45 protein-coding genes, 1 rRNA gene and 2 riboswitches (1 of these 48 running past the window's edge) are annotated in these 50,655 nt (G+C 49.7%); of the genes, 4 read left to right on the forward strand and 42 right to left on the reverse strand.

The window, feature by feature from the left end; translation table 11 throughout:
- The 10 genes from AYO36_RS14935 to AYO36_RS14980 form a co-directional block, all read right to left on the reverse strand.
- A protein-coding gene (locus AYO36_RS14935) for a branched-chain amino acid transaminase (protein ID WP_023467124.1) crosses the window boundary here: on the reverse strand, window positions 1-610 show its 5' portion. 323 nt of this gene lie to the left of the window's left edge; only the first 610 of its 933 coding nucleotides appear in the window; the start codon lies at window positions 608-610; its stop codon lies off the left edge, out of view.
- 25 nt (window positions 611-635) lie between these two features.
- Window positions 636-1,343, reverse strand: a complete 708-nt coding sequence (dapD, locus tag AYO36_RS14940) for a 2,3,4,5-tetrahydropyridine-2,6-dicarboxylate N-acetyltransferase (RefSeq protein WP_029340774.1) — start codon at window positions 1,341-1,343, stop codon at window positions 636-638.
- Window positions 1,330-2,076, reverse strand: coding sequence for a 4-hydroxy-tetrahydrodipicolinate reductase (dapB, locus tag AYO36_RS14945; protein ID WP_023467121.1), 747 nt, complete (start codon window positions 2,074-2,076; stop codon window positions 1,330-1,332). The genes dapD and dapB overlap by 14 nt, the downstream gene beginning before the upstream one ends.
- On the reverse strand, window positions 2,073-2,954 hold the full coding sequence (gene dapA / locus AYO36_RS14950; RefSeq protein WP_023467119.1) for a 4-hydroxy-tetrahydrodipicolinate synthase: 882 nt from the start codon (window positions 2,952-2,954) through the stop codon (window positions 2,073-2,075). Before dapA ends, dapB begins: the two co-directional genes overlap by 4 nt.
- A gap of 17 nt (window positions 2,955-2,971) precedes the next feature.
- Window positions 2,972-3,964, reverse strand: coding sequence for an aspartate-semialdehyde dehydrogenase (locus AYO36_RS14955; RefSeq protein WP_064300864.1), 993 nt, complete (start codon window positions 3,962-3,964; stop codon window positions 2,972-2,974).
- A gap of 13 nt (window positions 3,965-3,977) precedes the next feature.
- A complete protein-coding gene (locus tag AYO36_RS14960; protein WP_047395005.1) occupies window positions 3,978-5,177 on the reverse strand; it encodes an aspartate kinase in 1,200 nt (399 codons plus the stop codon).
- Between the two features lie 113 nt (window positions 5,178-5,290).
- Window positions 5,291-5,468, reverse strand: a riboswitch (Lysine riboswitch).
- A 70-nt stretch (window positions 5,469-5,538) separates the two neighbouring features.
- Window positions 5,539-6,909: an argininosuccinate lyase gene (gene argH, locus AYO36_RS14965; RefSeq protein ID WP_064300865.1), complete on the reverse strand. Its 1,371-nt coding sequence runs from the start codon at window positions 6,907-6,909 to the stop codon at window positions 5,539-5,541.
- Window positions 6,906-8,111, reverse strand: coding sequence for an argininosuccinate synthase (locus AYO36_RS14970; protein WP_050678063.1), 1,206 nt, complete (start codon window positions 8,109-8,111; stop codon window positions 6,906-6,908). The genes argH and AYO36_RS14970 overlap by 4 nt, the downstream gene beginning before the upstream one ends.
- Before the next feature lie 118 nt (window positions 8,112-8,229).
- A complete protein-coding gene (locus AYO36_RS14975; RefSeq protein ID WP_023467111.1) occupies window positions 8,230-8,658 on the reverse strand; it encodes a GNAT family N-acetyltransferase in 429 nt (142 codons plus the stop codon).
- A complete protein-coding gene (locus tag AYO36_RS14980; protein WP_064300866.1) occupies window positions 8,655-9,803 on the reverse strand; it encodes an alanyl-tRNA editing protein in 1,149 nt (382 codons plus the stop codon). Before AYO36_RS14980 ends, AYO36_RS14975 begins: the two co-directional genes overlap by 4 nt.
- Before the next feature lie 128 nt (window positions 9,804-9,931).
- On the opposite strand from AYO36_RS14980, the gene phnF reads away from it, so the two are divergent.
- Window positions 9,932-10,666 (forward strand): phosphonate metabolism transcriptional regulator PhnF, encoded by a 735-nt coding sequence (gene phnF / locus AYO36_RS14985; protein ID WP_029340766.1) that lies wholly within the window; start codon window positions 9,932-9,934, stop codon window positions 10,664-10,666.
- A gap of 56 nt (window positions 10,667-10,722) precedes the next feature.
- On the opposite strand, the gene AYO36_RS14990 is transcribed toward phnF, so the two are convergent.
- The 5 genes from AYO36_RS14990 to AYO36_RS15010 all read right to left on the reverse strand — a co-directional run bounded on the left by AYO36_RS14990 (window position 10,723) and on the right by AYO36_RS15010 (window position 18,143).
- A complete protein-coding gene (locus tag AYO36_RS14990) occupies window positions 10,723-11,835 on the reverse strand; it encodes an LCP family protein (RefSeq protein ID WP_231681811.1) in 1,113 nt (370 codons plus the stop codon).
- A gap of 298 nt (window positions 11,836-12,133) precedes the next feature.
- Window positions 12,134-12,895 carry a glucosamine-6-phosphate deaminase gene (gene nagB / locus AYO36_RS14995; RefSeq protein WP_050679000.1) on the reverse strand — a complete coding sequence of 254 codons (762 nt, stop codon included), beginning with the start codon at window positions 12,893-12,895 and terminating at the stop codon, window positions 12,134-12,136.
- Window positions 12,892-14,049 (reverse strand): N-acetylglucosamine-6-phosphate deacetylase, encoded by a 1,158-nt coding sequence (gene nagA / locus AYO36_RS15000; protein ID WP_064300867.1) that lies wholly within the window; start codon window positions 14,047-14,049, stop codon window positions 12,892-12,894. Before nagA ends, nagB begins: the two co-directional genes overlap by 4 nt.
- A 183-nt stretch (window positions 14,050-14,232) precedes the next feature.
- Window positions 14,233-16,791, reverse strand: coding sequence for a bifunctional lysylphosphatidylglycerol flippase/synthetase MprF (gene mprF, locus AYO36_RS15005; RefSeq protein WP_064300868.1), 2,559 nt, complete (start codon window positions 16,789-16,791; stop codon window positions 14,233-14,235).
- The gene (locus AYO36_RS15010) at window positions 16,788-18,143 is read right to left on the reverse strand and encodes an MATE family efflux transporter (protein WP_058265717.1); all 1,356 of its coding nucleotides are present in this window, start codon (window positions 18,141-18,143) and stop codon (window positions 16,788-16,790) included. The genes mprF and AYO36_RS15010 overlap by 4 nt, the downstream gene beginning before the upstream one ends.
- 92 nt (window positions 18,144-18,235) lie before the next feature.
- Between AYO36_RS15010 and AYO36_RS15015 the strand changes: the two genes are divergently transcribed.
- Complete coding sequence (locus AYO36_RS15015) at window positions 18,236-19,024, forward strand: CHAD domain-containing protein (RefSeq protein WP_064300869.1); 789 nt, start codon at window positions 18,236-18,238, stop codon at window positions 19,022-19,024.
- Here the strand turns inward: AYO36_RS15015 and glsA are convergent.
- The 3 genes from glsA to AYO36_RS15030 all read right to left on the reverse strand — a co-directional run bounded on the left by glsA (window position 19,015) and on the right by AYO36_RS15030 (window position 23,515).
- Window positions 19,015-19,947 carry a glutaminase A gene (glsA, locus tag AYO36_RS15020; protein WP_023467099.1) on the reverse strand — a complete coding sequence of 311 codons (933 nt, stop codon included), beginning with the start codon at window positions 19,945-19,947 and terminating at the stop codon, window positions 19,015-19,017. The genes AYO36_RS15015 and glsA overlap by 10 nt on opposite strands.
- A gap of 127 nt (window positions 19,948-20,074) precedes the next feature.
- Window positions 20,075-22,651 carry an ATP-dependent chaperone ClpB gene (gene clpB / locus AYO36_RS15025; protein ID WP_064300870.1) on the reverse strand — a complete coding sequence of 859 codons (2,577 nt, stop codon included), beginning with the start codon at window positions 22,649-22,651 and terminating at the stop codon, window positions 20,075-20,077.
- 6 nt (window positions 22,652-22,657) lie between these two features.
- Window positions 22,658-23,515, reverse strand: coding sequence for a DnaJ C-terminal domain-containing protein (locus AYO36_RS15030; RefSeq protein WP_050678995.1), 858 nt, complete (start codon window positions 23,513-23,515; stop codon window positions 22,658-22,660).
- A 195-nt stretch (window positions 23,516-23,710) separates the two neighbouring features.
- Between AYO36_RS15030 and AYO36_RS15035 the strand changes: the two genes are divergently transcribed.
- On the forward strand, window positions 23,711-23,905 hold the full coding sequence (locus tag AYO36_RS15035) for a YwbE family protein (RefSeq protein ID WP_023467094.1): 195 nt from the start codon (window positions 23,711-23,713) through the stop codon (window positions 23,903-23,905).
- 55 nt (window positions 23,906-23,960) lie between these two features.
- On the opposite strand, the gene AYO36_RS15040 is transcribed toward AYO36_RS15035, so the two are convergent.
- The 3 genes from AYO36_RS15040 to AYO36_RS15050 all read right to left on the reverse strand — a co-directional run bounded on the left by AYO36_RS15040 (window position 23,961) and on the right by AYO36_RS15050 (window position 27,453).
- Complete coding sequence (locus AYO36_RS15040; protein WP_064300871.1) at window positions 23,961-25,136, reverse strand: M20 metallopeptidase family protein; 1,176 nt, start codon at window positions 25,134-25,136, stop codon at window positions 23,961-23,963.
- A gap of 13 nt (window positions 25,137-25,149) precedes the next feature.
- Window positions 25,150-26,004: a MurR/RpiR family transcriptional regulator gene (locus tag AYO36_RS15045; protein ID WP_050678993.1), complete on the reverse strand. Its 855-nt coding sequence runs from the start codon at window positions 26,002-26,004 to the stop codon at window positions 25,150-25,152.
- A gap of 270 nt (window positions 26,005-26,274) precedes the next feature.
- Entirely contained in the window at window positions 26,275-27,453 is a 1,179-nt protein-coding gene (locus AYO36_RS15050; protein ID WP_064300872.1) for a CamS family sex pheromone protein, read from the reverse strand.
- Between the two features lie 134 nt (window positions 27,454-27,587).
- On the opposite strand from AYO36_RS15050, the gene AYO36_RS15055 reads away from it, so the two are divergent.
- A complete protein-coding gene (locus tag AYO36_RS15055; protein ID WP_050678992.1) occupies window positions 27,588-28,169 on the forward strand; it encodes a class D sortase in 582 nt (193 codons plus the stop codon).
- 59 nt (window positions 28,170-28,228) lie between these two features.
- On the opposite strand, the gene ligA is transcribed toward AYO36_RS15055, so the two are convergent.
- From ligA to rrf, 21 genes are all read right to left on the reverse strand, one after another.
- Window positions 28,229-30,223, reverse strand: a complete 1,995-nt coding sequence (gene ligA, locus AYO36_RS15060) for an NAD-dependent DNA ligase LigA (protein ID WP_058704951.1) — start codon at window positions 30,221-30,223, stop codon at window positions 28,229-28,231.
- A gap of 14 nt (window positions 30,224-30,237) precedes the next feature.
- Complete coding sequence (gene pcrA, locus AYO36_RS15065; RefSeq protein ID WP_064300873.1) at window positions 30,238-32,463, reverse strand: DNA helicase PcrA; 2,226 nt, start codon at window positions 32,461-32,463, stop codon at window positions 30,238-30,240.
- A gap of 45 nt (window positions 32,464-32,508) precedes the next feature.
- Complete coding sequence (gene pcrB, locus AYO36_RS15070) at window positions 32,509-33,192, reverse strand: heptaprenylglyceryl phosphate synthase (protein ID WP_035412748.1); 684 nt, start codon at window positions 33,190-33,192, stop codon at window positions 32,509-32,511.
- A gap of 74 nt (window positions 33,193-33,266) precedes the next feature.
- Window positions 33,267-33,491 (reverse strand): hypothetical protein, encoded by a 225-nt coding sequence (locus AYO36_RS15075; RefSeq protein WP_064300874.1) that lies wholly within the window; start codon window positions 33,489-33,491, stop codon window positions 33,267-33,269.
- A 12-nt stretch (window positions 33,492-33,503) separates the two neighbouring features.
- Complete coding sequence (locus AYO36_RS15080) at window positions 33,504-34,883, reverse strand: TrkH family potassium uptake protein (protein WP_029340750.1); 1,380 nt, start codon at window positions 34,881-34,883, stop codon at window positions 33,504-33,506.
- Between the two features lie 37 nt (window positions 34,884-34,920).
- Complete coding sequence (locus AYO36_RS15085) at window positions 34,921-35,235, reverse strand: YerC/YecD family TrpR-related protein (RefSeq protein WP_023467078.1); 315 nt, start codon at window positions 35,233-35,235, stop codon at window positions 34,921-34,923.
- Window positions 35,236-35,303: 68 nt separating this feature from the next.
- Window positions 35,304-37,043, reverse strand: coding sequence for an adenine deaminase C-terminal domain-containing protein (locus AYO36_RS15090; RefSeq protein ID WP_064300875.1), 1,740 nt, complete (start codon window positions 37,041-37,043; stop codon window positions 35,304-35,306).
- Window positions 37,044-37,253: 210 nt separating this feature from the next.
- Window positions 37,254-38,516 carry a phosphoribosylamine--glycine ligase gene (purD, locus tag AYO36_RS15095; RefSeq protein ID WP_064300876.1) on the reverse strand — a complete coding sequence of 421 codons (1,263 nt, stop codon included), beginning with the start codon at window positions 38,514-38,516 and terminating at the stop codon, window positions 37,254-37,256.
- A 15-nt stretch (window positions 38,517-38,531) separates the two neighbouring features.
- Window positions 38,532-40,052 carry a bifunctional phosphoribosylaminoimidazolecarboxamide formyltransferase/IMP cyclohydrolase gene (gene purH / locus AYO36_RS15100; protein WP_064300877.1) on the reverse strand — a complete coding sequence of 507 codons (1,521 nt, stop codon included), beginning with the start codon at window positions 40,050-40,052 and terminating at the stop codon, window positions 38,532-38,534.
- On the reverse strand, window positions 40,049-40,624 hold the full coding sequence (gene purN, locus AYO36_RS15105; RefSeq protein ID WP_064300878.1) for a phosphoribosylglycinamide formyltransferase: 576 nt from the start codon (window positions 40,622-40,624) through the stop codon (window positions 40,049-40,051). The genes purH and purN overlap by 4 nt, the downstream gene beginning before the upstream one ends.
- The gene (purM, locus tag AYO36_RS15110) at window positions 40,621-41,655 is read right to left on the reverse strand and encodes a phosphoribosylformylglycinamidine cyclo-ligase (protein WP_058713878.1); all 1,035 of its coding nucleotides are present in this window, start codon (window positions 41,653-41,655) and stop codon (window positions 40,621-40,623) included. The genes purN and purM overlap by 4 nt, the downstream gene beginning before the upstream one ends.
- 16 nt (window positions 41,656-41,671) lie before the next feature.
- Window positions 41,672-43,081 carry an amidophosphoribosyltransferase gene (gene purF / locus AYO36_RS15115; RefSeq protein ID WP_035398966.1) on the reverse strand — a complete coding sequence of 470 codons (1,410 nt, stop codon included), beginning with the start codon at window positions 43,079-43,081 and terminating at the stop codon, window positions 41,672-41,674.
- Window positions 43,057-45,276, reverse strand: a complete 2,220-nt coding sequence (gene purL, locus AYO36_RS15120; RefSeq protein WP_023467071.1) for a phosphoribosylformylglycinamidine synthase subunit PurL — start codon at window positions 45,274-45,276, stop codon at window positions 43,057-43,059. The genes purF and purL overlap by 25 nt, the downstream gene beginning before the upstream one ends.
- Window positions 45,257-45,940 (reverse strand): phosphoribosylformylglycinamidine synthase subunit PurQ, encoded by a 684-nt coding sequence (purQ, locus tag AYO36_RS15125; RefSeq protein ID WP_050678983.1) that lies wholly within the window; start codon window positions 45,938-45,940, stop codon window positions 45,257-45,259. The genes purL and purQ overlap by 20 nt, the downstream gene beginning before the upstream one ends.
- Entirely contained in the window at window positions 45,937-46,185 is a 249-nt protein-coding gene (purS, locus tag AYO36_RS15130) for a phosphoribosylformylglycinamidine synthase subunit PurS (RefSeq protein ID WP_064300879.1), read from the reverse strand. Before purS ends, purQ begins: the two co-directional genes overlap by 4 nt.
- The gene (gene purC, locus AYO36_RS15135) at window positions 46,182-46,889 is read right to left on the reverse strand and encodes a phosphoribosylaminoimidazolesuccinocarboxamide synthase (RefSeq protein ID WP_058704942.1); all 708 of its coding nucleotides are present in this window, start codon (window positions 46,887-46,889) and stop codon (window positions 46,182-46,184) included. The genes purS and purC overlap by 4 nt, the downstream gene beginning before the upstream one ends.
- Before the next feature lie 59 nt (window positions 46,890-46,948).
- On the reverse strand, window positions 46,949-48,244 hold the full coding sequence (gene purB, locus AYO36_RS15140; protein WP_064300880.1) for an adenylosuccinate lyase: 1,296 nt from the start codon (window positions 48,242-48,244) through the stop codon (window positions 46,949-46,951).
- Window positions 48,241-49,344 (reverse strand): 5-(carboxyamino)imidazole ribonucleotide synthase, encoded by a 1,104-nt coding sequence (purK, locus tag AYO36_RS15145; protein WP_050678981.1) that lies wholly within the window; start codon window positions 49,342-49,344, stop codon window positions 48,241-48,243. The genes purB and purK overlap by 4 nt, the downstream gene beginning before the upstream one ends.
- Window positions 49,341-49,832 carry a 5-(carboxyamino)imidazole ribonucleotide mutase gene (gene purE / locus AYO36_RS15150; RefSeq protein WP_050678980.1) on the reverse strand — a complete coding sequence of 164 codons (492 nt, stop codon included), beginning with the start codon at window positions 49,830-49,832 and terminating at the stop codon, window positions 49,341-49,343. The genes purK and purE overlap by 4 nt, the downstream gene beginning before the upstream one ends.
- An 89-nt stretch (window positions 49,833-49,921) precedes the next feature.
- Window positions 49,922-50,023, reverse strand: a riboswitch (purine riboswitch).
- A 209-nt stretch (window positions 50,024-50,232) separates the two neighbouring features.
- Window positions 50,233-50,430, reverse strand: coding sequence for an NETI motif-containing protein (locus AYO36_RS15155; RefSeq protein WP_023467064.1), 198 nt, complete (start codon window positions 50,428-50,430; stop codon window positions 50,233-50,235).
- Between the two features lie 99 nt (window positions 50,431-50,529).
- Window positions 50,530-50,645: ribosomal RNA gene (gene rrf / locus AYO36_RS15160) — 5S ribosomal RNA — on the reverse strand.
- Window positions 50,646-50,655 lie beyond the last annotated feature (10 nt).

Genomic DNA, 50,655 nt, shown 5'->3' on the forward strand with positions numbered 1-50,655 from the left:
CGTTTTTAAGAAGGAAAAGATTCGCAACACTCGCTTCACTAACGTTTCCGTTCATGTCGAGCGCGATTGCTTCATCAAATCCATCACGGATCGCTTCACCTTTTAAGAGTTGTGAGTTCATATAGTTCGCAGCCGCTTTCGCTTGCATCGGCATCATCGTTGATGAGACGCGGCGGTATGATGCGACTTTGGCACGGATGCCAGCACCTTTATCGAAGTATTCCCCAAGCTCCCAGCAAGAGATGCCGACATGAACCGTCGTATCTTTCGCCATCAATGCTTGCCATGGCGTACCGAGGAACACGAATGGACGGATATAACACGATTCAAATCCGTTTTTCGCAACTAGATCAATCGTCGCTTGGACGAGTTCATCAACCGTATACGGAATCGTGACGTGATAATACGCACAACTGCGGAAGAGACGTTCGATATGTTCCTTCAATTGGAAAATCGCCGGTCCGTCCGGTGTCGCGTAAGCACGAATTCCTTCAAAGAATCCACTACCATAGTGAATCGCATGTGACATGACGCTTGTGTTCGCATCTTTCGGATCATGAAAGACTCCATCTAACCAAATTGCTTCTCCATACTGTGTATCCACTGCCATGTGTTTTCCTCCTCTTCGACGTCAATCAGAGTGAACGTAAATCATCCACCAATTGCGTCTTCTCTTCTGTTTTCGCATCTTTCTGTTTGATGACACGTGCAGGTGTTCCAGCAACGACGCTTCCAGCAGGTACGTCTTCTGTGACGACACTACCAGCAGCGACGACGGCATCTTTACCGACTTTCACGCCTTCAAGGATGACTGCATTCGCACCGATCAAGACACCATCTTCAATGATGACAGGTGTTTTTGAAGGTGGTTCGAGGACACCCGCGACCACGGCACCTGCGCCGACATGAACGTTTTTCCCGATCGTCCCACGTGCACCGACGACAGCGTTCATATCAATCATTGTACCATCTCCGATTGATGCACCGATATTGATGATCGCACCCATCATGACGACCGCGTTATCGCCGATGACGACATGATCACGAATCCATGAACCTGGCTCGATACGCGCATTCAAGTGACGTGTATCAAGCATTGGTACTGCACTGTTGCGACGGTCATACTCCACGTGAACATCCGTGATGCGATCTGAATACTTTTCTAAGAAAGTAGCCGCAAGTCCTGCATCCGCGAAGAAAATCTTTGATTCATCTGATCCGAACGCTGTAGCGCCTTCGATCGTCAAGCCCGCCAAATCGCCGTTGACGTAAAGTTTTACGGGTGTTTGTTTTTTAGCATCTTTAATGAATTTAGCAATTTCGTAAGCATCAGTGAGTAACATGTGAATCCTCCTGTGTGTAGAGCGTCTCTAATGTATAGAGTCCCGCTGTTTTTTGAATGAGTGCCTCAGCTGCTTTGATCGCACCAGAAGCAAATACTTTTTTCGATAATGCCGTATGTTTGATTTCAATCAATTCGTCGACACCTGCGAATAAGACTTCGTGTTCTCCGAAGATCGTTCCACCGCGCATCGCGTGCATCCCGATCTCGTTCGTCTCTCGCTTTTGCCGCGTCTGTGACCGGTCATATACCGGTGTGACGTCACGTGCCGTCTGAATCGTTTGCAATAACAACTCCGCTGTTCCGCTTGGCGCATCGACTTTTTGGTTGTGATGTTTCTCGAGCAATTCGATGTCGTACGCTCCTGCTAGTGGTACGAGTGTCTTCAGCAGTTGCTGCACCATCGCGATGCCGTACGACATGTTGTACGACTGGAAGATCGGAATTTCTTTTGCGGCGTCCTTGATCGATGCCAGTTCCGCCTCCGAAAAACCAGTCGTCGCGATGACGAGTGGTGTTTTTGTCGCCAGCCCATATGCGAGCAGATCCGGTAGCAAACTCGGATGCGAGAAGTCGATGATCGCATCGACCGTTTCTGACATCTCCGTTAGCTCGGCATATGAAGCGATCGTATCGGATGACTTCGTCCGGTCAACGATCGCTACGACACTTTGTGGTGCGAGTTCGACGACGTATTGTCCTGTCGCCCCATAACCGTGTAACGCGAGTTTCATCGAACCACCCCTTTGTAAGCCCGCATCGTTTCGAGTAAGTGGGCGTGCCCCGCTTCCGATTGACGGACGAGCGGCAAGCGCGGCGCACCGACAGCAAAGCCGAGTTCTTCAAGAGATGCTTTAACTGGAATCGGATTGACATCACTGAACAAGGCACCGATGACCGGTAACAAGTCTGCCTGAATCCGGCGTGCCGTGACGAGATCTTGCGCTAGTAACGCCTCAGCAAGTGCTTGTGTCTCTGCCGGGTACGGGTTCGAAAGAACTGAGATGACGCCTTGTGCCCCCCATGCCATGTACGGCAGGATTTGATCATCATTTCCACAGAAGACCGCGAAATCTTCCGGAATCGCCGCCATCAGTTCACCCATGAAGCTGACGTCTCCACTCGCCTCCTTAAACGCTTGGATTCGTGGATGACGTGCTAACGTCACTGCTGTTTCGACTGCGATCGCAACGCCTGTCCGCGACGGAACGTTGTACAGCATGATTGGTAATTCGGTTGCATCAGCGACCGCCGTGAAATGTGCGACGAGACCCGCTTGCGATGTTTTATTGTAGTACGGTGTGACGAGCATCGCTGCGTCCGCACCGAGGCGCTCTGCGAGTAACGTCTTCTCGATTGTTGCTGCCGTGTTGTTCGAACCCGTTCCGGCAATGACTGGTACTCGTCCTGCCGTGATTTGAACGGCAGTCGTCAGTAGTTGTTCGAATTCCGTGTTCGTCAGTGTCGAACCTTCTCCTGTCGTTCCTCCGACGACAAGCGCCTGAATTCCTGCTGCGAGTTGTTGCTCGATCAAGCGTTCGAATACGTGTAGATCCAACTCGCCTGCTTCATTAAATGGTGTGACGAGCGCTGTACCTGCTCCTTTGAACATGAAGAACTCCTCCTTTTTTATGAATGAATCGACTGTTCGATTGCTTGGCGTGCGACTTGTACGGCATTCGAGGCGGCACCTTTTCGAATGTTGTCGGCTACACACCAGAGATGGAACGTGTTCGCGAGACTATCATCTTGTCGAATCCGACCGACGTAGACGTCGTCCGTACCACTTGCATCGAGTGGCATCGGATAACGCGTATTCGCGACATCATCGATGAGGACGACGCCCGGTGCGCCTTCAAGTGCTTCACGGATCGCTGCAACCGTCGTCGGCTGCGTAAACGTGACGTTGATCGCAACCGAGTGAGAATTCGTGACTGGAACACGCACACATGTCGCACTGACTGGTAGTGCTGGAAGATTGAAGATTTTCCGTGTTTCGTCAATCATCTTCTGCTCTTCTTTCGTATAGCCGTTCTCAAGGAACACATCGATATGTGGCAAGATGTTATCGTGAATCGGATGCGGATAATTGACGGGCTCTTCTCCGCGTGCTCCACGTGCCAGATCCTCGATTCCTTTTTGACCAGAACCGGATACGGCCTGATACGTCGTATAGTTGACACGCTCGAATCCCAGTGACTGGAGCGGTGCTAAGGCTACGACGGATTGAATCGTCGAACAGTTCGGATTTGCGATCAAGCGGTCCGTCGCTTGAATCGCTTGTGGATTGACTTCTGGCACGACAAGCGGAATCGTCTCCTGCATCCGGAAAGCACTTGAATTATCAACGACGAGTGTTCCGTTTTCAGCTAGTAACGGGGCATATTGTTCACTGATCGTTCCGCCCGCCGCGAACAACGCGACATCAATCCCGTCTTCCGTGATATTTGGTGTCAGCGCTTGGATCGTGATGGCTTCTCCCTTGAACTGTACCGTGTTCCCTGCTGAACGAGCAGAAGCGTAAGCGGACAGGCGGCTGACCGGGAAGTCCAGTTCGGCTAGTACTTGTAACATTTTTTGACCGACGGCGCCGGTTGCTCCAATGACTGCTACATGATACATCCTGTTTTCCTCCTTATAACTCGAACGCGTTTGCAATCGCTGCAACCGTCCGTTCAATATCTGCTTGTGCAATCGTGTATGAGATGCTGATTTCTGAAGTCGTAACTTGATAGAACGGAATGTTCTCTGCTCGGAAGATTGCGAACAATTTCGAAGCGACACCTGTTGCATCCCGCATCCCGATTCCGACGACAGATAATTTCGCGTGTTGATTATGGCGATCGACCTTGACTGTCGTGAAGCGATCCATGATGTCTTTCAATGCTTCATCGAGGAACTCTTCCTCATCGAGTGGACATGAGAACGATAAGAAAATGTCACTGTCGAACGTCGTTTGACTGATCATGTCGATGTTGACGTGGCGATTGGATAACAGTTCGAAGATATCGGCTACTGCTGCATTCGTTTGCGGTACGTGTTTGATTGATACCGTCAAGACGTTCTTCGTCACACTGACACTCGTCACCGCTTTTTGTTCCATTGTTTCCGTCGCTTCCATGATCCATGTTCCCCTTTTCGATTCAAGTGTTTTCCCGACGAAGATGTGTACGCCGTATTTTTTTCCTAGTTCGACACTTCGCATTTCCATGACCTTCGACCCGAGGGCGCTCATCTCCATCATCTCATCATACGAGATATGTGGAATCGGTTGAGCGGCGGCATGGATTCGCGGATCAGCTGTATAGACACCGTCGACATCGGTATAAATTTCGCACCGTTTATCAAGGACTGCCGCAAGGGCAACTGCCGTTGTATCCGACCCACCCCGTCCAAGCGTCGTGACATCACCGAGTTCGTTGACACCTTGGAATCCGGCGACGATGACGACATCGTACGTTTCGAGTTTTTGTCGTAACAGATCTCCATCGATCTGTTTGATCTTACTTTTCGTATGCACGCCCATCGTGCTGATTCCTGCTTGAGCGCCTGTTTGCGATAACGCTTTGACACCGAGCGAGTTGAGGGCGATGCTGAGTAATGAAATCGTCTGTTCTTCTCCGATGGCAAGCAGTCGATCGAGTTCTCTTCGCTCGGGGCGATCCGTGATGGCTTGCGCCTGAGCGATCAAAGAATCTGTCATCTTGCCCATCGCCGAAACGACGACGACGAGTTTTTCACCTTCGGCTGCGCGACTCTTCAAATAATTCGCAATAGACTGAATCTGTTCGACAGTCGCAACCGAGCTTCCACCAAATTTAAGTACAGTTGTCACAATCCTATCTCCTTTGTCCCGATACAGAAAAAAAACGACGGGCCGGTAGGAGCGTTCCTACGGCCCGTCGTTATCACGATCGGACAAACGAAGACAAAGTCATTCGTTCTTTTACGTAAGATAGCGCTCCGAAACATCGGTTTCGGCAGTACAACGGATCTTAACCGTTGTACCAGCAAACAAGAAGAAGCATCTTCTCGTTCACTTCGGCGGACTTCCCCTTTCACATCATTCGGCATGCTTGCCTTCAAGAATGATGCTACTCATGTCATCCGCGCCTCTATCTGTCGGTTGTTAGTTACAGTTATAGCAGACATCTTTTGTTAAATCCAGTCATTTGACTGTTTTTTTTCAAAATTCGTCAATTCGCAAGATGCTGTTTCGCGAGTTCGAGTTGCTCCGACACGGCAGCAAACCCTGTCCCGCCGTAGCTAGTCCGGCGTGCTACTGCTTGAACCGGATCGAGGAGCGGATAGACGTCTTCTGTGATATCAGGATGGAACGTTTGATACGTCTCGAGGTTCAAATCCTTCAGGAAACAACCGTTCTGCACACAGTAAAGGACGGCTTTGCCGACGATTTCATGCGCTTCCCGGAACGGTATGCCTTTCGTTACAAGGTAGTCAGCGAGTTCCGTTGCATTCGAGAAGTCTTGCATTGTCGCCTTCTTGAGCGCTTCGGTCTTAAACGTCGCAGATTCAATCATTCCGGTGAAGATTTGAACGGATTGGAGAACGGTATCTGCTGTATCAAAGACCCCTTCCTTATCCTCTTGCATGTCTTTGTTGTAAGCGAGTGGTAATGCCTTCATCGTCGTCAAGAAGCCCATCAGATTGCCGTAGACGCGCCCCGTTTTCCCACGAATCAATTCAGCGAAATCAGGATTTTTCTTCTGTGGCATCATGCTCGACCCTGTCGAGAAAGCATCAGACAACTCGATGAAGCCAAATTCTTGCGATGCCCAGATGATGATTTCTTCACAAAAACGCGAGAGATGCATCATGACGGTCGAGGCGATCCCGAGGTATTCGATGACGAAATCGCGGTCGGAGACAGCGTCGAGACTGTTCGGATAGATTGACTCAAAACCGAGCAACTCGGCAGAACGGAAACGATCGATTGGGAATGTCGTCCCCGCGAGCGCGCCTGCCCCGAGCGGAGATTTTCGGATCCGCTTTTGATTATCCGTCAACCGTTCGACATCACGTTCGAACATCCAGAAATAAGCGAGCAAGTGATGCGCAAGCGAGATCGGTTGTGCCCGTTGCAAATGCGTATAACCTGGCATGACCGTCTCGATATGTTGTTCAGCTTGTTCCGTGATAACCGATTGGAGCTCGCGTAATGCCGTCGTCAACGCTTCAACATGTTGTTCCATCCATAGATGTAAATCCGTTGCGACCTGGTCATTTCGGCTCCGTGCCGTATGCAGTTTTCCTGCAACCGGACCAATCTGTTCCGTCAATAGACGCTCGAGATTCATGTGAATGTCTTCATCTGCTAGCGTATACACATGATCCGCTAACGTCGTTTCCAGTTGCTTCAGTCCTTGCTCGATTTGTGTCCACTCGTCTTGAGCGAGGATCCCTTGTTCAAATAGCATCTGCGCGTGTGCGAGACTGCCTTTTAAATCGGCGCTCGTTAATTTTTGATCGAACGTGATCGATGCTCCGAAGGCTTCCGCTTGAGCGGAAGCACTTTCCGTAAAACGTCCACCCCAGAGTTTGGTCATTTCGTTACACCCGCCTGACGATGTACGCTCGCATGAGTCGAAACGGCAAGTCCGTGTAATTTGATGAAGCCTTTTGCTGCTTCATGATCGAACGCGTCTTCTTTCGTATACGTCGCAAGTTTCTCATCGTAGAGTGAGACAGCGGACTGACGACCTGTCACGGTTGCGTTTCCTTTGAACAGTTTAACGCGAACTTCTCCTGTGACGTCCTGTTGTGTCGCCGTCAGGAATGCTTTCAAGCCTTTCGTCAATGGTGCATGGAAGAGACCGTTATAGATCGTTTCTGCGTATTGTTTGCTGAGAAGTGGTTTGAAATGTGCGACGTCCTTCGTCAATGTAATCGTCTCGAGTGCAGCGTGCGCTTTGAGTAACACTGTTGCGCCTGGACACTCATAGACTTCCCGCGATTTGATACCGACGAGACGGTTCTCGACGTGGTCGATCCGTCCGACCCCATGTGCACCAGCGATGATGTTCAGTTCCGTGATCAGTTTCGCCAGTGGATACGTCGTTCCGTTGATCGAGACCGGAACACCTGCTTCAAAGCCAATGATGACTTCTTCTGCCTGATCCGGTGCGTCTTCTGGCGCTACTGTTAACGCGTAAGCGTCTTGCGGTGGCTCTGTCCAAGGGTTTTCTAGGACGCCACACTCGTTACTCCGTCCCCAGAGGTTCATGTCGATTGAGTATGGGCTGTCGAGGTTGATCGGGATCGGCACGTTGTTTTCTTTCGCATAGGCGATCTCTTCTTCCCGTGACCATTTCCATTCCCGAACCGGTGCGATGACTTCGAGTGATGGATCAAGTGCTGCGACCGAAACTTCGAACCGGACTTGGTCGTTCCCTTTTCCGGTACATCCGTGAGCGACCGCCGTTGCACCATGTTGATGCGCGACTTCGACGAGCTTTTCTGCGATCAACGGACGCGAAAGCGCTGAAATCAACGGATAGGCATTTTCGTAATGCGCGCCATATTGAAGTGCCGGCAAGACGAAGTCTTGTGCGAATTCTTCTTTTACATCGAGGACGATCGATTCGATTGCACCGACGAGGAGTGCTTTTTCTTTAATGACGGATAAATCTTTTCCTTCTCCGACATCCATGCATAAGGCAATGACGTCATAGTCCTTGCTCAACCATTTGATGGCTACCGATGTATCAAGTCCCCCAGAGTACGCTAAGATCAATTTTTGTTTCGACATGTATAATTCCCTCCTGGTTTTAAATTCATCTGTCTGTATAAAAATTCATTATGAATTATATATATACATAGAAAACAAAAAAAAGAAACCCTTTTTGCAGGATTTCTTTCAAAATGACTTACATTTTTTTCTCCATCGTTCGGTGCGGGATGCCCGCATCATCGAATTCATCGGAGACGATCGTATACCCGAGTCCTTGATAAAACGGGATTGCTTGAACTTGTGCGCCGAGTGTTAGCAATTGCTTCCCTTCGCGACGTGCGACTCGTTCCATCGCCTGCATCAACTCGCCACCGTATCCTTTTCCTCGCGCTGTCGCTAGCGTCGCGACACGCTCTACCTTCATCCGTTGGTCGTCATATGGACGGGTACGACCCGTTGCGACCGGTCGACTCTGCTCATCGAGGACAAGCAGATGAATCGCTGTCTCATCGTGTGTATCGTATTCAAGATGGCGTGGTACGCCTTGTTCCTCGACGAAGACACGCTCCCGGATCATCCGGACGGCTTGATGTTGTTCTGCTGTACGTACTTGAATGACTGTCATGACTGATATTCCTCCCGTAATCGATCGACATATGCCATCGCATCATCCCGATTCGTAAATTGTGCCTGTGCCTGAACCGCACTTCCTCCGCCTCGCCCATTGAATGCTTGAACATGTGCTTTAGCGAACTTCCCGAGATGGGGTTCACCTGGACTACTCATCAGTAGCTTGTTCGTCGTCGCATTCCAGACGACGCCGACGCGTCCCGCTTCTTGAATCGCTTTAGCAAGTTGCTCGGATATTTTGATTTCTTCATCCAGATGTTCAAACACAAGAATGCCTTCTTGTTGTTCTAAAGCGTGAGCGAGTGTGAACGTTGCAAGTTGTTCCTGGGCGTGTTCGACCTGTTTCGTTAAGCGTTTCTGCTCTTCTTGTAACGCTTGGACGGCTTCTAGCATTTGAACTGGTTTGACCGACAAGGCTTGCGCCGCTTCCCGTAAGGCTCGTCGTTCTGCCTGAACGAGTTGGTATGCCCGTTCTTTTGCGACATAGGACAGACGAATATTTCCACGAACCCGCTCGACTCCGGTAAAGAGAATCGACTCGAGCTGTGCCGTTGAATCAAGATGCGTCCCACCACAGGCACTATAATCGAGTGTGCCGATTTGAACGACACGAATTCGTCCTTCAACTTGTGGTGTTTTTCGTAATGGTAAGCGTAGCGCTTCCGCCTCGTCATACTCTGTCGCCGTGATCGGTAATCCTTGTTCAATCACATGTCGTAATCGTCGATCCAGTTGTTCTTGTTGCATAGTTGTCCATTCAGGTGTCTCGATATCAAGCGTCGAGACCTCACTTCCCGTCCGAAAACTGAGTGTCTTGATATTTGATTCATCTTGTAGGATTGCAGAGATGACATGTTGTGCCGTATGCTGCGCCGCATGATCGATCCGGACTGCGTCATCTACGATACCGGTGACGTCACCTGTGAGCGGCGTCGCCAGTTGGTGCCAGACGACACTGTCTTCGATTTGAACGTCAAGGACCGGTTGGTCGTTCAATGTTCCACGATCCGCCGGCTGTCCACCGCTCTCCGGATAGAAGTAACTTTTCTCTAAAGCAACCCAATAACCATCTACTTGTTTTGTTGCACGAATGGATGTCTGAAAGGTTCGGACATCGGATTCTATTTGTTCGGGGCGCATGCCTCGACCACCTTTCTCTGTCAGTTTCACTCTGTATTATGCCATATTTCATCCAGAATCGTTTGTCGGCTTGCCTTTTTCCTAGTACACTAGACGAAAGACTACCGATCGCGAAGGGACGAAATGCCGTGATTCAGCATATCAATAAAAATTCACCACTCCCCATCTACTATCAAATCGAAGCTGCCTTAAAACAACAAATCGAAAGCGGTGTTCTTCAACCTGGCGATCTGATCCCGTCCGAGCGCGAATTTGCCGAAGCGCACCAAATCAGCCGAATGACGGTCCGACAAGCCATTTCAAACTTGGTCAACGCCGGTTACTTGATTCGTCAAAAAGGACGTGGAACATTCGTCGCGAATAAAAAAATCGTCATGCAACTGTCTGGATTGACGAGTTTCTCGGAAGAGATGGAACATCTTGGACTAGAACCGACGAGTGCGCTTCTCTCCTATCAAATCATCGACGCGTCGATGACGATCGCCAATAAGCTCCGGATTCGCGAAGGGGCATCCGTGTATGAACTGAAACGTTTACGAATTGCTGATGAGCAAGCGCTTGCCCTTGAGACCGTATATATCCCGGAACAGCTCTTACCTGGACTCGATCAAGACGTCGCGACCGCATCGCTCTATGCATTTGCAGAGGCGAGCGGATTAAATCTTGGACGTGCGAGTCAAACGTTCGAATCACGTCTGGCAACGAAGGAAGAGGCGGGCCATCTTGGTCTATCGACCGCTTCGCCTGTCTTATCTGTCGAGCAACTGACGTACCTGACAACAGAGCAACCGTTTGAATACGTCATCTCCGCTTACCGCGGCGACCGCTATACCTTCACCGTTGAAATGGAACGCCAACGCTAAAAATCCCCTTGTATCGTCGTACAGTGACGATGATACAAGGGGATTTTTAGTGTGTCTTACTGTGCAGGGACGGCTTCCGTCTCTGTCACTGGTTCTTCTGTCGTACTTTGTGCCGGGTCTGTCTCTTCCTTGATCGGTTCGACTTCTTGACCTTGCATCGCTTTTGCTAAATTACTTTTCACTTGCTCCAATTGATTCGGATCGAGATGATATTCCCATTTCCCGCTAATACCGATGTAGCCTTCTCCAGCGAGTTGGTACTCCGTCGTATTACGTAACGCTGCTGTGAAATCTGCTAAGCGTGTATAATCGTTCGGACCTAAGTTCGTTTCGACGTTATCACCGACAGCATCCAAAATATCACGGTATGCACTGAGGGAACGGAAACTTGCCGCTTCTTTGGCGACCGCTTGAATGACTTGCATCTGTTTTTGACCGCGTCCGATATCACCGAGCGGATCATCATGACGGTTCCGGACGTAAGCAAGTGCTTGCTCTCCTGTTAAATGTTGCATCCCTTTATCAACAGTGACAGTACCGGCTTTACGTTTTGAATCTTGCTCTTTGAACGCATATCGTACATCGATGTCTACGCCGTCCAATGCATCGATCAATTGAACGAATCCTTGGAAGTTAACTTTAACGACGTGATCGATTTGAATACCGAGCAGGTTTTCTGTCGTTTCACGCGCTAATTTAATCCCATTATAGGAATTCGATTTATCCATCGAACCGAAGTAATGGGCATGGGTGATTTTATCTTGCTCAACACCTGTCTTACCATAAGGCACATCGTATTTCGAATAATCGATGTTCACGAGTGAATCACGCGGAATACTCGTCAACACTAATTGTTCCGTTTTTTTATTTAAGATCCCGACGATCATGACATCTGATCGCGCCGGTTCATTTCGTTCTTTACTTTTTTTCGTTTCATCCGTTCCAAGAATCAAGAACGATTCAGACGGAACATCATCATATTTAGAGCTCACCTTCGAGCCGGGAATGTTAATCTGCGTCTTTGCCAATGTTTCTTGCGTTTTAATAAAAACAGCTCCAGCATATCCAGAACCGATGATTGTGACAAGCAGGACGAGTGCAGCGATGACTTTCATGAACATCTTGCCAGCACTTGGCTGTCTCTTTCGTGCGGATCGCGTTTCCATCATGTAAACCCTCATTTTCATGTAAATTTTCCGTAAAGTTCGCTAATCTCCATTATCCGTACATTTAATGAAATGTCAATTTACGTTTCGATTAAAGAAATCGTATGGAATCGTTGCACTGAAAAAATCATGGACCCTTAGTGCGCTGTATCATGAGATTGAATGATCTTGGTATATGTCCTGTTGATGCCTTTCTATCAAAATAAAAAATCGCTTGAGACTAGGCTCAACAGAATCAAAAAAGGAATAGAGTCAATCCAATGATTGTCTCTATCCCTTTTGATTCATCGCTCTTCCATCGTCATACTTTCATGAAATTCAGATAAGCCGCTCGTCCTGTACGTTTAGCGTCATCTGACAATAAAGATGCAGCTTCTTCGTCCAAGATCACCATGACATCAGCATGACGCTTGAGTACAGTCGCTGGACAATCCGTTGTTGCGACACCTTCCATCATGTCGCGAACCGCTTCTGCCTTTCGTTCACTAGAAGCAACGAGAAGGATTTTCTTCGCTTCCATGATCGTACCGATTCCCATCGTGATCGCCTTCGTCGGTACTTCTTCTAATCGATCAAAGAATCGTTGGTTCGCTTCTCGTGTCGACTCTGTCAATTCCGTTACGTGTGTCTTAGCATCGAACGGTGTACCTGGTTCATTGAAGGCGATGTGTCCATTCGCTCCGATTCCAAGTAATTGAATGTCGATTCCTCGATTGCGGACGAGCGCTTCATATCGTTCACTTTCGCGCACGGGATCTTCTGTGTCCCCGATTGGAACGAATGATTCCTTAAACGCGACATCTTTGAATAGATGCTCTTGCATGAACGTATGATAACTTTGTGGATGCTCTGGGCTGAGACCGACATATTCGTCTAGATTAACCGTCGTCACATGTCGACAATCGAGCGAATCCTTCCGCCATTCTTCATAAACGCCGACCGGTGAACTTCCCGTTGCCAGTCCTACCGTCAAACCTTCCGGGTGACGCTCAATTTCCTGTTTCAAAAATTGATAGGCCACCTGTGCTAATTCTTCTCCTTTTTCTACGATCATCCATTTCATGAGGTAGACTCCTTTCCGTTCGTGATCCGGTGTCGCGTACCACGATGAATCGTTTCTTGAATGTGTAGCGCTTCGTCGAGCAGGACAATGTCCGCATCCTTGCCGACCGAGAGGCTTCCCTTTTGAGTCAATTGAAGTTCTTTTGCCGCATTGACCGATGTCATGCGGACTGCTTCTTCAAGCGAACATCCTGTATAGGCGATGATGTTTCGTAATGCAGCGTCCATCGTTAAGACACTTCCAGCTAAACTACCGTTTTCAAGACGTGCCGCACCGTCTCGAACGAATACAGCCTGACCACCTAACTCATATTCACCATCAGCTAATCCTTTTGCACGCATCGCATCCGTGATGACGATCAGTCGATCTGCGCCTTTCATTCGGTAGGCGAAGTCGACCATTTCTGGCGCACTGTGAATCCCATCCGGAATGATCTCCGCATAGACGTCTGGTGTCAGGAGGCAATATCCGACCGTGCCTGGTTCCCGGTGATGAAGTGCCCGCATTTGATTGTAGAGGTGGGTACCATGCGTGACGTGACCGGCTTGGTTTTGGGCATACGTCGCATCTGTATGTCCGGCTGACGGAATCGCACCCGTCAAGCGCACCGCTTCTTCGAACGCCCGTGCTCCCGGGCGTTCCGGAGCGTATGTGACGAGCTTGATCGTGTTCCCTGCTGCTTTTTGCCATTTCAAGAACTGCTCGACATCCGGTTCGACGATATGTTCGTGAGGCTGTGCACCCGCATAATCCGGATTGATGAATGGTCCTTCAAGATGAACGCCGACGATCGTCGTATCGTCTTGCGCTACGACTTCTCGGACCGTCTCAAGCGCGCGTGTGATATTTCCCCAGTCCTGAGTAATCGTCGTCGCTAAAAATGATGTCACACCTTCTTGTAACATCTGTCGGCTGAAATGACGCAACCTCTCGACATCTCCATCCATGACATCGACATCATATCCCCCATGAATATGCACATCGATCATTCCCGGAATGAGTGATTGATGCTGCGCATCGATCGTCTCTTCTCCTGCGATTTCCTCGAATTTCGACATGGGTCCCATCGCCTCGATTGTTCGGTCAAAACGAATGAAGCCGTCTTCAATCGTCTGCTCCCCCGTGTAAATCCGAGCATTGATGATCACTGTCATCTGGCATCTTCCTTTCTCTATCCGTTCCATGACTTGCTTCCGTATCTAGTATAACGCGATTAATTCTAGTTGTATAGACCTTTGTACATTTAAACGAAATTATAAAAGGACGATCCCGCATATCCGTAGATATAGGGTCGCCCTTTGTATACCCGTCGATTGCCGACTTCATGCGTCAGTCGATCATGGTAATAAAATCCGGTCTTTCTTTCGAGAAATCAGACGCGTTGCTTTTAAGATTGCCATCGGTAACGATTGACGCTTTCGGTAAGCAAGATATCGTCCTTCCCATTTTGGATCGTACTTTTCTTTGTATCGTCGTAGACCGGTGAAACTATACATGTAGCGAATATTATTGAAGACATCCGCTGCCACACGTTCTTGCCAGAAGGACGTCTCGTCCTCTCCGACGGACGAAAGCGGAGCCATTCCCATGTTGAACGTGTGGTAGCCTTCATCTTTCGCATACTCGAATAGTCGGATGAACATCGCATCCATGATTCCATTCGGTCCATCTGGTCGAAAACGCATCAAGTCAATCGATAGGACCCCTTCTTGGTAAGCAGGCATGAATGTCATGAACCCGATCAATCGTCCTTCCGCTTCACGCATGATGCCGATCGGTGCCCGGTTTAAATAAGGTTCGTGGAAGTAACCGAGCGAAAAGCCTTTCTCGGACTTACCGCCTAACCATTCGTCGGAGACCTCTTGTAGTTCTGCTAATAGAGTTCCTGAAATAGGTGGCTCGACTACTTCGAACGTCATGCCCTCTCGTTCAAAGCGATTTTTAATCGATCGAAGTCCAGCTCGTTTTTTTCCTGAAACAGTGAAAGATGGAATATCAACGATCGCTTCTTCACCAAGTTTGAAGAAGTTGAAGCCAAAATCATGATAGAGAGACATATTTTGCGCTTGAATTTGATAGATGTTCGGAATATATCCAAGATCTTCGACGCGACGCAAGAAAGACGCGATGACTTGTGAATGTTCCTTCGGATCTCCACTGGGGTCGCCAAGGACCATGATCCGATTGCCGGTCTGACTGAACTGGATGAATGAACGTCCTGTTTCGGAGAAGAAGAAACGTTTATCACCTAGAAACGCGAGATGGCTTAAATAATTCCCACCCTGCTCACGCAACACCGACTCGATCTTTTCAGCATCGAATCGCTCACCGAGAACCGGTTGATTAAACGTGTTAAATAAACGGATGAAGACCAGACCGTAAACGAGTGCAAAGATGGACGCACTCGCTGCGAACATAAAGATTTCATGTGCCGGATACACTTTTGTTCCGTCTGCTGATCCGAGTGTATAGAAGGCGTATCCAAAAAAGACGAATCCTCCAATGTACAATAGACCAGCGAAGGCAACCCGGATGAACCGTGTCGTCGTAATGAGCGTTCGTTCTCGGTGAAATGCTTTTCGCGACATCAGTAGCAAGACGAGGACGATGATGACGGCAAGGAAGGAAATCAAGTTAAAACCACGAAGTGCCATTCCAATCAAGGCGAAAAAAGATGCCCCGTACATCATATATAACGACCGTTTTGTTCGACGATACAGTGCTGTCGATAAGAGGACGAACAATAAGCCGCCCATCAAGAAGAAACTATTCGCGAGTAACAGCGCTTCATGCGGTAATTTCGATTCCAAATATTCATACTGCGTCGAGACAGGTGGTAAAATCGCCAGTCCCCAGATCGTGATTCCGGCAACGAGTGTGATCAACGCGAGTGTGAAATGACGAATTTTACTGAGGAATCGCAGTTGTAAGCGCCAAATGACGCCCCCGACTTCCATCGATGGACCAACGATCGGTTTGTCTTCGATCATCTTGACGACCGGACCGCTGAACTCCCGAGCTGAGAAAATGACACCGATCAGGAACGGAATCAAGTAGTAGACAAGACGATAGATCAATAATCCTGTCAAGACGATGCCTTCCTCGACACCCGCGCGCTGCATGCCGATCAAAAACACTAAGTCAAACGAACCAAACCCACCCGGTACCATCGAGATCAAACCGGCTGTCGCAGCGATAATGAAAACACCGATGACTTTTGAGAAACTGACATCCGTTCCGAGCGCCGCCAAGATCAGATAGACGACAACGCCAGCACTGAACCATTCTGCGAGTGAGACGAGTGAATATAACGCAATCGATTTCGGATGGATGCTGCTATTGCCTCGTCGAAACGAGAACAGCAAATAAAGTGGAAAGAAGAATGCGACACCAATGATGACGGGCCACAACCATTTTTTTAAATCGAGCACTTCGAACGCTGGAAAAACGTGCAGAAGCGATAAGGCGGATAAGATGGACAATCCACTGATTAACGTCGGTGCCATCCAGCCGATCGCCTTCAACAAACGACCGCCTTCAACGAATGGTCGATAAAGAGCGGAGCGGATCGCCATCCCAGCGAGACCGCCGAATCCGATGATCCCGTTAAAGGAGTTCGCAATCCAGGATGCTCGGAAAATCAGTCCAATCGGTGCTTTCGCCTCCAATGAACGTAATAAGAAGAAATCATAAAAGAACATCGTCGAGACGGCCGCAAGACCTGCGAGAATCAACAGGATGAATTGCCAAGATGGGACTTGACGAATCGCTTGAATCGATTCCTGTAGCGACAAACTCCGCAATTCGTTTTGTCCTTGATAAAAAATGAATCCAATCAAGACGATCGGCAAGATGATCTTCGCAATCGTCATGATGCGTTGTTTTGAGAATTTCAAGCTGCCAGCCTCCTTGATTTACGGATTAAATGCATAAGACGAACAAGTAGTAGCGTTGCTCCGACCGCAAGACCGATGATCAATCCCCACCAGTAACCATCTGGTCCGAGCGTCGTATAGCGTTCGAGATAAAAACCTAATGGTAGTCCAATGACCCAGTAGGCAGCAATCGTCAACAAGAAGGTGACATTGACATCCTTGAATCCACGTAATGCACCTTGCGTCGGTGCAGCAACGGCATCCGACAGTTGAAAGAAAATCGCTAAAATCATGAAGTGTGCGGCTGCTTCGATGACTTGAGGATCACGACTATACAAAGCGGCAAGTTCTTCATTCTTTAAGTACAATAAGATCCCAGAGAACAAGGAGACGGCAACACACATCGTCAATCCAATGACGACGTACTGGACAGCGTCCTTGATTCGTTTGGCACCGACCTCAAAACCGACTGTGATCGTCAAAGCGGACGCAGCAGATAATGGAATCATATAGACAAACGAAGCGAAGTTAATGGCCGCTTGATAGGCACCGATGATGACATCGCCGTACGCTCCGAGCAGCAACGTGACCGCCGAGAAAATACTGACTTCAGAAAAAATCGCAAGACCAATCGGGGCACCGAGTAGAATCAATTCCTTGATTCGCTTCATGTCTGGACGGTAAAAGCGCCGCAGAATCCCAAGGCGTTGAAATAACTCTCCTTTAAAGACGACAGCGATGATCGCTAGACAAAGAATCCAGTACGTGATGGCAGTCGCAACTCCCGCGCCCACTCCACCAAGTTCCGGAAAACCGAAGCTTCCGAAGATGAATAGATAATTGAAAAGGACGTTAATGGGTAAAGAGATTAGTAGTAAGACCATCGTGATATTTGATTTGCCTAATGAATCGACGAGTGTTCGTAACACGAAGAAAACGAACATCGGTACGATTCCGAGTGCTAACATCACGAGGTAATTTCGCGCGACTTCACGCGCCTCTGCTGATAACTCCATCCGTTCGAGAATCGGATTGACAGCAATAAGTCCGATGACGACAGTCAAACCAATGATCACGACAGCAACGTACAACGCCTGCATGACGATTCGTTTGACTTCCCGCTCGCGTTTCGCTCCCATCGCTTGGGAAACGAGCGGTGCGACGGCAAGTAGAATACCGGTCAGTCCTGTGTAGACGGGTGCCCAGAGACTTGCTCCGACACCGACTCCTGCTAAATCAGCAGAACCATATCGACCGGCCATGACCGTATCGAAAAAACTAATTAAGTAAAACGCGACTTGCGTTACGAGGATGGGAAAGAAAATTTTCATGAACTGCTTCATCTTTCCTGAGAACGTAACTGTTTCTAACATGTTTCCACCACATTTCAGGAGGAGTCCTCCTTAATTTTAAAACCTAGCACTCTTGAACTCTTACGAAAATAATCCGAGGAGGGATTCATCTCATGAACCATCGAGATACTGAAAAGCTGACTTTCGAACTGCTTGAGACATGGTCTACCTTCAATCATTATGCCAAAGAGGCTCAAACGTTTGAAAATCCGGAAGATGTCCATCAAGCGCGGATTCGGTTACGGAAACTGATCACATTCGCCCGATTGGTCGATTTAACGGAGGAACCCGTGTATTTGATTTGGAAGCGGCTGATGCATGCTTTCGGCGAAGTCCGTGACCTCGACGTACAATTCGAAGCAACCTCAAACAAAACAGAAATCGATCAGTTGTTCGCGAACCATGTCGCTCTGCAACTTCAAGGGAAACGTTCAACTTTAATCGAGACCATGCATCTCTTGATCTCCAATGAACTGGATCGATCCGTTCGTCGCTTTTTAGCCGGTCCGATGACAAAGCGCCTCAAACGGATGTCAGAAAAAGAGCTGATTCAGGCCGCCGAGAAACGCTATGAAAAAAAACGTGAACAATTTGAAAAAGTGCAACGAAAGGATGGAACGAAGCGTGTCGAACGAATGCATGAATTACGGCTTGCTACAAAAGCATACCGTTATACGGTCGAGTACCTTCGTCCCTACACGCATCAACCGAAGTCTGCTGTCGATCGCCTAAAGACAACCCAGACACGACTCGGACACATCAATGATACGTATCAGCGATTAGAAAGATGGCGCTCTTTCGAGGTTCCATCTGCTTATCAAGAAGAGCGTTTGCGTCAGATTAAGCGTTTAGAGGACGAGCTACGTTCTGCGCTTGATCAGATTGAAATCGCTCATGGATGACGTTGAACGAGTAATTCCAGCATCTTTGTTCCGGCAATGGAGTTCCCTTTGGCATCAAGCGATGGTCCAAAGACACCGATTCCGAGATCAGCCATATCGAAATCACTTCGACCGCAAGCAACGACTGCACCGGAAACACCACTTTTTCCTGGAAGCCCGACTTGGACGGAAAATTCTCCAGATGCATCGTACATGCCACACGTCGTCATGATTGCTCGAATGATTCGTGCGTTCCGACGTGAAATGACTTGGCGTCCTGATGGCGTCTTACCGGATGTACTCAAAATTTTCCCCATCATGGCAAGTCCTTTACAGTTCGTCAAAATCGCACATTGTTTCGTATAGACGTCGATGATTTCTTCGACATTTCCCTCAATCACACCGTGATAGCGCATGAAGTAGAGCAGTGCCCGATTCAAATCTGTCGTTTCGAATTCCGATTCAGCAACATCTGCGTCATATTTTACCATTTCTACTTCAATATCCAACAGTTTTGCGATGAATTGACGCAATTGGAGTAATTTATCGGCAGCATCCGTTCCCGGTAACATGCTCGTCACGGCTAGTGCTCCTGCATTGATCATTGGATTGAGCGGTTTTGTTGGAATCGTCTCTTCAAGTTTCGCGATCGAATTGAATGCATCACCCGTCGGTTCCATCCCGACTTTTGAAAAAACATAATCTTCTCCGAATGTCTCGAGGACGAATGCGAGCGTGATGATCTTCGATACACTCTGTAGTGTAAACATCGTATCCGCATCACCTGCCGAGACGAACGTCCCGTCGGCATTACAGACGGCGATTCCGAGTTGTGTTGGATCAACCTTCGCAAGCTCTGGAATATAACTGGCGACTTGTCCAAGCACTGTATACGGACGGCATTCTTCAATCAACTCCTCGAGTTGTGCTTGTGTAACATTCATGGCGTTCCCTCTTTCTCTTTTTTTCTAGCTTATCACGCATCTGACGAATACGGATATGGTTCTTCCGTAAACGCTAAAAGGAGTCGACTCGTTTCAGCCGAGTCGACTCCTTTTTCTAGCATCCGCTTCATCCGTGTACGACTAGTTCGCCGTCTTCTACGTCAATCGCAATCCGGGCACCATCTTGAATCGCCCCACTGATCAAGGCACGGGCAAGTTTCGTCTCAATCGTCCGTTGCATATAACGATTGATTGGACGTGCGCCGTATTGTGGTTCAAATGCTTCCTCGAAAATCAACGTCTTCGCAGCATCCGTGACATCAATCGTAATGCCACGTCCAGATAAACGTGAACTCATTTTCTCGACCGCTTTGTCGATGATTCGTTCGATTTCCGTCCGGTGGAGTGGATGGAATAAAATCGTATCATCGATCCGGTTCAAGAACTCCGGTCGGAAGTGGCGCTTCAGTTCTTGGCGAACGGCTTCCTCTTCCGCTGCATCGATGACACCATCTTTGGCGGCTTCAAGCAGGATGGGTGCTCCGATGTTTGACGTCATGATGACGATCGTGTTCTTGAAATCGACGACCCGTCCTTGCGCATCCGTCAATCGACCATCGTCGAGCAACTGAAGCAAGATATTGAAGACGTCCCCGTGCGCTTTTTCGATCTCATCGAACAACAGCACCGAATACGGGCTCCGTCGGACGGCTTCCGTCAATTGACCGCCTTCTTCATAACCGACGTATCCCGGAGGCGCACCGACAAGACGGGAGACATTGTGTTTTTCCATATACTCCGACATATCGATACGGACGATGTGATCTTCACTATCGAACATCGCCGCTGCCAAGGCTTTGGCGAGTTCTGTCTTCCCGACCCCTGTCGGACCGAGGAACAAGAACGAACCAATCGGGCGGTTCGGATCCTTGATGCCCGCGCGCGCTCGAATGACAGCGTCCGCGACGAGACGGACTGCTTCGTCTTGACCGAAGACGCGCTCATGAAGCGTATCTTCGAGATAAAGTAGCTTTTCCCGTTCGCCCTGAGCAAGCCGCGTCACCGGAATACCGGTCCATTTCGAAACGATGTCGGATATCTCTTCTTCCGTCACCGCTTCTCGAACGAGTTCGTGTGAGACGTGTTCAGATGACTCTTCCGCGACTTTCAGACGTGCCTCAAGATCCGGAATTTGACCGTACTTGATTTCCGATGCTCGGTTCAAGTCATAGCGCCCTTCCGCTTCTTGTAATGCCAGTTTTGCCTTCTCAAGATCCGCGCGTAACTGTTGGACACTTTGCGAACTCTCTTTTTCCCGTTCCCATCGTGTCCGAAGCGCACTCTCGTCTTCTCGAACAGAGCTGAGTTCTTGTTGTAAGACGGTAAGTCGTTTCCGGGATGCTTCATCCGTCTCTTTCTTTAATGCCGCTTCCTCGATTTCGAGCTGCATGACTCGACGAACGAGTGAATCGAGTTCAGCTGGCATTGACTCCATATCGGTCCGAATCATTGCACATGCTTCATCGACGAGATCAATCGCCTTATCCGGCATAAACCGATCCGTAATATACCGATCGGATAACATCGCCGCCGCGACGAGCGCATTATCATGAATCCGCACACCGTGGTGAATCTCGAACCGTTCTTTTAGTCCACGCAGAATGGAGATCGTATCCTCGACATCCGGTTCTGCGACGAGTACTTGTTGGAAGCGACGTTCGAGCGCTGGATCTTTCTCGATATACTTCCGGTACTCATCCAGCGTCGTCGCACCGATACAGTGCAATTCTCCTCGTGCAAGCATCGGCTTGAGCATGTTTCCGGCATCCATTGCGCCGTCCGTCTTCCCGGCACCGACGATCGTATGCAGCTCATCGATGAACAAGAGAATCTGTCCTTCGGCTTCCTTGACTTCATTCAAGACTGCTTGCAGTCGCTCTTCGAACTCACCACGGTATTTCGCACCAGCGACGAGCGCACTCATGTCTAAACTGAACAACTGCTTGTTCTTCAGACTCTCCGGTACATCTCCTCGGACGATCCGTTGCGCGAGTCCTTCAACGATTGCCGTTTTCCCGACGCCGGGTTCTCCAATCAAGACGGGATTGTTTTTTGTCTTCCGACTCAAAATCCGGATGACACGTCGAATCTCATCATCACGGCCGATGACCGGGTCTGTTTTCCCAGACCGGAAATCCGCTACGAGATCACGTCCATATTTTTTCAGCACATCAAACGTCTCTTCGGGATTTTTCGTCGTGACCTTCCGATTGCCTCGCATACTGACGATCGCTTCCCGGAGTGTCTCTTCCGTAATGCCTTGACGACGTAAATATTGAGCTGCTGGACTTGATTGTTTGATCAATGCTAGCAATAAGTGTTCGACGGAGACATAGTCATCCTGCATGAGACGCGCTTCCGTCTCTGCTTCCGTCAACACGTTCAGCAACGAGCTACCGATCCGAGGCGTCGTCGCCTGTGACAAAGCAGGAAGTTTACCAATCGCCTCGTCAATCGCTCCATTCAATGTCTCAATCCGTTGATTCAGCTTTTCAAAGACGACTCGTGCAATCCCTTCTTCTTGAGCAAGTAAGGCAAGTAACAAATGCCATTCTGTGATTTCACTATGACGACGTTGTTTCGCGATCGCTTGGGCAGAGACGATTCCCTCGTGTGCCCGATCCGTTAAACGTTCAAAATCCATCCTTGATCACTCCTTCACTGCAAGTTGACGTTCCCACTCTTCATAAAAGGCACGGTCCATCTCAGGTAACTTGACTTCGAGTTGGACAAGTAACGCCCCACGATGACCATTCGCTTGACTCAGACCACGATTTGGAATCCGGAGTCGTGCTCCTGGTTTCGTGCCCGGTTTGACTTTCAGTTTGATTCGTTTCCCTTCAAGCGTATCTGCGACGACTTCGCCTCCGAGCACAAGCGTCGTCGGATGAACACGGACGGTTGAAATGACGTCTTGGTCGACCCGTCGGAACTGATCGTCATCCTTCAAGTGAATCGTCACGTAAACATCTCCCGCGACACCTTGTCGGTTACGCATTGAACTTTTTCCACGTAAGCGAACTTTTTTACCGTCATAGACGTCTTTCGGAAGCGTCAGCTGGATCGAACCCGTCGCAAGACGCACCGTGACTTTTTCGTTCGTACTAAGATGACTGAGTGGGACCGTCAATTCAAGCTCTTCATCGGTCGACACTTCTTCCTGACTAAAGAACGAACCGAACATGTCTTCAAATCCGAACGATTGTCCAGGTCGTGTCCGTCCACCACCTCCGAACTGTCGGAACAGATCTTCGTAATCTCCAGCGCCACCAGCTCCAGCACCTGCCATCTGATCGAAGTTACTGCCGTATCGATCATACTTCGCTCGTTTTTCCTCATCTCCAAGCACATCGAAGGCTTCTTGGATATCCTTGAAACGCTGGTCCGCACTCGCCTCTTTATTGACGTCTGGGTGATACTGCTTCGCCAATTTGCGGTACGCGCGCTTAATATCTTGATTCGATGCATCCTTTGCGACACCGAGTGTTTGGTAGTAGTCTTTTGCCATTCGAATTCACTTCCTTTTCCTATACTTCATTACCTTAATTATAAAAGTCGTATCTTAATTGGTCAAATATAGTCAAACTTTTTTCTGACATTCTGTTCTCTTTTCACTTTACGTCCTTGCGACAAACAAGTTTCACCGACTGAACCATGTTATACTGATAGCCAAACAGGAAATGAACGATGGGAGGATCTACAGATGGATGGTAAAACACGTAAAAATATCACGCCCGGTCTTAAAGTCAGCATCGTGTTGAAGCAAGATCAACGAACAGGTAAACGAACAGAAGGAATCGTCAAAGACCTTCTCACGAAATCTCCGCAACATCCGCACGGGATTAAAGTGCGCTTGGAAGACGGTCAAGTCGGTCGTGTTCAAGAAATTTTAGGATAAAAAGACAGCAATCGCTCGTCCTGATTCCTTTTCGGAGTCAAGACGAGCGATTTTTTCATGATTCAGTAGCTTGTTCTAAGTAACGCCATGTCGCTTCGACGAGAATACGCGCTGCATCGAGCATCGCCGGCTCCTTAAAATCAAACTGTGGATGGTGATGCGGTGGATACGAAGCATCTCCCGCTCCTGTAAAGAAGAACGCACCAGGTACGTGTTGCAAGTAATAAGCGAAGTCCTCGCCACCCATCGTCGGTTCGATCTCAAATACACGCTCGTCTCCTAGAACTTCTCGTGCGACAGATTCAATCAATGCGGTCGGTGCAGCATGGTTGATGACAGCTGGATAGCCTTTTTCGTACGCAAAGTGATACGTTGCTCCGACTGCTTCACAGATTCCTTTGATCGTTCGCTCCATCCGCTCGATGATCTCGTCCGCTGTCGCTTCATCAAACGTCCGGACCGTTCCTGTCAACGTCGCTTGATCCGCGATGACATTAAACGTATTCCCAGCATGTAATGTTCCGACGGTCACGACTGCCGGCTCCAGTGGATTGAGTTGACGACTGACGATCGATTGTAACTCCTTAACGATCGTTGCCCCGAGTAAGACAGCATCAATCGTCTCATGTGGTTTCGCACCGTGTCCGCCTTTTCCATATAAGGTCAGTTCGAACTTATCCGCCGCTGCCATGATCGGACCGGTCCGAACACCGACGTGTCCTAAATCGATCGTTGACCAAAGATGCGTTCCGAAGATGACATCGACTCCTTCGAGACAACCGTCCGCAATCATATCGCGTGCACCGCCCGGAACGACTTCTTCCGCATGTTGATGAATCAAAACGACGTTCCCCGCTAATGATTCTCGCTGTTGCATGAGCGTCTCTGCGACAGCAAGTAACGTCGCCGTATGACCATCGTGACCGCATGCGTGCATCACACCCGGAACCGTCGACCGATACGCGACCTCTTTAGCGTCAGCAATCGGTAAGGCATCAAAGTCAGCACGTAACGCGACGGTCTTCCCCGGTTTTCCTCCACGAATATACCCGACGACACCACGTCCGCCGACTTCCGTCTTGACTTCGATTCCGAGCGCTTTTAAATGTCGCGCGATATAACGCGGGGTCTCGACTTCGTGAAACGACAACTCTGGGTGCTGATGTAAATAGCGACGGCGCTCGACCATTTCTGGATACAACGCGTCTAGTCCGGCAGTTCGTTCTGACATATATGTATCCCCCTTATTTCTTTTGATGCAGTGTCTTAACGCTTTCTCGCGTGTATTGGAGGCGTTCGAGTGTGTCTTCATAATGTCCCGCAGCATACGATAAGAACAAGACATCGATCGCAAATAGTTGGGCGAGACGCGAACTGAGCGCCGCACTACGAAGCGGTGCTTCCGGAGCGCGTGATGTCCAAAGCGCGATATCCGCTAGTTGGCTGATCCGGTTGTCCCCGAAACGTGTCAGACTGATGACCTTCAGCCCTTGGATTTTCGCCAAACGGATCAATTCGACGACCTCTTCTGTTTCTCCGCTATAGGAAATCGCAAAGAAGACATCTTCTTTACGTGCATTCGCTAAGATCGTCGCAAGTAGGTGCTGGTCCGTTTCTTGAATCGCTAGTTTCCCGACACGCGTCCATTTTTGAGCAGCGTCTTCAGCGACGACATGCGATGCCCCAATCCCATAAAAATAAATCGCGCGTGCCTGATCAATCACATCAATCGCATCCGCAATCCGTTCATCATTCAACTGCTTCGCAGTATCCTGTAACGCTTGTATGCTGTTACTAAGCGTTTTTTCAATCAAGTCGACGGGACGTTCATCCTTTTCGATATCGTGATACCCTTTTAAATCCGTCCGTGCTGTATCGGCAGAAATGCGCATCCGCAACTCCGGGTATCCTTTTAATCCAAGCGCGCGACAGAAGCGGACGACTGCAGCGGCACTTGTATCTGATTCCTCTGCAAGTTGGTGGATCGTCATGCGCGCAATTTGGTTCATATGCGTCAAGACATAGTCTGCGACTTTTCGTGAGGACGATGGTAGTTCCTCTCGAACTGCACCGATTTGTGAATAGATACCGCCTTTCATCTACATCTCTCCTTTATCCTCTTCTTCTTAAAAGAACTGACGATTCATCACTTACCTTGTCGTTCCTGTGTGTAGAACTGTTCTTCTTTCATTATGCTCTCTTCTACTGGCTTTCGTAAATCTAAAAAATGGGAAAGTGAAACAAAATACCATTCTTCTTCCATACCCTTCCTTTCTGATTCATATGCTTCTCTCTTCCAGCGTCCGTCGTACAAAAAAGCGACATTCCGCCCATTGGAGGAATGTCGCTTCATAAAGTGAATGGAGGAATCAACGAATCTTGACGATCGGTTTTTTTGTATCCGGATCGAGGAATAGCATCGCTTCCGTATCCCCGTTCAAGTTCGTCACAGTGATCGTCGTTGGAATGTTTCGATTATACTCCCAACGATTCTCAAGCAGGTACGTCACGTACTGAACGAATGCGACGAGTTCTGCTTTTCCGTAAAATTGAACGGGAATCTTCATCTCAAGCTTTTTAAGTTCATCTTCTTGATAGAAGCCTTCCCCCATCATACCGGTGTAGTTCGGGAAGTAGTCTTCTAGGCGGTCTTTGAATAAATCGAATTTCGCTGCATCATCCCGCACGTCATTCGTTGCGCGTGCTGACGGGTAGTAGTAATAGCGTTCATTGTAGTTTTTCCAGTCGTTCGCACTGATTTGATTCCCGCGACCGATGAAGGCAGACGAGAGATAGTGACCGGAAACCGGAGACCCTTCTTTTTCCTGGAGGTAGAGGGCGACGTGAATCGGTGTCGTCTTCATCCCTTGTGTCTTACGCATTTTCTTGACTAACTCGTTTGCCATCCGCTTTCCTTCAGCAACGACTTTCTTTTCATCAAGTTTAACGGTATAGGTCGGTCCATAGTTTTCATCTTGGAACACATACTCACTATTTAAGACAAGCGCAATCGACGTCCCACCGAGTTCGAGTTTCTTATCTTCTTCAAGCATGTAGTCTTGCTCTAAGATATGCGATAGAATCATAGGTGACTTTTGGTTTTTTTCTTTATACGACTTACCAGACGTGTAGGCTGGGTTCAGACCTTCAGGATCGCTGACGCCATCGCCTGCTTTTCCTTTTCGCAACAACCATTTCGCGATTTGGTCGGCTTCGAGTAACTGACCTTCTTGGTAATAGTATTTTTCCGGATCAAAAAACTGTGTCGAATGACGCATTAAACCCGTTTCGATTTCATCGAGCTCAAGACGTGAACTGACACGTTTTTGTGTCATTCCACGTGCAACACTTGGACGAAACGGCAAGACCGTCCGATAGTACGAATCCGTCGTATCAATGGCTGGACTGACAACGGCTTGGACTTCCTTACCTTGTTCACTTTCAGTAATGACTTCTTTTGTATCGCTACTTGGCGAAAGGTCGAACGAACAAGCACCTAAAAATAACGTGCTCGATAACGTCAACGCTACTGCTGTTTTATAGTTCATCTCTATTTGCACCCCATGTTTTTAAATCGTTCTCTTTATCATAACAGAATCGTTTTCCATCGGGGAAGGACAAGTTTTCCCCTGATTTTCAAAAAAGATGATGCGCTCTTGCGTATCCGAAAGGACTTTTTCTCATGACACGTCGTAAATTCATCGGTCTGCTTTTTTTACTGGCAGGCATCGCCCTTATTGCTTGGCCCTTCATCAGTGACTATCAGCGTGAACAGGAAGCAGCAAATTTAAAGGAACAATGGACCAAAAGTTTGAAGACCGTCGATGCGAAAGAGACAAAACAACCCCTTGCTACATCTGGTGTCGGATTGCTCTCGATTCCAAGCATTGATTTTGAACAAGTCATCTTAGAGGGTTCGACGACAGCAGTGTTGGACCGTAGTATCGGTCATATTCCAGAAACCGGATCACCCGGAAAAGGCAATTATGCGCTCGCCGGACACCGAAGTTTCACGGAAGGACTTCACTTCAATCGTCTGCCTGACGTCAAAAAAGGCGATACCGTCGTCGTCACGACAAAAACACATCGGTATACGTACCGCATCACATCCAGTCGTCTTGTCACACCGACGACATTGTCCGTTCTCGACCAATCCGTCGCTTCCCCAACCATCACATTGATCACCTGTGATCCACCCGAAACGGCAACGAATCGTCTCATCAAACAAGGTACTTTGATTCGGAGCGAGACGATTGCTTCGTGACAAGGATGAACACGAATAAAGGAAGGCGGAATTCCGCCTTCCTTTTTGTTTGATTGTTCTCACGCTTCGTGTTTAGCTAATTCTTCTAACAGACGCGCTTCATCCCAAATTTCGATACCAAGCGATTCAGCCTTCGTCAGCTTAGAACCTGCCTTTTCCCCTGCGACGAGTACGTCCGTCTTTTTACTGACGCTTCCTGTCACATCGGCACCGAGTGCTTCGAGTCGTTTACCAGCCTCTGACCGTTTTAAGCTCTCGAGCGTTCCCGTCAAGACAATCGTTTTGCCACCGAGTGGTGCATTCGTCTGATCAACCCGTTCCCCAAGGAAACGTTGATTGACGCCCAGTTGTTCCAAATCACGAATCAATGCCTGTGCTTCCGGATGTTCGAAGTACTTCACGATCGAATCCGCGATTTTCCCACCGATGCCATCGATTGCGACAATCTCCTCGTAGCTTGCTGCTGCTATCCCTGCTAACGAATCAAAACGTTCCGCTAGAAGATATGCCGCTTTTTGACCGACGAGTCGGATTCCGAGACCAAACAAGAGACGCTCGACCGAGTTCTGTTTCGAAGCTTCGATTGCCGCAAGTAATTTATCGACGGACGTCTCACCCATTCGATCAAACGTCAATAATTCCTCACGATCGAGTCGATATAAATCGGCAATCGTCCGGATTGCTTCATGATCATACAATTGACGGACGACTTTTTCACCGAGACCATCGATGTTCATCGCCTGACGCGAAACGAAGTGAATGATACCTTCCATCAATTGCGCTGGACATTCCGGACTGACACAGCGGATGTCGACTTCACCTTCGAGACGGACAAGTTCCGATTGACAGGCCGGACAATGCGTTGGGAAGACGATCGGTGTCTCTTCCCCTGTCCGTTCTGCTGTAACGACTTGTACGACTGCCGGGATGACATCGCCCGCTTTTTTAATGATGACCGAGTCCTGAAGGCGGATATCTTTTTCAGCGATGAAGTCAGCGTTGTGCAGTGTCGCATACGTCACCGTCGATCCTGCGACGACGACCGGTGCAAAACGGGCGCGAGGTGTGACTTTCCCGGTCCGACCGACACTGAAATCAACGTCTTCAACCGTCGTCATGACTTCTTCCGCCGCAAACTTATAGGCTGTCGCAAAGCGGGGACTTTTTGCTGTGAAGCCGAGCTCCTCCTGATCATCGTATCGATCGACTTTCAAGACGATTCCGTCGATCTCATATGGCAGGCTCGCGCGTGCTTCTGTCCAGTGTGCGATGTAGGCAAGAATCTCTTCCACTGTCTCACACGTCTGCATATGTTGATTGGTCGGTAACCCGAGTGAAGCGAGTTGTGCCATCGCTTCGCTATGTGAACGAGCCGTCAACGTATTGACACCGACGCCATACACGAACAACGACAGATTGCGCGACGCCGTGATCGACGAATCCAGCTGACGCAGACTACCTGCTGCCGCGTTACGCGGATTCGCGAACAATGTCTCTTCCCGACTTGCCCGGTCTTCATTCAAGCGTTCGAACGATTGCTTCGGCATATAAGCCTCACCGCGGACCTCGACCGTCTCTTCCGCCTGCAGACGAAGCGGTAACGCTTTGATCGTCCGTAGGTTCTGCGTGATGTTCTCACCGACGGTTCCATCGCCACGCGTTGCCCCACGAACGAACCGACCGTCTTCGTATTTCAGCGAAATCGCAAGTCCATCGAATTTCAGTTCGGCGACATACGTCGTCGAACGTCCGAGCGACCGCTCAATCCGAGCGACCCATTCGCGAATTTCTGTCTCATCAAAGACGTTTCCGAGCGACAGCATCGGTAAATCATGCGTCACCTTCTCGAACGCTTCGAGCGGTGCTGCTCCGACGCGTTGCGTTGGCGAATCCGGTGTGATCAGTTCTGGATGCTCTGTTTCTAACTCCGTCAGTTCACGAAGCAATTGATCGTACGTCGCATCCGGTACCGTTGGTTGATCCAGTACGTAGTATTCGTAGCTGTATCGGTTTAATGTTTGACGAATCTCATCTATACGCTGGCTTGCGTCCATCTGTGGACCTCCCGTCATACCTTTTTAATCGGTGCAAATTTCGCGAGCAGTCGTTTGATTCCGACTGCCGGGAATGCGATATCGATTTCAAGATTATCTCCTTCACCACGAGTCTGGACGACTGTACCGAGTCCCCATTTCCCATGCTCTGCCTTATCTCCGACCGACCAACCAAGCGCTTCCGCACCTGACGTCTTCATCGCTGTTGGTTTGCTGATCGAGCGACCGATGACGGCTTTGCCTTGCGGGACAGGACGGTCTTCCCATGGGAGTGGCTTCGCTTTTTTACCGGTCCGCTCGATGACGACTTCCGGCAGCTCCGCGAGGAACCGTGATTCTTGGTTCGCGTTCGTCCGTCCGTACAGGGAGCGCATCCGAGCATGTGACAAGTAAAGGCGTTTCTCAGCACGTGTGATCCCGACGTACGCGAGGCGACGTTCTTCTTCCATCTCGTCTTCATCTTGAAGCGAACGGCTATGTGGGAACAATCCTTCCTCCATCCCAATCAAGAAGACGACCGGGAACTCGAGTCCTTTTGCCGAGTGAAGCGTCATCAACGTGACTTGTTCTTCCGGATCCGTCTCGTCGAGTGAATCGACATCGGCGACGAGTGTCAAATCAGTCAAGAAGGCGATGATCGTCCGATCTTCTGGATCGGCTTTCGCCGTCTCCTTCTCGAAGTTTTGTGCAACGGTGATGAACTCGTTGATGTTCTCGAGACGACTTTGTGCTTCAAGCGTCTTATCTTCCTTCAGCACTTGACGATAGCCTGATTTCTCGAGTACTTCTTCGACCAGTTCCGACAGGCTGATGAATTCTTGCATTTGGCTGAGTCCGAGAATCATCGTCCGGAAATCCGTCAGCTTCGCTGCCGTCTTCGGTGCGATACTCGACAATTCGATATCGCGAATCGCTTCCATCAATGACACGCCTTGTAAGTCGGCGAAATCACGCAGCTTATCAATCGTCGTTGCACCAATCCCGCGTTTTGGTTCGTTGACGATCCGCGCGAAGGACAGGTCTTCATCCGGATTCGAGATCAAACGAAGATAAGCGAGCACGTCCTTGATCTCTTTACGATCGTAGAACTTCGTGCCGCCGATCATTTTGTACGGAACGTTCGACTTCAGAAGCGTTTCCTCGATCGCACGCGATTGTGCGTTCGTCCGGTACAGAATCGCGATATCGCTCAGTTTCATCCCGTAACGAAGTGAGTTCCGAATCTCCTGGACAATATAAAAGGCTTCTTCCCGCTCATTCTCCGCCGTATGAACGACGAGCTTCTCGCCTTCATCATTATCTGTCCAAAGTTTCTTATCTTTGCGTGTCGAGTTGTTTTGGATGACATGGTTGGCTGCTTCCAAGATTCGTTTGGAAGAACGGTAGTTTTGCTCGAGTAAGATGACAGCTGCATTCGGATAGTCCTCTTCGAACGAGAGGATGTTCGCGATGTCAGCACCACGCCAGCGATAGATCGACTGATCCGAGTCTCCAACGACACAGAGATTCTGATGTCCCGATGCTAACAGGTTGACGAGATCATACTGGGCTTTGTTCGTATCTTGATACTCATCGACATGAATGTAGCGGAACTTCTTCTGATAGTAAGCAAGGACATCCGGACTCTTCTTGAACAATTCCGTCGTTTTTCCGATCAAATCATCAAAGTCGAGCGCGTTGTTCCGGCGTAAGACCGCTTCATATCCTTTATAGATTTCAGCAACTGTCTTTTCATACGGGCTCGTCACGATCGAGGCGTAGAATTCAGCACTGCGTAATTCATTTTTCTGTGACGAGATGATCGTCAGCATCGAACGTGGATCCCATTTTTTCGGGTCCAAGTTTTGTTCCTTTAAGACGAGCTTGATCGCCGACTGCTGATCACTTGAATCAAGAATCGTGAAGTTGCGATCGTATCCAAGCTGATCGATGTCGCGACGTAACATCCGGACGCACATCGAGTGGAAGGTCGAGACCCAAATATCGTTCGCGACACCACCGACCAAACGACCGATCCGGTCTCGCATTTCCCGCGCCGCCTTGTTCGTGAACGTAATCGCGAGGATGTTCCACGGTGCGACTTGTTTAGCCGCCATCAAATAAGCGACCCGATGTGTCAGGACGCGTGTCTTCCCGGAACCGGCTCCTGCCATGATCAGCAGTGGACCTTCCGTATGCTTGACTGCTCTTGCTTGCTCAGGGTTTAGTCCACTGACGAGCTGTTCACTCAAATTAAACATATCAATAGCCTCATTTCTTATATTCCGAACTTTTGTTCCTATATTTTATCGTGTCGCTGCGACAGTCGCAAGCGCTGCTTTTAAATCCTCATAAATGACGTTCCCGACGACGATCGTATCCGCATACTGCAGCATCTCACGCGCTCGCTCCTCGGAGTCGATTCCTCCACCGTAAAACAGGCGTGCCTGTTTCAAGACATCGCGAACGGCTGCTACTCGTTCCGGTTCTCCGTAAACGCCGCTGTATTCGAGATACACGACAGGTAGACGGAAGACGCTATCCGCTAACTGCGCATAAGCGACGGTCTCATCTAATGTTAGCGGTTTTGCTTGTGTCACACGCGCGACCTTCGCATCAGGATTCAGGACGATATACCCTTCCCCGACAAGATCAGCATGCGCCAGCATATGACCGACTTGTTCTAACGCCTCGACTTGTTTTTCGACGACGTACTCTAATGTACCGGCATTCAGGACCGTCGGTGTCAGATACGTATCAAATCCCATCGTCGCGGCTTCGAGTTCAGAAATCTCGAGTGCCACTGCGACTGGATACCGGCGCAAACGCATCAAGAGATCAAGCGTCGCATCGAGTGTGATGTCATCTGTTCCACCGACAAGAATCGCATCCGTTCCGGACGTCGCAATCGCCTGCAGGCTAGCATCATCAATTGGTTTTGCTGGATCTAGTTTAAAGACATGTCGCCATTCATTAAAAGGTAATAACACGGTTCGTCCCATCCTCTCTTTCTCATTCCACATTCAGTATAAAACAAAAAACCATCTCGCGCAGGGCGAGATGGTCAGACGTGTGTCCGTCGTTTCGTCAAGAGTGACGCCAGTAACAACGCAAAGACAGCATATACCGGCACGAACGCCCACGGTTCTGCCAAAAAGAAGCCGAGTATCGGGACGTCCAGTAACGGTGAATCCGGTGAACAGAGTGCTCGGCCGTTGACGAGCGCCAAAAACGGTAAGACAGGAACAGCAAAGATATAGGCGAAGTTGATCCAAAAGGCACGTTTCATAAAAGAGCCTCCTTATCCGATGATGACGGATTCCTTCGGATAGTTATAGTTACGTTTCGGTTGGTTCGCCTTCAAGAGAAGAACGAACGAGATGACACCGATTCGACCGATGAACATCAGCACGGACAACGTCCATTTTCCGATATCCGATAGTTGATCCGTGATGCCGAGCGATAGACCGGTCGTTCCGAACGCCGAACAGGCTTCAAAAAACAGCACGAGGAACGGGGCATCCTCGACAAGCAACAAGACGATCAATCCGACCATCGTCACACCAGTCGAGACGACGATGACGACGAAGGCTTTCCAGATGTCCGACTGACCAATCTCACGACCAAAGATTTTGATGCCGTATTCGCCTCGGATGAAGGCGATGACACTCAAGACGGCGACCGCGAACGTCGTCGTTCGAATCCCCCCACCAACGGAAGACGGTGACGCCCCGATGAACATCAAGAGCGACAGGACGAAAATCGACGCTTGTGAGAAGGAGGTGATGTCGACCGTCGTCAATCCCCCGTTTCGGGTCGTGACGGATTGGAACAAGGCGTCGACGAGCTTCTCATCGATCGGTAAACCTTTAAAGGATTGGTTCCATTCAAATAGCAGCAATGCTACCGTTCCGAATAGGACGAGAATGAAGAACGTTGACGCCGTCAATTTTGTAAACAGTGAAAAATGATACGGTTGACGTGTCGCTTGGCGTGTCGCCCGGTACGAGATGTAGCGCCGGACTTCGACGAGTACCGGAAAGCCGATCGCACCAAGTGTCAGTAACAAAATTTGCATGAAGACGACGAACAAATCACCACGAAACGGTAGTAACGATTCACCCGTGATATCAAAACCAGCATTCGTCGTCGCACTGACCGATCCGAACAGTCCTTGGAGCATCGCTTCACCTAGTGTCGGAAAATATTTCGTATAGTACAGCCCGAGAATCAATGCCCCGATCAATTCAATCGAGACGATGATCAAGATGACTTCGCGAATGTATTTGACGACCCCTTGCATCGTCGTCTGGTTCTGATCTCGGACGACGAGTTGGCGTTCCCGAAAGCCGATTCGTTTTCCGAGAATGACCCACATCGCGATATGAAGCGACATCAAACCGATTCCGCTGACTTGCACTAAAATCATGATCATGAAGTAGCCGAACGTCGTGAAGGTTTCTGAGACCGAGACCGTCGTCAAACCAGTGACACTGACACAACTGACCGCCATGAAGACGAGGTCCGTGAAATCCCAGTTGTAGTCTCCCTTGGTCGACCACGGCAGACCGAGCATGATGATTCCGATGATGACTGCAACGAAATAGATGATGACGAGCGACTGGATGGGCGTCAGCCTTCGAATGAAATGCTGAATTTTATGTTGTAACGCAAAATCCAATATGACACGCCCCCCTTCATAGAAGTAGCGGATAACATTAGTTATCCGCTACTTCTTGCTCGATAAGACCTAGGCGGGCAAGCGCCAGATCATAACCGCCCGAACCGTAGTTCAAGCAACGTTTGACACGCGAAATCGTTGCTGTTGAAGCACCGGTCGCCTTTTCGATTTTGTGATACGTATTGCCTTCACGTAATTGACGTGCGACTTCAAGACGTTGGGCGAGCGCCTGGATTTCGTTGACGGTCGCTAAGTCTTCGAACAACGTATAACAATCTTCTAATGAATCCATCTTCATGATGGCTGTAAATAACTGATCCAATTCTTTTCCACGCAATTTATCGAGTTGCATCTTGTGACTCCCTTTCCCATTCAATTGCTCTTTAATAGTTTAAAGCGCGACGTTTTAAAATTCAAGCATCATCGCAAAATCGCTGGGAAAAGGACTTTTTTCCGAAGGACTTCGTATATTCCCTGCGGCGTGATCCGCACATATGGCAAGTGAGTTGACGCTAGGAATAGCAACGTATAGACAGGATCTTCAAACGCATAACCGCGTTCGAACAATGCTTCCCGTAGAGCGGTTTCCTGAACGATCAAATCTTCGAGTGGCAAGTCGGACGTCTGCCCCATCAAGGTCAACGGAACTTCAGCGATGACTTCTCCGTCCTCGACGAGAACGATTCCGCCGCCGAACGCTTTCATGCGATCAAACGCGACTTGCATGTCTCGTTTCGATTTACCAATCATCAAGATATCACCGCTAATCGAGTACGAACTGACGAGACCACCGACTTGTGTCGCAAAGTTTTTCAGAACGGTATTCAGTCGCCACTTCCCTTCCCGGTCGAGTAACATCAGGAAGGATTCATCACATCCTGCCGGTAGCACAGGCACACTTGTATCGTGTTCGACTTGATAGAGCTTCATGATGACGGAATTGACCATCTCAAGACCAACCGGCATGCTAAACGAAAAATCCTGTTCCGTTAAGGAAACCTGGACTTCCGAGCGTGGCATGAGCGCATAGACAGCATCGAGCGCTTCTGCCGGGTAACAGGGGATGTCGGCTTGACGGACCCATGTGCCGCGCGCAAGTACGGCGACAGGTGTCGGTGCATCTTTTGCCTCAAGGAAATTGAGATGCGCGATTCGTCCTGGTGCGATACTCCCGAGTAGATGATCGAGATTAAAATGACGCGCTGCATTGTACGACGCGATCCGGTACGCTTCTTCGACTGGGATGCCTGCCTCGAGCATCAATCGGATCGTCTCATCCATCATGCCTGCCTTATAAAAGGACGGCGTTGAACCATCTGTCGTCACGAGTACCTTATCGAACTGCGTCAACCCTGCTTCGACGAGACCTTTAAAGATATCCGGTAGATCTGGACGAATCGATGAATAACGAATTGTCGTCGTGTAGCCAAGTTCAAGACGTGTCATCGCTTCTTCGACCGTCATCGCTTCGTGATCGCTCGTCACGCCATACAGCGCCATCTTCGTCAGCGTCTTCGCTGAAGCACCAGGGAAATGACCTTCGATCGGTTTTCCGAGTTTGATCGCATCCTGCATCCAATGGAGCAATTCATCGTCCCCTTGCGAGAGACGTGGCCATCCCGTCAACTCACCTGCTTGGATGACTTGTGGATGCTTGAGCCACGCTTGAATCCGGCGATTATCGATCGAGATACTGTCGGCATCAAGCTCGGTTTGTGCGTCGAGTCGTGCCCACCAGTACATTGAGGTCGGTAAGTCTGCTAGCGCCTCGACTTGAGCAAACGCTTGCTCCGTCGGCTCTAATAATAACAACATGTTGTCGTTGACGAGCGTCGATGTTCCCCGCTCTGCTGCGAATTTTGCAAGACTCGCTGGATTGTAAAGTTGGAACGGATGGGCATGGGGTTCAATGTAACCGGGTACGATATATTGACCTGTCGCATCATGATACGCATCAGCTTGTTCCGGCATTTCTGGACCGACATAGACGATCCGGTCGCCACTGATCCAGATGTTCGCCGTCCGCCATGCTTTGACACCATGATTCAGGTAAGTGGCATTCTGTATGACAAGTGTCGGTGCAAGCTTTCCGCTGATGACCGCTTGGTGTGTTCGTACTTCAGATTTCGTCCAAGGGGATCTTCCACAATTTTTTTTCACGAAAGCTCGACCTCCTTTGTTTTATTGAAAACGCTTTCTTATAGTTCTTATACTAAAATGTTGCTAAGTAAGTTTCAAGAAGTTTTGCCCCGTTCCGGATTCATTTGGTCAAAATAACACAAATTCGCCATGGAAGACAAATCTTTTCGTGCACTTCGCCAAGAAACAAAAAACCAGACGCGGCTCCTTCGAGCACGTCTGGTTCAGATATCATGATTCATGCGAGGCACGAAAGGCTTTTTGAGCGATATCAGTTCGGTAAAAGAATGGTTGATTCGTCACGTCTGGTAAGTTCGCATAGACCTGTTCGACAGCCTGCTCGATCGTCTCGGCACGGCTGACACATACGAGGACACGTCCACCAGCTGAGACAAGTTGATCGTCTCGTTCTGCCGTGCCGGCATGAAAGACGAGAAGACCGTTCCCGATCTGATCAAGTGGAATCGCTTGTCCCGTTTTTGGCGCTTCCGGATATCCTTCTGCTGCGACGACGACACCGACAGCTGCTTGATCCGTCCAAACGACTTCTGGTATCTGTCCGTCCATCAGCGGCATGATGACATCAAGCAACGGCGTCTCTAAGCGCGGAAGAATGACCTCTGTTTCCGGATCACCGAACCGGGCATTGAACTCGATGACGAATGGTCCTTGTTTCGTCAGCATCAGACCGGCATAGAGGAAGCCGGTGAACGGAATTCCTTCGCTTGCCATCTGATCGACGAGCGGCTGAATGATGCGATCAACAGCTTCTGTCGTCAACGCTGCTTCGTCCCACTGAGGAAGCGGAGAATACGCGCCCATGCCTCCTGTGTTCGGACCTAAGTCACCGTCAAACGCCCGTTTATGATCTTGCGACAATACCATCGGGATGACCGTCTCTTCGTGCACGAATGCCATCAACGAACACTCTTCCCCGATCAGGCATTCTTCGATGACGACTCGGCTTTGTTGACCGTATTCTCCGGCAAACGTATCGTGGATTGCAACAAGCGCCTGGTCCACGGTTTCTGCGACCGTGACTCCTTTTCCAGCAGCAAGTCCATCGGCTTTGATGACGATCGGTGCACCCGCTTTGCGAACATACGCCTCTGCATCTGCTGCTGAAGTAAAGACGGCGTGAGCAGCGGTCGGAATACCGGCACGCTCCATCAATTCTTTCGCGAACTGCTTACTTCCTTCGATCGCTGCCGCTTCCCGTGTTGGTCCGAAGATTTGCAGTCCCGCTGCCTGAAAGGCGTTAACGACTCCGAGAACGAGTGGTCCTTCTGGTCCGACAATCGTCCAATCGATCTGTTCGTCTTGTGCGAACGCCACGAGTTCATCGATAGCATCTTCGGCGATCGGAACACATGTGGCTTGTGTCATCCCGGCATTCCCAGGCGCAGCATACACGGTCTCGATCCGATCATCCTGTGCCAGCTTCCAGACGAGCGCGTGTTCACGCCCGCCTTTACCAATCACCAATACCTTCATTCAAATCGCCTCCGCTTAGTGTTTGAAATGTCGTACGTTCGTAAAGACCATCGTGATGCCGTGTTTGTTACACGCATCGATCGACTCTTGGTCGCGAATCGAGCCGCCTGGTTGAATGATTGCCGTAATGCCAGCTGTTGCTGCCGCTTCGACTGTGTCTCCCATTGGGAAGAAGGCATCGGAAGCAAGGGACGCACCAACCGCTTTTTCTCCAGCTTGCGTAATCGCGATGTTCGCTGAACCAACACGGTTCATCTGTCCTGCACCAACACCGACCGTCACTTCGTCCTTCGCGAGAACGATCGCATTCGACTTGACGTGTTTGACGGCGCGCCATGCGAGTTTCAAATCTTCCCATTCCGCTGCTGTCGGTTTACGGTCCGTGACGACGCGTGCGGCTGCATCATCTAATGTCTCATCGTCACTGTCTTGAACGAGCATGCCGCCAGCGACTGCCGTATAACGGATTGCTTGGACACGTTTGACGTCGAGTTCAAGCAGACGGATGTTCTTTTTCGCTGACAACAAGGCGAATGCTTCTTCCGTGAAGGACGGGGCGATGATGATCTCAAGGAAGATGCCGCTTAACTGTTCTGCTGTCTCTAAGTCAACTTCACGGTTCAAGGCGACGATGCCACCGAAGATCGACACTGGATCGGCTGCATGAGCGCGGCGGAATGCCTCTCCGATCGTTGGACCGACGGCAACACCACATGGGTTCATGTGTTTGACGACGACGGCTGCTGCTTCGCGGAACTCATCAAGAATTTCAAGTGCGGCGTTCGCATCTTGAATGTTGTTATACGACAACTCTTTACCGTGTAACTGTTTCGCTGAAGCGAGGGAAGCTCCACGATAAATCGGTGTTTTATAGAAGGCTGCTTCTTGGTGTGGATTTTCTCCGTAACGGAGATCCTGGACTTTCTCAAGCGTGATCGTCAACTGATCCGGGAACTTCTCGCCTGTTTGCGTCAAGAAATAATCCGCGATCAACGCATCGTACGCCGCTGTATGCCGGAAGGCTTTCGCCGCAAGACGTTGGCGTGTCTCAAACGTCGTACCGCCTTCACGAACCTCAGCAACGACTGTTTCGTAATCGGATGGATCGACGACGACCGTGACAGCTGCGTGATTTTTCGCTGCTGAACGCAACATGCTTGGTCCACCGATATCGATGTTTTCGATCGCATCGGCATAGGCAACGTCTTCTTGTAAGACTGTCTGCTTGAACGGATACAGATTGACGACGACGAAATCGATCGGTTGAATCTGTTGCGCCGCCATCTGCTCACGATGGGATTCAAGGTCACGACGACCGAGTAATCCACCATGAACCATTGGATGGAGCGTCTTGACACGTCCATCGAGCATTTCTGGGAATTGTGTGACTTCACTGATACCAATGACCGGAAGCCCAGCTTCCTCTAACGCTTGATGTGTTCCGCCTGTCGAGACGAGCTCGATCCCTGCTTCATGAAACGCTCGTCCTAATTCGACGATTCCTGTTTTATCCGACACACTAATTAACGCTCTCATACGTTTGCCTCCTCTTTCATCCACTCTTCGATGACTTGCGGATACAGTCTATGTTCGACACGCTGAATCGCTTGTTGCAATGTTTCACGCGTCATCTCTTCTGTAATCCGAACGGCTTCTTGAGCCATGATGGGTCCTGTGTCCATGCCTTCATCGACTATATGAATTGTAACACCTGTGATTTTAACTCCGCCACGAAATGCTTGACCGATCGCATCTTTTCCCGGGAAGGCCGGCAGTAGCGACGGGTGGATGTTGACGATCCGCCCTGCGTATCGTCCGAGCAACTCTTCCCCAATCAATCGCATATAGCCGGCGAGAATGATCCGTTCAACGCCTTTTGCTTCAAGACGGGTAATGATTTCCCGCTCAAAACTCGGTTTATCCGGATAGTCCTTCGCCCGAAAGACGAAGACGTCACATCCGCGTCGTTTCGCCCGTTCAATGACTGCTGCGTCCGGTTGATCGCAGACGATCAGTTCAATCGAGGCATGTAACGTTCCTGCCTCGATTGCTTCAAAAAGTGCTTCGACATTACTACCGCTTCCTGATGCAAAACAGGCGATCTTCATGCGTCGACTCCTTGAATTCGAACACCTTCTTGATCGGTCACGTGACCAATCACGTACGCCGTCTCATTTTCACGAGCGAGGCGTGCTGTTACTTCCGCGACATCTTCTGGTTTGACGATCAACATGAAACCAATCCCCATGTTGAAGACATTATACATGTCATGTCGTGGAAGGTCACCCGCTTGCTCGAGCCAGTCGAAGACTGGTAACGTCGGCCACTTTTTCGGGTCGAACGATGCACCGAGACCTTCTGGCAAGACGCGTGGTACGTTCTCGTAGAATCCCCCACCCGTAATATGAACCATCGCTTGGATCTTTTCCGTCTCAAGGGCTGCTTTGACCGCTTCGACATAGATACGTGTTGGCATGAGGAGCGCATTTCCGAGCGTATGACCGAGCATCATGACTTCATCTTCGTATCGGAGACCACTGTCGGCGACGATTTTACGGACGAGTGAGAACCCATTTGAATGGACGCCAGACGAAGCGAGACCGAGAATGACATCTCCTGCTGCGACCTTATCACCTGTGATCAATTTTTGTTTCTCGACGGCACCGACGGCGAACCCGGCGATATCATATTCGCCGTCCGCATACATCCCTGGCATTTCCGCTGTCTCGCCGCCGATTAACGTACATCCCGCCTGGACGCAACCTTCTGCGACACCTGCGACGATCCGTTCGATCTTCGCCGGAATTGCCTGACCGAGCGCGATGTAGTCAAGGAAATAAAGTGGTTCCGCGCCTTGGACGATGATATCGTTCACACACATCGCGACACAGTCGATCCCAATCGTATCGTGTTGTTCCAGTGCGAAAGCGAGCTTGAGCTTCGTACCGACACCGTCTGTCCCACTGACAAGGACCGGTTCTTTCAACTGCAATTGGCTGAGGTCGAACATCGCACCAAAGCTACCGAGTCCCGTCAATACTTCTTTGCGCATCGAACGGGCGACGTGTTTTTTCATTCGGGTGACTGACTCATATCCTGCTGTCAGACTCACACCTGCTGCTTCGTAATGTTTGCTCATGTTCTTCCCCCATCTATCAAAGTTTAGCTTCTAACTCGAGCGAACCGAGCGGTGTCGGATACTCTCCTGTGAAGCAAGCGGTACATTGTCCTTTTAACGGTCCATCGAACGGGCGATCGATCGCATCGACCATGCCCGGTACAGTCAAGAATTCAAGTGAATCCGCACCGATTTCCTGACGGATTTCTTCCGGCATCAACCGAGCAGAGATCAATTCTTCCTTCGACGAAGTATCAATCCCGTAATAACATGGATTCGTGATCGGTGGTGCCGTGATGCGGACGTGCACCTCCGTCGCACCCGCTTCACGTAACAAACCGACGATGCGACGACTCGTCGTTCCCCGGACGATTGAATCATCGACCATGATGACACGCTTTCCTTGTACGACGCCGCGTAGCGCGGACAACTTCATTTTGACCCCACGTTCCCGTAACTCCTGTGACGGCTGTATGAACGTCCGTCCGACATACCGATTCTTGATCAATCCCATTTCATATGGAATTCCACTCGCTTCCGCGTAACCGATCGCTGCCGAAATACTTGAATCCGGCACTCCGGTAACGACGTCTGCTTCGACCGGTGCTTCTTCATACATCTTTTTCCCAAGTGCTTTGCGTGCTGTATGGACGTTGACGCCATCAATGATTGAATCCGGACGTGAGAAGTAGATGTATTCCATCGAACACATCGCCCGTTCACGTGGTTCCATGTATTGACGAGACGACATGCCGTGTTCTGTGATCGTTACGAGCTCCCCTGGCTCGATATCACGAATGAACTCCGCACCGACGATATCAAAGGCACATGTCTCTGACGCGAATACGATGCCGCCGTCCGGTGTCTTCCCGAGTGACAGTGGACGCAGTCCGTGTGGATCGACCGCTACGAATAACGTATCTTCCGTTAAGAAAAGAAAAGCGAACGCCCCGACAAGACGCGCGAGACTGTCGGCAATCCGGTCTTCGAGTGTGTCGAGCTTACTGCGTTTGACGAGATGGGCGACGACTTCCGTATCACTCGTCGTCTGAAAGATGGCACCTTCTGCTTCTAACAGGTGCTTCAGTGAATCCGCGTTGACGAGGTTTCCGTTATGTGCGAGGGCGAGATCTCCCGTCCGCGATTTGAAATGCAGCGGTTGAGTGTTCTCAAGCGTGTTTCCTCCTGCTGTCGAATACCGGACATGTCCGATCGCATGATGTCCTTTCAGATTCGTCAGTGTCTCTTCCGAAAAGACTTCCGTCACGAGTCCTTGCCCGCGGTGCGGGAAGAGGTCGTCACCATCACTCGTGACGATGCCTGCCCCTTCCTGTCCCCGGTGTTGCAAACTGTGCAAGCCGTAATAGGCGAGTTGCGCTGCATTCGGTTGTCCGAAAATCCCGAAGACGCCACACTCCTCATTTAGTCCTTTGATGTCATATAACACGCGATTGCTCCTTCCCAGTCTCCCTGTAAGGTCGAACGGTCTGCTTCGATCCGTGTCTCTGCCGTTTCGATGACGAGAAGCTCATCGTTCGTAACGACACCGATCGCTTGAGCACCAGTCCGTTGTTCGAATGCTGTGACGTGCGCTTGTGGCACAGTGACGATGAAGCGTGATTGCGATTCGCTGAACAGGTGTAACGTTGGTCCGTCAAACTGAACCGTCAACCCGAGGTTCGTCCCAAACGTCATCTCAGCGAGAGCGATGGCGAGACCACCTTCTGATACATCATGCATCGCATTGACTTCACCTGCTTGTACTGCCTGCTGTAACAATTGTAAGCGTGCGTGTTCGACGGCTAAATCAATCTGTGGTGCGCGACCGAATGATTTACCGAATTGCATATATTGAAGCTCACTACCACCAAACTCGGCTGTTGTTTCTCCTAATAGATAGATCTGGTCACCAGCTTGTTTGACGTGTTGCGTCGTGATCCATTCGGTTTGCTCGTGTAAGCCAACCATTCCGACGACCGGTGTCGGATGAACCGCTTGACCGGCTGACTCGTTGTAGAGTGAGACGTTTCCACCGATGACAGGTGTCTCAAGGACACGACATGCTTCGGCCATACCGGCTGTTGCTTGTTGCAACTGCCAGAAGCCTTCTGGTTTATCCGGATTTCCGAAGTTCAGACAATCCGTGATGGCGAGTGGTGTCGCCCCACTCGCGACGATATTACGTGCTGCTTCCGCAACCGCAATCTGTCCACCGACGTATGGATCCAAGTAAACGAAGCGGCTGTTACAGTCGGTCGTCATCGCGAGCGCTTTGTTCGTGCCGCGGACACGAATGACGGCTGCATCTGATCCTGGTGCGACGACGGTCGATGTCTGGACCATATGATCGTACTGATCGTAGACCCAACGTTTTGAAGCGATCGTCGGCTGACGGAGTAACGCCCGCCATGTCTCAACGACGTCTTCAACGACTGGAAGCGTCTCTTCCATCGCTTGGAATTCTTCATAATACGCAGGAACGCGGGATGGTTTTTCGTAGACTGGTGCTTCTTCCGCTAACGCATCAACCGGAACTTCTGCCACGATATCTCCATGATGAATCAACCGTAAGACTTTCTCTTCAATGACTTCTCCGACGTGAACGGCATGGAGTCCCCATTTGCTGACGATTGCTTCGATCTCTGCTTCGCGACCACGCTTGACGACGAGTAACATCCGCTCTTGTGATTCCGAGAGCATCATTTCGTAGGCAGTCATCCCTGTCTCTCGTTGCGGGACGTCATCGAGGTGCATCTCGATGCCCATACCGGCTTTTGAAGCCATCTCTGCTGAAGACGATGTCAGTCCAGCAGCACCCATGTCCTGCATCCCGACGAGTGCCGGATGCCCGACGATTTCAAGACAAGCTTCAATCAATAACTTCTCCATGAATGGATCACCGACTTGAACAGCCGGACGTTTTGCTTCCGTATCCTCTCCGAGATCCTCCGAGGCGAACGTCGCACCATGGATCCCGTCGCGCCCAGTAGCTGCACCGACGTACATGACCGAGTTGCCGACACCTTTTGCTTGACCCTTTTGAATATCGGCATGGTTGATCAAACCGATACACATTGCGTTGACGAGCGGATTGCCTTCATACGAACGATCAAATCCGATTTCGCCACCGATCGTTGGGATCCCGACACAGTTGCCATAACCCGCGATTCCAGCGACGACTTGTTCGAACAGTTGATTGACACGCGGTGTACCGAGATGCCCGAAGCGGAGCGAGTTCATAAGTGCGACTGGTCGTGCGCCCATCGAGAAGATGTCACGAATGATTCCGCCGACGCCTGTCGCAGCCCCTTGGTACGGTTCAACAGCGGATGGATGATTGTGGCTTTCGATCTTAAAGACGACTGCCTGCTCATCCCCGATATCAACGACACCTGCCCCTTCCCCTGGTCCTTGTAAGACACGTGGTCCAGTCGTCGGGAATTGACGGAGGACAGGTTTAGATGTCTTGTATGAACAATGCTCGGACCACATGACCGAGAACAATCCTGTTTCCGTATAGTTCGGTTGGCGTCCGAGTAAATCGACGACCATCTGGTATTCCGTATCACTCAAGCCCATCGTGGCATAGACGCGTTGCTCTTGAATCAATTCTGGTGTTGGTTCAGACTGTTGTTTTAGCATGGTGTGCCCCCTGTTTGACGAGTGAAGTAAAGAGTTTTAGTCCATCTGTTCCGCCGGTCAAGAGTTCGACCGCTCGTTCCGGATGTGGCATCATTCCGAGAACGTTGCCGGCTTTGTTCGTGATCCCGGCGATATCGCCGCGCGAGCCGTTCGGATTATCGACATACGTGAAGGCAATTTGTCCGTTCGTTTGCAGCATCGCGTAAGTCGCATCGTCACAGTAGTAATTTCCTTCACCGTGCGCGATCGGAATCGAAATCGTCTCGCCTGGCAGATAATCCGATGTAAAGCGTGTCTTCGTGTTTTCAACCTTCAGTTCAACCGTCCGGCACATGAACTTCAAGCCGTTGTTGCGGTGCAAGACACCTGGCAAGAGTCCCGCTTCGACAAGGATCTGGAATCCGTTACATACCCCGAGGACCGTTTTCCCTTCTGCCGCAAAACGTTTGACTTCTTCCATGATCGGTGAGAAGCGCGCGATCGCGCCGCAACGAAGGTAATCACCGTAGGAGAATCCGCCCGGTAACAGGACACCGTCGTAGCCTTCAAGTGATGTTTCGGTATGGAAGACGTATTCCGCTTCTTCTCCGAGAGCATCCTTGACCGCATGGTACATATCTAAATCACAGTTCGATCCCGGAAAGACGATGACCGCGAACTTCATGCTGGCGTCACCTCTTCGATCGTAATCTGGTAATCTTCCATCACCGTGTTGACGAGTAGTTTTTGACACATCTCATGAATCATCACTTCTGTCGTTTCCGTCTCAACGAGCAGTTCAATCTGTTTTCCGATTCGGACACTTTCGACACCCGTAAAACCAAGCTGTTGCAATCCGCCTTTTACAGCAACTCCTTGTGGATCTAAAATGCTTTCCCGTAATGCGATCGATACGATGACTTTTTTCATTGTGTGTTTCCCCCTAGGCGATTGAATAGTGTTTGGTAAGTCTCTGTCAGTGAACCGATATTGCGACGGAAGACATCTTTATCGAGATGTTCTCCTGTCGCCTGATCCCACAAGCGACATGTATCAGGTGAAATCTCATCTGCTAGTAGAATCGTTCCGTCTGCCGTCTTGCCGTACTCCAATTTAAAATCAATCAACGTGATTCCGTTTTGACGGAAGTAAGGTTGCAAGACTTCATTCACGCGAAGTGCCTTGTCCGACAACTGTTTCAACTCTTCAGAAGTCGCAATCTTCAGTAAATTGATGTGTGATGAGGTGACGAGTGGATCGCCTAACGTATCATCTTTATAGTAGAACTCAACGATTGGTGTTTCGAGCACCGTACCTTCTTCGATACCGAGCCGTTTACTCAAGCTTCCCGCGACGACGTTTCTGACGACGACTTCGAGTGGAATGATGGTGACACGACGTACGAGCTGTTCGCGCTCCGAGACACGTTCAATGAAATGTGTCGGAATGCCCGCTTGTTCGAGGATTTCAAAGAAATGACTCGTCAACCGGTTGTTCAATTCGCCTTTTCCAGCAAAGACTTCTTTTTTCTCGCCGTTGAATGCCGTGGCCTCGTCTTTATAGACGATCCGGAGCACATCCTGCTCCTGCGTCGTGTACAATCGTTTTGCTTTTCCTTCATAAAGTGGTTGCATCGCTTTCGTCCCCCATGATCCTAAGATGTAGACGGGGCAGGTGCCCCGTCTCAGGTTGATTAGTTCAAGCCACACCGTTCAAAGATTTCATCGACGCGACTCGTATGGTACGTCGGATCGAAACACGCATCAAGCTCTTCTTCTGTGAAAAGCTGTTGAATCTCTTCTTCTTGCCACAATAAGTCACGGAACATGATTTGTTCTTCCCACGCCTGCATCGCACGCGGCTGAACGAAATCATAGGCGGCTTCACGTGACCAGCCTTTTTCGATTAAAGCGAGTAAGACATGTCCAGAGAAGATGACCCCGAACGTCCGGTCCATATTCCGCTTCATGTTTTCCGGGAAGACCGTCAAGTTCTTCACGATGTTTCCGAAACGGTTCAACATATAGTTAAGCAATCCTGTTGCATCCGGAAGAATGATGCGTTCTGCCGAAGAATGCGAGATATCCCGTTCGTGCCAGAGTGAGACGTTCTCGTACGCTGTCACCATGTGTCCACGGATGACTCTGGCAAGACCTGTCATGTTCTCTGAACCGATTGGATTCCGCTTGTGCGGCATCGCCGATGATCCTTTTTGACCTTTAGCGAAGAATTCTTCGACTTCACGTGTTTCCGTCTTTTGCAGACCCCGGATTTCCGTTGCCATCTTTTCGATCGATGTCGCGATTAGAGCAAGCGTCGACATGTAGTGTGCATGACGATCACGTTGTAACGTTTGCGTTGAGACCGGAGCGGGCTTTGTCCCTAACTTTTCGCAGACATACTTTTCAATGAATGGGTCGATGTTCGCGAATGTCCCGACGGCACCTGACATCTTGCCGTATTCGACCGTCTCACGTGCTGCTTCGAAACGGACTTTGTTTCGTTTCATCTCTTCATACCAAAGCGCTAGTTTCAGACCGAACGTCGTCGGTTCTGCATGTACGCCATGTGTGCGTCCCATCATGACCGTATATTTATGTTCGTTCGCTTTGACTTTTAAGATATCGATGAATCGATCGAGATCTGCAGCTAGAATGTCATTTGCTTGCTTCAACAGATACGAGAGTGCTGTATCGACGACGTCCGTTGACGTGAGTCCGTAATGGACCCACTTGCGTTCTTCTCCGAGTGTCTCAGAGACGGCACGCGTGAAGGCGATGACATCATGACGTGTCTCTTGCTCGATTTCAAGGATGCGGTTGACATCAAATGAGGCATTGTCCCAAAGCAACTGGACGTCCTCTTTCGGGATGACTCCTAGTTCACTCCATGCTTCACACGCAAGGATCTCGACTTTTAACCAAGCCTCGAATTTGTTTTGTTCGGTCCAGATCGCTTTCATCTCAGGACGTGTATACCGTTCGATCATTGAACTGTCTCCTTCCATATCGACAGGCGTTCGACTTCTGCCAAAGCATCGTCGACGGTATCCGCAAGAATGTTCAAATGGCCCATCTTGCGTCCTGTCTTGGCTTCTGCTTTTCCATATAAGTGAACTTTCGTCCGAGCGTTTAGTCTCGGTAGTTCCTCGTATAATGCTGTGACATGCTGACCCAGGATGTTCGCCATGACGACCGGTGTCGTCAGACGGGTATCACCGAGTGGGAGACCACTGATGGCACGGATATGTTGCTCGAATTGGGATGTTTCGCAAGCATCAATCGAATAGTGACCCGAATTGTGTGGTCGGGGTGCTAGTTCATTGACGATTAGTCGAGAACCAACGACGAACAACTCGATGGCTAGTGTACCGATCAGCCCTACAGCATCCGCGATCGATTCAGCGAGCGCAATTGCTTCTTGTTCGAGTGATTCGGAAATGCGTGCCGGTACGATCGATAGATGCAAAATGTTCTCTTGATGAATATTCTCACTGACCGGGAAAACACGAGTCTCTGTTGCGCTTCGAGTGACGATGACGGAAATTTCCTGATCAAACGGTAACCATTGTTCTGCGACATACTCAGTCGGTTCGAATTGTTTGATTGCCGCTTGGAACTGTTCTTCCGTCCGGATGACGGTCTGTCCTTTTCCGTCGTATCCGAATCGTGCTGTCTTCAAGACGAACGGTAATCCGAGTCGCTGTTTTGCTTCCTCTAAGTCAGAAGGATGCGTCACCGGATGGTACGGAGCGACAGAGTGCCCAATGCGTTCAATCATCTCTTTTTCCCGAACCCGATGCTGCGTTTGAAAGAGGAGATCCGTTCCGTGAATCAGTTTCGTCCCGATCGCTTCAGCGACTTCCGTCGAGATGTTCTCGAATTCGTAGGTGACGACATCTGATTCAGCTGCGAGCTGTTTCGCTGCCTCGACATCCGTAAAGGGAGCTTTAATATGTTGATCCGCCACTTGCGCACATGGTGCGTTGTCCGTTGGATCGAGTGTCAGAATCTCAAAGCCCATCTCACGGGCGGACAGTGCCATCATCCGACCAAGTTGACCGCCACCTAGTATCCCGATTCGTTTCATAACAGGTTTCCTCCAGATGCAATGACGTCTCCTTCTAGTTCGACTCGCATATGATCGAGCTTGCGGGCAAGTCGTTCATCTTGAATCGAAAGAATTTGAGCAGCTAGCAATCCGGCGTTTTTTGCGCCTGCTTCTCCGATGGCAACCGTTGCGACCGGTACACCACCTGGCATTTGAACGATCGAGAGCAAGGAATCAATTCCTTGGAGCGCTCTACTTTTCACAGGAACACCGACGACGGGTAATGTCGTTTTAGCGGCTACCATGCCCGGTAGATGAGCAGCACCGCCTGCACCGGCAATGATGACCTTCAGTCCTCGTTCACGTGCTGATTCAGCATAACGAAACATTAGATCCGGTGTCCGGTGTGCGGAAACGACTTTCTTTTCGTAAGGAATCTCAAGTTGCTCCAACACATCACATGTATGTTTCATCGTTTCCCAATCCGATTGACTTCCCATGATGACGCCGACTTCTGCATTTCCCATCGCTGTTTCCTCCTTTGTGCATAAAAAAAGCCCAAACCACGGCTAAAAGGGTGGCTTAGGGTATAAAAAGGTACGCCAAAGAAATATCGACGAACATCCATATACCCCATAGTCCAACGATTTAGGGTCGTTGGGTAGAAACTTGCAAGCCATATCCCTGCTATTATACGAGGTGTTTATATTCAATCATCCTGTCACGACTTCATCTTAACAAGTCCATCCCAAGGCGTCAACCAAAGGCGAACAATTTAATTGTCTGAAAATTTATCGTTCGGTTTTAAAAGTAGTTTTTCTGATTTCATCTAGTGTCCATTCGGAGTTTATTTTCTTGAAAGGCATCACATGGAATCAAGCACTAAAAAAAGCACCCTCCACATGATTCGGAGGATGCTCTAGGCAGTTATTCGTTCTCTTTCACTTTGCAATCGAAGACGATTTGCTGACGAATTGGATACGGTTCGCCATTAGCGTCTAATCCAAAGATCGGTTCTTCTCGTCGGACCGTCGGGCGGTATCCCATGGCATCGATACGATCCAAACAGGCACCAATCGTCTCGTTCTCTTCGACGGCTACGCGTAGTTTCGTTTTTTTCGCCATATCCCTGTTCAGTCCCTTCATTAAAATGGATACATGTCTTTCTACAAAAAGACACAAAAAAGCGGCGGCCCTTGAGCGTATGCTCCAGAACCACCGTTTGCCTGGCAACGTCCTATCCTCACAGGGGGAAGCCCCCAACTACTTTCGGCGTTCAAGTGCTTAACTTCCGTGTTCGGCATGGGAACGGGTGTGACCACTTGGCTATCGTCACCAGACGACGGGCTC

It is taken from the genome of Exiguobacterium sp. KKBO11 (assembly GCF_001644945.1).
GTDB lineage: Bacteria > Bacillota > Bacilli > Exiguobacteriales > Exiguobacteriaceae > Exiguobacterium_A > Exiguobacterium_A abrahamii.

Excerpts from the sequence above, each read along its gene's own strand:
- dapD (WP_029340774.1), bottom strand. The coding sequence starts at position 1,343 with ATGTTACTCACTGATGCTTACGAAATTGCTAAATTCATTAAAGATGCT.
- dapB (WP_023467121.1), bottom strand. The coding sequence starts at position 2,076 with ATGAAACTCGCGTTACACGGTTATGGGGCGACAGGACAATACGTCGTC.
- dapA (WP_023467119.1), bottom strand. The coding sequence starts at position 2,954 with ATGTTCAAAGGAGCAGGTACAGCGCTCGTCACACCATTTAATGAAGCA.
- AYO36_RS14955 (WP_064300864.1), bottom strand. The coding sequence starts at position 3,964 with ATGTATCATGTAGCAGTCATTGGAGCAACCGGCGCCGTCGGTCAAAAA.
- argH (WP_064300865.1), bottom strand. The coding sequence starts at position 6,909 with ATGACCAAACTCTGGGGTGGACGTTTTACGGAAAGTGCTTCCGCTCAA.
- AYO36_RS14970 (WP_050678063.1), bottom strand. The coding sequence starts at position 8,111 with ATGTCGAAACAAAAATTGATCTTAGCGTACTCTGGGGGACTTGATACA.
- AYO36_RS14975 (WP_023467111.1), bottom strand. The coding sequence starts at position 8,658 with ATGACAGTCATTCAAGTACGTACAGCAGAACAACATCAAGCCGTCCGG.
- AYO36_RS14980 (WP_064300866.1), bottom strand. The coding sequence starts at position 9,803 with ATGCGCCCCGAACAAATAGAATCCGATGTCCGAACCTTTCAGACATCC.
- AYO36_RS14990 (WP_231681811.1), bottom strand. The coding sequence starts at position 11,835 with ATGATGGAAACGCGATCCGCACGAAAGAGACAGCCAAGTGCTGGCAAG.
- nagB (WP_050679000.1), bottom strand. The coding sequence starts at position 12,895 with ATGAAATGGATGATCGTAGAAAAAGGAGAAGAATTAGCACAGGTGGCC.
- nagA (WP_064300867.1), bottom strand. The coding sequence starts at position 14,049 with ATGACAGTGATCATCAATGCTCGGATTTACACGGGGGAGCAGACGATT.
- AYO36_RS15010 (WP_058265717.1), bottom strand. The coding sequence starts at position 18,143 with ATGTTAGAAACAGTTACGTTCTCAGGAAAGATGAAGCAGTTCATGAAA.
- AYO36_RS15015 (WP_064300869.1), top strand. The coding sequence starts at position 18,236 with ATGAACCATCGAGATACTGAAAAGCTGACTTTCGAACTGCTTGAGACA.
- glsA (WP_023467099.1), bottom strand. The coding sequence starts at position 19,947 with ATGAATGTTACACAAGCACAACTCGAGGAGTTGATTGAAGAATGCCGT.
- clpB (WP_064300870.1), bottom strand. The coding sequence starts at position 22,651 with ATGGATTTTGAACGTTTAACGGATCGGGCACACGAGGGAATCGTCTCT.
- AYO36_RS15030 (WP_050678995.1), bottom strand. The coding sequence starts at position 23,515 with ATGGCAAAAGACTACTACCAAACACTCGGTGTCGCAAAGGATGCATCG.
- AYO36_RS15035 (WP_023467094.1), top strand. The coding sequence starts at position 23,711 with ATGGATGGTAAAACACGTAAAAATATCACGCCCGGTCTTAAAGTCAGC.
- AYO36_RS15040 (WP_064300871.1), bottom strand. The coding sequence starts at position 25,136 with ATGTCAGAACGAACTGCCGGACTAGACGCGTTGTATCCAGAAATGGTC.
- AYO36_RS15045 (WP_050678993.1), bottom strand. The coding sequence starts at position 26,004 with ATGAAAGGCGGTATCTATTCACAAATCGGTGCAGTTCGAGAGGAACTA.
- AYO36_RS15050 (WP_064300872.1), bottom strand. The coding sequence starts at position 27,453 with ATGAACTATAAAACAGCAGTAGCGTTGACGTTATCGAGCACGTTATTT.
- AYO36_RS15055 (WP_050678992.1), top strand. The coding sequence starts at position 27,588 with ATGACACGTCGTAAATTCATCGGTCTGCTTTTTTTACTGGCAGGCATC.
- ligA (WP_058704951.1), bottom strand. The coding sequence starts at position 30,223 with ATGGACGCAAGCCAGCGTATAGATGAGATTCGTCAAACATTAAACCGA.
- pcrA (WP_064300873.1), bottom strand. The coding sequence starts at position 32,463 with ATGTTTAATTTGAGTGAACAGCTCGTCAGTGGACTAAACCCTGAGCAA.
- AYO36_RS15075 (WP_064300874.1), bottom strand. The coding sequence starts at position 33,491 with ATGAAACGTGCCTTTTGGATCAACTTCGCCTATATCTTTGCTGTTCCT.
- AYO36_RS15085 (WP_023467078.1), bottom strand. The coding sequence starts at position 35,235 with ATGCAACTCGATAAATTGCGTGGAAAAGAATTGGATCAGTTATTTACA.
- purD (WP_064300876.1), bottom strand. The coding sequence starts at position 38,516 with ATGAAGGTATTGGTGATTGGTAAAGGCGGGCGTGAACACGCGCTCGTC.
- purH (WP_064300877.1), bottom strand. The coding sequence starts at position 40,052 with ATGAGAGCGTTAATTAGTGTGTCGGATAAAACAGGAATCGTCGAATTA.
- purN (WP_064300878.1), bottom strand. The coding sequence starts at position 40,624 with ATGAAGATCGCCTGTTTTGCATCAGGAAGCGGTAGTAATGTCGAAGCA.
- purM (WP_058713878.1), bottom strand. The coding sequence starts at position 41,655 with ATGAGCAAACATTACGAAGCAGCAGGTGTGAGTCTGACAGCAGGATAT.
- purL (WP_023467071.1), bottom strand. The coding sequence starts at position 45,276 with ATGCTAAAACAACAGTCTGAACCAACACCAGAATTGATTCAAGAGCAA.
- purQ (WP_050678983.1), bottom strand. The coding sequence starts at position 45,940 with ATGAAGTTCGCGGTCATCGTCTTTCCGGGATCGAACTGTGATTTAGAT.
- purS (WP_064300879.1), bottom strand. The coding sequence starts at position 46,185 with ATGAAAAAAGTCATCGTATCGATCGCATTACGGGAAAGCATTTTAGAT.
- purC (WP_058704942.1), bottom strand. The coding sequence starts at position 46,889 with ATGCAACCACTTTATGAAGGAAAAGCAAAACGATTGTACACGACGCAG.
- purB (WP_064300880.1), bottom strand. The coding sequence starts at position 48,244 with ATGATCGAACGGTATACACGTCCTGAGATGAAAGCGATCTGGACCGAA.
- purK (WP_050678981.1), bottom strand. The coding sequence starts at position 49,344 with ATGAAACGAATCGGGATACTAGGTGGCGGTCAACTTGGTCGGATGATG.
- purE (WP_050678980.1), bottom strand. The coding sequence starts at position 49,832 with ATGGGAAATGCAGAAGTCGGCGTCATCATGGGAAGTCAATCGGATTGG.
- AYO36_RS15155 (WP_023467064.1), bottom strand. The coding sequence starts at position 50,430 with ATGGCGAAAAAAACGAAACTACGCGTAGCCGTCGAAGAGAACGAGACG.